Below are 57,671 nucleotides of genomic sequence, written 5' to 3' on the forward strand. Positions count from 1 at the left end.
GATACGGACTAATTTTGCCCGATCGACAATTTGCTCGCCCTCAGTCACTTCGAACATGATTTTGTGAATATCAAACCCATACATGTCGGCGGCTTCAATCGTCGCGCGGATACAGGTCTCAGGGTTATATACGGCATTAGGTAAAAAGTTGATACTGAGCATCTTATCGAGTCCCAGCTTTGAAGCGGTTTCTATCGCTTTAACACGGCAAGCCTGATCAAAATAGTATTTATTATTTTCATTAATCCGCTCAAACACCCACGCAGCCCCTTCACCATCAGGGCCTCTGACCAGGGCTTCATAACCGCTAATCTCACGACTAGGCCAATGGATAATAGGTTGAAATGCCATTCGAATTTCAAATCCTAATGACTTGCCACTTAAGCAATCCATGCAAGTTTGTTGCTTTATTCGAGCGGGAAAATCCATAAACGGCCTCCTAAACATTAACCTTACTAGTGTGAGGATAAATACTTAAATTTGCCAGTTTTTACTGTTCATCATCCTAATAAAATCCATCACATATTAGAGTGAAGAATGCTATTTCCAAAAATATAAAACGATTGTAAACGGCATAAAAAAATAGATGAATCCCAATAGGAGCTTCATCCATCACCATATGCCTCAGACTGATTTACTTCAGTTTATAAATCACTTCAACTCTATCTTCTATGCTCACTTGACCATATTGATAACTCTCGGCGGCGCCCATGGCATCGGCTTTAGCACTCATACGCAACATGACAGGTTGCACAGGGCGTTGATCGTAATAACGGATCTGCCAAATCTTACCGAGATTTTCACCAAAGCCTTTAGCCAAAGATTCGGCTTTTTGTTTGGCATCCACAATCGCGGCTTGACGTGCTTTGGCGACGTATTCAGCTTCTTTGCTCGACTTAAGGGCGATGTTATTGACCCGATTCATGCCCTCTTCTAAGGCAGAATCTAAAATAGCATTCAAGCGGCTTAAGTCTGTTACCGTCACGGTAATTTGGCGACTGGCAGTATAACCCGTCAGCTCTGGCGCTTTATCCTGCACATAGACGTATTGCGGTTGAAGATTTAAATTCGCGCTCTGGATCTGATCTTTAGTCACACCCGCTGCGGTGAGACGGGCGATAAACTTAGCCACGGCGGCATCGGAATTATCTTTGGCGGCTTTAGCAGTTTTTTCGGTCACGGCCACTTCCACATTCACATCCGCCATATCGGGCTCGACTTGGATTTGACTCACACCCATGGTTTCAATATGCGGGAAATCGACCTCAGCGGCGAGTACCGCTGGCGCCATAAACGCGCTAGAAAAAAGACCACCCGCCACCAATACCGCTAAAAGAGAATTTTTCATAACTTACTCCAAAAATAATGTGCTTATACCTAAACCACTTCAAATAGAACGCATATTCAAACGAGACGGCTAACACGACTGTGTCGCTTATTTAGCGCTTAGGCTATCAGTAAAAAGTGCCAATACCTGTACCAATATGTAACAGCATCAACAAACTGTCTCTTGCTCGCTATAAACGCGGCGGATTTTAAAAAGGGTTAATTTTTCTGAAAAATATTTAGCTCTTTTTATCCCTATGAGTTCGACTGCGGATCTCTAGCGGATATCTCTATACCCACACCCAGAATAGGTCATAGGGTTAACTGGCATATTCAGCGCCCTAGTTGTACATTTTTCAGCCAAAGCTACTGTACCTTTTAATCACTTCAGGTATAATCCGCCAACTTTTTTAAGGCAGCTTATACCTCAGCGAGAAACCATGACAGTTGAAACTTTTAAACCCAAGCAAACGACCACGCTTGATATCCCAGTCAAAACATTAGAAGCAGCAAGCACTAATGCTGTTACCACTGGGAATCGCATCGGTTTCGTGTCTTTGGGCTGCCCAAAAAACCTCGTGGATTCAGAGCGTATTCTGACTCAGTTACGCATCGACGGCTACGAAGTCACTAACAGCTACGACAATGCCGACTTAGTTATCGTCAATACCTGCGGCTTTATCGATGCTGCGGTGGAAGAATCTCTGGATGCTGTGCGTGAAGCCTTAGAAGAAAACGGCAAAGTGATCGTCACTGGCTGCCTTGGCGCCAAAGAAAACCAGATCCGCGAAGTGCACCCAGATGTGTTAGAAATCACTGGCCCACACAGCTACGAAGCGGTGTTGAAGCATGTTCACAAGTACGTGCCTAAGCCAGAGCACAACCCTTTCACCTCGTTAATCCCACAAACTGGGGTTAAGTTAACGCCTAAGCATTACGCTTATTTAAAGATTTCAGAAGGTTGCGACAACCGTTGTACTTTCTGCATTATTCCTTCGCTACGTGGCGATCTCGACAGCCGCCCAGCGGGCAGCATCTTAGATGAAGCTAAGCGTTTAGTGGAATCAGGCGTACAAGAAATTCTAGTTGTGAGCCAAGACACCTCGGCCTACGGCAAAGACAAAGGCGGTCGTACCGATTTTTGGAACGGTATACCAGTCAAGCAAGACATTACTAGCCTAGCGCGCCAACTGGGTAAAATGGGCGCTTGGGTGCGTCTGCATTACATCTATCCATACCCATGGGTTGACGATTTGATCCCGCTAATGGCCGAAGGTTTGATTCTGCCGTATTTGGATATTCCAATGCAGCATGCAAGCCCGCGCATCCTCAAGATGATGAAGCGTCCAGGCCGTGTTGACCGTCAGTTAGAAGCGATTCAACGCTGGCGTGAAATCTGCCCAGATCTAGTGATCCGCTCAACCTTCATCGTCGGCTTCCCAGGTGAAACCGAAGAGGATTTCCAAATCCTGCTCGATTTCTTAAAAGAAGCTCGTCTCGACCGCGTAGGTTGCTTTAAATATTCTGAAGTCGATGGCGCTGTCGCCAACACTATCGCTGAGCTTATCAGCGAAGAGGTTAAAGAAGACAGATACCACAGATTTATGGAACTCCAAGCCGAGATCAGCGCCGAGCGTTTAGCCCGTTTCGTTGGCCGTACTTTAGATATTCTGATTGATGATGTAGACGAAGAAGGCGCCATTGGCCGCAGCTTCGCCGATGCACCAGAAATCGACGGCATGGTGTTTATCAATGGTGAAACTGAGCTGGAACCCGGTATGTTGGTTCGTGCCCGCATCACCCATTCAGATGAACACGATCTGTGGGCTGAAGTGGTCGACGCTGACACCCAAGACTAAGCCGTTCTGATATAGGACAGGCTATGACTCAAAAAGCGAACCTCTGGTTCGCTTTTTGTTTTTATCATTTCGTAAGCATTAACACTGCGAATGCTTCAGCATCCTTACTCCACTGTTTCTTCACACTGTCTTGGCCCACGATATTGATTCATTGCCAGCCTCAATTTCGCTGATTTATCAGCAGCTAGGATGAGACGTTTTGAATTAAGCATTAAGCATCGGGTCCCAACATCTTATTGGCATCGACCCAAAGCTCGAACTCTTCTGCAGTCACAAACTCAAGTTCTAATGCCGCTTGGCGCAGTGTCTTATGCTCACTATGGGCTTTTTTAGCTATCTTAGCGGCCTTTTCATAACCGATATGTTGATTTAGCGCTGTCACTAACATGAGTGAGTTCTCCACATGCTGCGCGATTTGTGGCTCATTCGCCACTATGCCGACTACGCAATGGTCATTAAACGACTGGCAAGCATCCCCCAATAAGCGCCCCGATTGCAGCACATTGGCGATGATCATCGGCTTAAACACATTGAGCTCAAACTGACCATTGCTGCCGCCAATCCCAACGGCGACATCATTACCCATGATTTGCGCGCACACCATAGTCATAGCCTCGACCTGAGTCGGGTTGACTTTTCCCGGCATGATCGACGAACCCGGTTCATTTTCAGGCAGTAATAACTCACCAATGCCGCAGCGCGGGCCAGAACCTAACATCCTAATATCATTTGCGATCTTCATTAAACTAACCGCCGCCACTTTATAGGCCGCCGATAGGGCGACTAATTCATCGTGGGCAGCAAGGGCAGCAAACTTATTCGGCGCCGTCACAAAGGGCAAACCCGTGAGTTTTGCAATATTGTCCGCCACCTTAACGGCGTAATCCTTGTGTGTATTCAGCCCAGTGCCGACGGCGGTCGCACCTAAGGCTAACTCGGCCACCCGCTTGAGACTGTGCTCAATGCCTTCGATGGCATGACTTAACTGCGCGGCGTAACCCGAAAACTCTTGGCCTAACGTTAACGGTGTTGCATCCATAAAATGTGTGCGACCGATTTTGACTAGGTGCACAAACTCATCGGCCTTATCCTGCAAGCTCTGCTGCAATAACCTCATGCAGGGCAAAACGAGCTCAACCGCTTGGCGATAGGCGGCAATGTGCATGGCGGTGGGGAAAGTATCGTTGGAGGATTGCGAGCGGTTAACATCATCATTGGGGTGCAAACATTTAACCGTATCGGAGAGTTGCCCGCCCGAGAGCACATGGCCGCGATAGGCAATCACCTCATTGACGTTCATATTGGTTTGCGTGCCCGAGCCCGTTTGCCAAATCACTAAAGGAAATTGCGCATCGAGTTCGCCTGCAATCAGCTCATCGCACACTTGGGCAATCAGTTGAGCTTTATCTTGGTGCAAGACGCCAAGCTGTTGATTGGTAATAGCGGCGGCTTTCTTTAAATAGCCAAAAGCGTAGATCACTTCGACAGGCATAGATGCCTCAGCACCAATACGAAAGTGCTGCCGCGAACGCTCGGTTTGTGCGCCCCAATAACAATCGGCGGCGACTTTAACCTCACCCATAGTGTCGTGTTCAACTCGATATTGCTGTGCCATGTGCATCTCCTTCGCTAAAACGCTCTAAGCGTTCACCATACTCGCTCAGGGCGAAAGTACAATTAACCTCCAACAAGGAGTATCAATAATAAGGCTGATTTAAGCGTAAAGATTGGCGTAAAGGCAGGTGGAGGAGCATGAATTGGCAGGATTAACGAGGCACTAACACAGCAGACTAAAACAGCGAACTAAAGCAGTAAAAAAGCTGATTAACAAAAGCGCAGACCTAGAAAGTCAAAAGGGGCATCGCCCTTGTGCTGATGCCCCTTTCGGTTTTGTGCTTTGCGATCGTATGACCCTTTGCCCTTTTTCGCTTTCTCGGTGCGGGTCCTAAACAAGGGACTCGTCACTAACGCTTTGAGTGCGTTATCGGTAATGGTGCCTCGACCACTTTCGTGTTCTAAGGGCATATTTTGCGGTTTTTGCTTAGTCATTTTATGCCTCACTGCTTAATGAAAGTTAAGCCCATAGCCTAACAGCGCAAACTATAACGCAATCAAATCAGATGTACAGAGTTTGTGCACTCCAACATAAAAAATGACTTTGACTAGTAGGAAAGTATGATAGATTATTCAAACAAAAATAATATATTAGCTTAATAATCAATAAGATTTATTAATAGGTTTAGTGAGTGGATTTTGCCATAACCTTTATTGGCACTCAGGTTACACTTTGTAATCGACAGATAAGGAGATCAATTTGACATCTGTGTTAGTCGCTCAACCTTGGCTCGGCGCACTGTTTTTACTGATAATGCTTCAAACCCCGCTTGCCAACGCTTTTTCCAGTTCAGACTCCTGCGTGATGACTATGGGGTATCGCACCAGCGAACGCTTACCCTTTATCGGAGACGAGTCCAATAACACGGGATTTTATCACGAACTCTACCAAGCGGCGGCGGACAAGATTGGCTGCAAACTCAATGTGGTGCGCGCACCTAAATTACGTATTCTGCGGGATCTCAAACTCGGCAATATCGATTTTTATCCCGGCCTTAATTTCACCGAAGAGCGGGCTCAATACGCGCATTTTATCCCCAATGGACTTTCACAACGTGCGATTGGCATTAGCCGTGCTGGCGCCGCCGATATTCGCTCCATTGAACAGTTAGCCCATAATGAGATGATCCTCTTAATCGCCCCCGGCAGTTACGACTTTGGCGGCTTACCCGACAAAATCAAGGTACGCAAACCGCCTGAGTTAACCGTCCCTAAAGCCTTGGATTATTTACTTTCAAACCAAGGGGACTTTTTTATTTATGATCAAACCACTTTGCATTATTACCTTAAAAATCGTGACCAAAGCCAGTTTAAACTCCACTATCACTACAGCGAATTACCGCAGGAAATGTACCTCGGTTTCTCGAAAAAAAGCCGCCACTACCGCGGTAGACACAACCCCAACTATCGCGCCGATATCCCCATCAGCCCAGATAACAGTCCCACAGTGTTAACACCAGATTCTAAAGTCTTTGAATTTGCCAAAGCACTCGCCGCCATGGATTCCCAAGGTGAAACTCAGCGCTTGTATAGCAAGTATTTTGGCTAGCTTAAATCCCAGAAATTAAAATGCCTCATTTGGGTTAGCTTAAATCACAAAAAGTACCGCTAACGCAGAGTTCTATTGGACCTCTTACCAATTGAGGAACCAATAAAGAACTAAGCGAATCATGCCTAACTGATTAAAAAGTGGAAAACTTGTCTTCTGCTCAAGCCATATTCTGATGTTTTAACTCGCTTTGTTACCCTCTGCGACAATATGCCGCACCTGCCACACTGAGATGCTCTTTATAATGCAGCGCAATTAATCCAAGTGAATGGAAGACAATAAGATGGCTGCAAATTCTGCGTATTTATCTCACCCGTTTAAAACTTCAGTAATTTCCTCATCCCTCGCAATCGCCATGGGTTTATCACTAGCGCCACAGGCCATGGCTGACGACAGCGAATTAGCCAATATTGAACGCTTAGAGGTCCATGGCCAACAGACCGAAAACCGTAACGCCTTAGGCTCGGCTGAAAATCTACTGAAAGGGCAAGGAGTCGATTTCTCCGAAGCGGGCGGCGTATCGGCCCTACCTATCCTCAATGGCATGATGGGCGATCGCATCAAAGTGCTGGTCGATGGCGCGGACATTACCGCGTCCTGTGCAAACCAAATGAATCCACCGCTGTCCTATATCTCCGCCAATCAAATCACCACAGCCGAAGTCATTGCGGGCGTATCGCCAGTCAGTGCCGGTGGCGATAATATTGCGGGCGTGATTAAGGTTAGCAGCCTTAACCCTAAATTTGGTGAAAGCGAGGCCATCAAGTGGAATAGTGGCGATATTTCAACTGGATATCGCAGTGTGAGTGACACCTTATTACTCGGCACCAACGCCACAGTCGCCAGCAAAAATGTCAGTCTTAGCTATCAAGGCGCCTATGAAGATGCCAACAGCTATAAAGATGGTAATGGCGATAAAGTCATAGATACTCTATACCGCGCACAAAACCATGCATTGACCGCCGCATGGCGCGATGAGACTCAAGAAGTCGCCATCAAACTAACCCATCAGAATATTCCATTCCAAGGTTTTGCTAACCAATACATGGATATGACGGATAACAAGAGTTACGGTGCCCTCGCCCGTTATCAACTCAAACTCGACGATGACGGTGAATTCAGTGCCCAAGTAAACTGGCACGGCGTGAAACACGAGATGGGCTTTTTCACCCCAGAAAAAACCGGCAAGATGCCAATGAACACTGAAGGTGATGACTACAGCTATCAACTACACTGGCGCTTGCCAATGGGTGATGACAGCACCTTACTGGTCGGTCAAGAATACTATAGCTACCAGCTCGACGATGTTTGGCCTGCGGTGCCTAGCACTATGATGGCGCCCAATGACTACATCAACATCAACGATGGTGAACGCCGCCGTGCCGCCGTTTATGGCGAATGGCAGCAAGATTTAAGTCAAAGCTGGTGGTTATCGGCGGGTGTTCGCTTTGAGTATGTCACCACCAATACCGGTGAAGTCCAAGCCTATAGCAACATGCCTATGATGGGCATGCCCAATGTCGACGCCGAAGCGGCAAAAGCCTTTAATGCGATGGACAGAAAACGTGATGATAATCTGATCGATGCCACCTTACTGGCGCGCTATCAATTATCGACCAATCAACAACTTGAGTTTGGTTTAGCCCGCAAGAATCGTGCACCTAATCTGTACGAACGTTATAGCTGGGGCCGCGGCACTATGGCGACCACTATGATAGGTTGGTATGGTGATGGTAATGGTTATGTGGGTAATCCGGATCTTAAACCAGAAACCGCCCATACCCTGAGCGCAGCCTACAAATATAACGATGATAGCTGGCAAGTCTCGACCACGGCTTGGTACACAGCTGTGACTGACTATGTCGATGCCGAAGTCATTGGTAGCTTCAATCGCACCAGTTCGCCTGATGGCAAACGCAATATTCTCCAATTCACTAACTTAGATGCCAATCTCTATGGCGCACGTTTTAATGCGCTCTATCAGTTTGCCGAAACCAGCACAGGTAAATGGCAAGTGTTAGGCAAAGTGAATGTAACCCGTGGCGAGCGAGATGAGGGTGATGAACCTTTATATCAAATCAAGCCGTTGCAAACTGAGCTGGCACTGCAACATCAGTTAGGTCAGTGGGAAAACAGTCTTTCATGGCAATGGGTTGCGACCAAAGATCGCGTAGATGACCGCCGCCTTGAAAATGAAACCGACAGCTACTCCTTGCTCAATTTGAACAGCAGTATGAAATGGCAGGATCTGACTGTTACCTTCGCCGTGAATAATCTGTTCGACAGCTACTATGAGCTGCCACTGGGCGGCGTGAGTGTGGCTGAATTTAAGGCCGATAATACCAATGGCTTTAACCAGATTGCCGGTGCAGGTCGCTCGTTTGAACTCAGCGCAAGCTATGCATTTTAACGACTGATTTTAAAGGCACTGTTTTTAACAACATAGTTTTTAACCACATGGTTTTTAACAGCGCGGATTTTTAGGTCGAACAGCTCTAATCCGAACGTTAAACAAAAAGGGCAAGCAGATTAAGTGATTAATCGCTTGCCCTTTTTTATGCTCGAACCACATTCATGCCACTGACACTAAAGCACAGGCACTAAAGCACTGAGACGACTTAAGCGCACTATAGCAGCACGGCAGAACGAGTGAGACTATGGATTAGTTACCCGCAATCTTCATTTCAGATAACAAGATACCGCCGGTACGAATCGATGAGCGCAGATCAAAATCCTTACTCACGGCTTGCACGCCACGGAACATCTCTTTTAAGTTACCCGCGATAGTGATCTCTTCCACTGGATATTGGATCTCACCGTTTTCAACGTAGAAACCCGCCGCACCACGGGAATAATCGCCCGTTACCATGTTCACGCCTTGGCCCATAACTTCGGTCACAATCAAACCTGTGCCCATGTCTTTTACCAATTCGTCGAAGGTTTGGCCAGTGTGGCCGAGCGTCCAGTTATAAATACCGCCCGCATGGCCCGTGTTGGTTAAGCCTAACTTGCGCGCCGAGTAACTGGTCAGCAAATAGGTTTCTAACATGCCGCGGTCAATAATGCGTCTGTCTTGGGTCGCCACGCCTTCACTGTCGTAGTTCGCGCTTGCCAATGCGCCCAGTAAATGCGGCTGCTCTTCGATATTAAACCAATCGGGGAAGATTTGGGTGTTGATCGAATCCAATAAGAAACTGGATTTACGGTATAAACTGCCACCGCTGATCGCACCGATAAAGTGGCCGATTAACCCTGTGGCGATATCTGGCGCTAATAAAATGGGTAAACGCGTAGTAGCGATCTTGCGCGCACCGAGGCGGCTCACTGTCTTCTCGGCGGTCTTTAAACCTACCGTTTCAGGTGCAAGCATCTCGCTGAATTTACGGGCGATAGTGTAATCGTAATCCCGTTGCATATTGCCTTCGCTATCTTCACCAATCACGCTGCAACTCAAGCTATAACGCGAGCTGCAATAACCGTTTAAGAAACCGTGGCTGTTGCCATACACTTTAACCGCAGTGTGAGCATTGGCACTGGCGCCGTCGGAATTATTGATACGTGGATCGGCATCGAGCGCCGCAGTTTCGGCGCGGATCGCCAGTTGCGCTAACTCATCGGGGGAAATATCTTGTGGATAATACAGTTGAAGATCGCGGATCTGATTTGCCATCAAGGCTTTATCGGCAAGACCACTGAATGGATCCGGAGAAGTATAACGGGCGATATCGTCGGCCGCTTTCACCGCTAAGGCGATGGCCTCTGGACTTAAATCCGACGTCGATGAACTGCCCTTGCAACCATCGCGGTAAACCGTAATTCCTAAGGCACCATCTTTATTAAATTCAACGGTTTCAACTTCTTTTAAACGGGTAGAAACCGACAAACCTTGTTGTTTACTGATCGCCACTTCGGCAGCGTTCGTTCCTAATTTGTTGGCATATTCCAGCGCCACGGCCACCGCATCTTTCAGCGCGCCCAATTCACTATCGATTCTGTTCAAAGACACAAAGCTACTCTTTCGTTGTCGGCAATTGCCGTAGCATAACAAACACAAATCCCATTCACATTAATTATTCGCGGCGGACTTAGGCTTGAGAGCGTATCCTATACCCAAACAACCTGAAGATGCAGGATTCAGCGGGAGTTTAACGCACTTTAGGCAAGGCGGTTATTTGCAGACCTAGCGGGCTAAGTTAAAAATAACCAACACAGCATAAAGTGCGTTACCCCGTGGTTAACATCAGCCGCCGGGACGGAGCGCCTAGGGCACTCCACTTCCGTGTTGCATCAATTCAAAAGGTAACCGACATTCTGTCATTGCTGCGCCTTGAATTGAAGCACCCTATGCGCTCTGAAACTCGTATCTTCAGGTAGCTTGGGTATAAACACATTCACCTAGGCGATTTTTGGCTGGAGATGTTATTATTAGCCAGTAAATTACTTGAGGTTTTATCTATATGAAGATTGTTGGTGATTCAGAACATTTTAAACAGCCCTACGACATAGATGAAGATTATGTCAGCAGCAAAACAACGGACAAGCGTGATAGCGAAGCCGTGCAAAAAGTCGGTATGGAGCTTGTTTCACTGAGCAAGACTCAGCTAGATAAAATCGAGCTGGATGAGTTTTTGTACGACGCTATCCTGCAAACACGCAAAATCAAGGTCAATACTGAGGCGTATCGTCGCCACATGCAGTATATCGGCAAATTGATGCGTAATTTTGATATTGAGCCAATCAAGGCTTCACTCGCTATCGTGTTGAATAAAAACAACAACGAGACCGCTAAGTTACAAATGTTCGAAAAAATGCGTGAACGCTTACTCACCCAAGGTGATGATGAGATTCAAACTGTCGTCGAGCATTATCCGCAATTAGACAGACAAAAACTGCGTACTTTGGTGCGTCAAGCCACCAAAGAACTGGCCAAAAGCCCAGAATCAAAATCATCTAAAGAGCTGTTTAAATATCTACGCAGCGAAATCCAAGACTAATTAACTTCAGCCCCACAAGGATGTTGCTTATGCGACTTAGCAAAACGTTATCGGTATTTTCTTGGGTATTACTGGGCGCATTAGCGCTCAGTGGTTGTAATGGCGCAGCTGATGGCACCGACACTGACGGAACAACAGACAGCTACAGCTTAACGCTGGGCTATAAAACTGTAGTTAACGGCAAGTGCGCCGATGCAACCACCAATTTAAGCTTTGCCTCCGATACGAGTTTTTGTGCCGTCGCTACCTTAAAAAAGGGTTCGAGTAAACTTAGCGGCCAACTGATTAGCTTCGCTGCGACCTTAGGTACTGTTGCGCCAGCAACAAAACTCACCAATGCAGATGGCGTTGCTGAAGTCATCATTTCTAACCCAGCATTAACAGCAGAAGCTGGTACCTTAACGGCGAGCTATACGCCATCTGATGCAGACGCATTAACTGCAAGCCGTAACTACGAGTTCGTTGGTTCAGGCAATGGCAACACCATTGAAACACCCAAACTCAGCGCCAGTATTTTAAGCAGCTCAGCCTTAGTCACTCGCTTTAAAGTCGATGAGTCGGTGCAATTACAAGCCATATTGCTCGATAGCGAAAGCAAAGGTATCGAAGGCGCTAAAGTCACCTTTACTGCTGGTTCTGCGGCGCTCAATCCAACCAGTGCGTTGACCAACAACCAAGGTATTGCGCAGGTACCCTATACGCCAAGTGCAACTGAATTAGGGGCAAATGCCTTAACGGTCACTGTGGACTATCAAGGTCAATCGCTGCAAACCAGCAGTTTGTATGAAGTGTTGAGTAAAGATGCCGTCAATCAAGAAGGCACGCTAAAACTCGGCTCATTCAATGGCGCAGTCTTTACCGAAGGTAAACTGGCGAGCACCTTAACGGCCGATGCCAATGGCAAATATAAAATCAGCGCAGGCGGTAGTTTTGGTGTAAGTGCAAGTTTAGTATTAGAGGCCAATGACGGCACGGTTACGCGAGTACAAACACCCTCTTCCATCAGCTTTAGCTCAGATTGCACCACAAACAATAGCGCCACACTCGATACCCCAGTTACAACTTTATCGGGTAATGCGAGCTCGACCTTCCAAGACACAAGTTGCAGTGGCAACAGTGAACGTAGCGACCAAATCATCGCCACAACCGTAGCTGGCAATCAGACGTTAACGGCAAATTTCCCATTTACTCTACAACGCCAAACGCTTGCCAGCTTAAGTTTTGAGTCGGCAGAGCCGGCACAAATTCGCATCAAAGGTGCGGGCGGTACGGGTTCAAGCGAATCCTCTTTAGTCAGCTTCAAAGTCACCAGCGCCAATGGCCAACCTGCAGCGCAACAGAATGTCAGCTTTACCTTAGATACGGTTGTCGGTGGTTTAAGTTTTGCCAATGGCACTGCGAATGCGCAAAGCCTGACTAACTCCCAAGGTATCGCCAGTGTGCGCGTATTATCCGGCACAGTACCCACGCCTGTGCGCGTGGTCGCCACTGCTGTTGATACTGATACTAAAGAAGTCATCACGAGCCAATCTGAACAGTTAACCGTGAATACTGGTCTACCTCAACAACTTGGATTTAGTTTAGCGACGAGTAATGCCAACCCTGAAGCGGGTAATATTGATGGTGAGAAAGTCACAGTGACAGCAAGACTGTCTGATAGTTTTGGCAACCCTGCGCCCAATGACACAACAGTCAACTTCACCAGTGAAGGCGGCCAAATAGAGCCAAGCTGCTTAACTCAAAATGGTGTCTGCAGTGTGACTTGGACATCAAGCGATCCAAGACCTCAAGACCATCGCATAACAGTATTAGCCTACGCTTTAGGTCACGAAACCTTTTTCGACACCAATGGTAACAACCAATTTGATACAGCTGATGGTAGCGCCATTGCAAAAGCTTGCTTGATAAATGGCGTTCCTGTGGCTTGCAGTGGTAACGGCTTAGATATTGAAACCTTTCATAGCTCAGGCTTTAGCGATCTGCCGACAGCCTTTCGCGATGATAACGAAAACTTCGCCTATGATGGTGGTGAACGCTATTTCGATAACCTCGCTAGCGACACCTATAAAGGTGCCGATGGCAAGTTTAACGGCCCTCAATGTCAAGGCGCACTCTGCGGGACAGGACAAGCCAATAAGACTTATGTTCGTAAAGCAGTTGTGATGATAATGTCTGGCTCAAAAGCGTATTTCTCCCTATGGCAAGATGGTGTCAAAGTATATGAAGATCGCCTAGGTCAAAATATTCTCAACAATCTTGAGTCTTTAACGGCAATTCCTGCAGGGCAAACATCTGAATTTACCGTAAAGTTCTACGACAGTGCAGATCAAATTATGCCCTCTAGTACAACGCTTAACATCGATGCGGATAAAGGGGAATTGCTATCAACGACCTATACTGTCCCTAAAACAAATAGTGCAAATGCAGGCTTGACGGACTTTTTCCTCAAGAATACTGAAACCGCTAGCAGCCAAGTGGTACTAACTGTGAATACACCAAGTGGCGTTGAAACCTTGCTTAAGTTCAATGTGTTGCTGCAATAATAACGAACTGATAGATAATAAAAAGACCCGCGAATGCGGGTCTTTTCATTGGAGGATTTTATTAGAGGATGACAACCCACAGCCCTTAGATCTACTACACATCTTTAGTTATAACTGTGCATCTATGAGCCATGACTCTCACTAATTTTATAGCTCTACTGCGCGGCGTAACCGGAAACTACGTAAAGCCAAATACAATGCTCCCACAGCCGCCCATATAAGCCCCAACTCTAATGATTGTGACTCTAAGTTCACCCAAAGCACGCCAATAGTACCGGCGCCACACAGGGGCAAGACTAAGTATTGTAAGTGGTCTCTAAAAGATTTATTACGTCGATCCCTTAGGTAAAACTGCACAATCACGGCTAAGTTCACGAAGGTGAACGCCACTAAGGCGCCAAAGTTAACTAAGGCTAAGGCCATTTCTAAATCAAATGAGACGGCAGATAGCGCAAGCGCCCCCACCAACAAGACATTAAATGCTGGGGTTCGCCATCTAGGATGGATATAAGCAAACCCTTTACGTGGCAACATATTATCCCGCCCCATCACATATAAAATCCGTGCAACCCCAGCATGGGCAGCCATACCGGATGCCAATACAGCAACAGTGGTCGCGACTAATACGATGGACTGGAATAGATTACCACCCACATAGAGTGCAATTTCAGGCAATACCGCATCAAGCTGTTGAAAGCGGGAAATATCGGGGAAATAGAGCTGCAAAAAATAAGACACGCCAACAAAAATCACGCCACCGAGCAAAGCCGTCAACACAATCGCGCGAGGGATAACACGTTGAGCATCTTTAGTTTCTTCAGTCAGTGAACTTAACCCGTCAAAGCCGAGGAAGGAGAAACACAGAATCGTCGCCCCTGTGAATAATGGCGCCATCGCCATATTATCGGCATAAAATGGTCGCACACTCGCAACGACACCTTCGCCTTCACCGAGGGAAATGCTATAGGCCATTAGACCAATGAACACCACAATAATGGCGATCTGTGCAAACACTATCACCCCATTAAAGTTCGCGACGAGATCAATCCCCTTGAGATTAAGCAAGGTCATTATGGTCACAAGAACTAAAATAAAGATCCAAGGTTCGACGCTGGGAAACATGGCGGTTAAATAGATTTTTGCGAGCAACATATTGATCATTGGCATAAACATATAGTCCAGCAGCGATGACCAACCCACCATAAAACCAACATTCGGGCTAAAGGTTTTTTGAGCATAAGTGTAAGCTGAACCCGCATAGGGATATTTACGTACCAAATGACCGTAACTAAACGCGGTAAATAAAATCCCCGCCAATGCGAATAGATAAGACGTAGCCACATGGCCAGAGGTGATCTCGGAAACAATACCAAAGGTGTCAAAAATGGCCATAGGCGTGAGATAGGCAAGCCCCATCACCACCACTTGCCATAAGTTGAGGGTCTGCTTCAAACCCGGATTTTGTTGGCTCATCAGCACACCCCCATTGTACAGGGTTGAACACCTAAGCACGCATCTGCAATTAGTTTTTGCTTGCGGCTAACCGTCTGCACTCTAGGTTTAATGGCTAACGCAACAACTTGATTTACAACAACTACCGACAATCCGGTACACAACAGCCCCATTGGTCTTTCCTCAGTAAAATAGGTTCAACTGAACCTCATATCATTTCCGGATGTTTACCGGCCTCAATTGTTTTAAAACACATACGCCATAAATAAAAAATAACCGAGATACTGAGTATCTCGGCTATTTTTTCGGCGCGCATTCTCCCCCAAAACCAATAAGAAGACAACCCAATAAAAATATTAAGTGATCCGCAATCTGTGATGGCTTAGTGAAAAACGACAGAAATCAAGTACAAGACTTGATATCAGCTCACGATCCTCAATCTGCTTTAATCAGAACCAAGATCTCCCTTTGTCGATACATTAGAAGAATCACCAGCAGCACTGCGCAGCAAGGTTTGTAATTGTTGTAGCTCGAGTCTGATGGCTTTCAACTCCTCGTGCATTTGTCTTTGTTCCTGCTCCAAGACTTGTTTGTCCTGCTCACGCTCTAATGCATGCTCTTCGTCACTGAAGGTTTGCATGGTATTGACGATAATCGCAATAAACAAATTTAGCATAGTGAAAGTAGCCACCAGAATAAATGGCACGAAAAATACCCAAGCATAAGGGTAAACTTCCATCACTGGCCGCGAAATTCCCATAGACCAGCTTTCAAGCGTCATTATTTGAAATAGGGTATAAAACGAATCAGCAATGGTGCCAAACCATTCCGGAAACGTACCCCCAAAGATTTTGGTGGCGATCACCGCAAACACATAATAAATCAACAGTAATACCGTGGCGATCGATGCCAATCCAGGAAGTGATCCCAACAGAGCAGACACGACCCGTTTCATTGATGGCACAATTGTTAACACTCTCAGCACCCGCAACACCCGTAGCGAACGCAGTACAGCCAGAGGCCCAGATGCAGGGATCAGTGCAATCACTATCACAGTAAAATCGAACACACTCCAAGGGTCTTTAAAAAATTTCCCCCTGTAGGCATAAATCCGCAGCAATAACTCCACGACAAATACACTCAGCAGCACCTTATCAAGACTCATCAACAAAGTACCGTATTGCGCCATCAGGCTGGCTGAGGTCTCCATACCTAACTGCACCGCGTTGATTAAAATCAATGTCAAAATAAAATGACCAAACCAGTTTTGCTCAACCAAGCTAATCACTCGTGCCTGCAAACCCGTTGGTGCGTTAAGTAAAGATGTACTCATGTCGACTCCTATAATCACAATTGCGGCGATTGTAGCGAGTGCGCTTTCAGATGCCCAGTTTTTACGGTGGGTTAAATAACAACAGGGTTAAATGCAGTGGATTGAGTAAGATTTGGATAATATGAACAGCAACTTTTATGAGGGGTGGGTAAAACGTCATTACGTCCTCAGTAAACGATTAACACTCGCCAATAAATATAAATCTAAGGTATCGCTAAAAACTAATGGGTACCAATCAGCAACAATCTCGCTCGACGCTTAATCCCCAACATCGCTAGGCCGAAAAATACCGCAAATAAGCCCCAGAGTTGCAGCCATTTTGGCATCACACTCGCCCAACTTGCGCCCATTTGATTGAGTTCTAGCATGCCCATAATCGCGGGTACGGCAGGAATAAACTGTGAGCCGAGTACTAAAGGTTCTGGGATCAGTGCTATCGGCCACACAAAACCTGACACGAATAGAATAGGCATAGAGATCAGCAGTAGCACTTGGGTGGGTAAATCACGGCGAGTGAATAAGGTGCTCATGGCAACACCTGCGGCGGCGGTAGCCAGTAAAAACGGCAATAACCACAGCGCAACTAAGCCAAGGCTCGCTTGAATACTCACGTTATACCAGTGATAACAATAGCCCACATAAAAGCTGGTAAAGAAGATATAAATCAACATGAAAGCAAGAATACGACCACAGACTAATTGCACCGGTGACACCTGCTGCCAATACCCTTTATGCCGCCATTGCCCGGCCCCTAAAATGCCAGTACCTATGAGTAAGGTTTGGTGCAAAATCAGCAAGAACAATCCAGGTACCACATAGGGCGTATAACCTAGGCTCTGGTTAAAGGCAGGCACACTGTTAAGATGAAGCGAGTTTAAACTCTCTTGGGCCTGCTTAGGATTTTGTCCTTGAGCAAGCATGCCAATCAATTGCACTTGTTTACCCGCATCCATTCCAGCGCTAACTAAGCCTTCAACAACCGCGGAATAAATCAAAAAGTAACTAGCATCACCGCCATAGCTTAGCGTCACACCTTTACCGAGCAATAAATCGCGGCGGAATCCTTCAGGGATCACAAGTAAGCCGTGGGCCTTACGCGTCTCAATAAAACGCTTCGCCTCGGTAATCGAACCAACTTGGCCTATGACTTGAATTTTGGCGCTGGCATCGGCATGACGGATCAATTGACGGCTTAGGGAAGAATGATCTAAGTCCACCACGATCAGTTGTTGCTCGGTCGGCACTTGATTCAGATAGGGCAAAGGATACAAAACCGAATAAAACAGTACACCGCCAAATAAGGTCACAGCGATCGCTTTATCGCTAATAATGGCCTTAAACTCAGTGAGGATCAGTCGCCACAGACTGAGCTGACGTGGTGTGTTTGCGTGTTCGCTATTGGATAAATTCATCCTATTGCCCCTTCGCAGATATAGCTGCGTCCGAGTCATAAACCGTCACTGCAGCATTGGTGTTAACTGTGGTAGGCAGTAATTTACGCGACAGGAAATATATCAAAGGTATCAAACAGATAAAGCCCCAATAGCTGGTGATTTGGCTCGCTACACTTGGCCAAGTGGCGCCATAACTCACGATACTAACATGGGACTCAATATAATGGCTCGATGGCATGATAAGTCGCCACCACTGGGCTAATTGCGGCATTTCGTGAGTTGGGAAAGTAATGCCCATAAAGGCAAACGCTGGCGCAAATAAAGCGGTACAAAAGCTGATGACCCGCGCACTGTCACGCATCACTACAAATATTAATAACACTAAGCTCCAGACTGCCAATAACATGACTAATTGCGCGAACAATAATAGGGCTAAACTCCCCGCCATCGGCAGAGCAAGATACAAATACAGCCAAGCTAAAATAAAGCCGCCCTGCAGCATCAATATCGGCGTAAACAGCACTATTTTCGCCCACACCTTAGGCCAAAAATGTTCAGTTAAGAGATTCGACATGCCATCGGCATGAGTGGTAGGCGCTAAATGCAGCTCTCGATTTAAACTGTTTGCCATCACTAACATAGATAACAACTGCCACAGCGCAATCAGCACTGGCGGTACTAAGAAACCTATGTAATTGTTATTTCGGTTAAACAGGGCTGTTGTTTGGCTTTTGACTGGGCTTAAATTCACTGCGACTTGGGATTTCGGTGTACCATTTGCGAGCTGCTTTAAACCCGCGACTTGCTGTAATCCGTCGCCTAAACTCAGCTGAATTTGGCTTGAGAGTAACTTACCCACCAGCAAAAATTGACTGTTGTAGCGCACATCAATTGTAGGCTTATGGCCTGTAAGTAAATCCTTTTTCATATCATAGGGAAAAACCACAATCGCGTAGACTTTCGCCTGTTGCATCGCGCTTATCGCCGAGGATAAGTCGGTAAAACTTTGTGGATCGGTAACTGGGTTTGCCTTAAGCTGACGGGTCAACATGCGGCTCAATTGACTATGATCTTGGTCAACAATCGCCACGGGCAGTTGCCTTGGCAGACCTGCACTGAACAACCACCATAAGCATAAAATCCCCAGTAGTGGAATATAACTTATCAGCGCTAACTGCCAAGGGTCATGCCATAGGGCACGCAGCTCACGACGAACTAACGCTGTGAGCAACGCCATAAAGCTTATGCTCGATGGCTGTGATTCGCCCTTAATCTTGTCCGCCACGTTGGCGTGAGGCGTACGTTCAGTCACGACTTTTACTCACTACGCAGCAGCACAGACATGCCGACACGCAGATCGGTAATCGGCTGGTTTGGACGCAATTCCACTTCAAAGGTTCGCATATCAAAATCATGGCCACTTTCGGTCGAACGCCAAGTGGCAAACTCACCCATCACACTGATATGGGACACAGTAAAATCCACATCCTGCCCGAGTGCCGGAATCGTTAATTGAATTTTTTGACCTTTTTTGAAACGTTTAAGTTGGTCTTCTCGCACTTGGAACACGGCCCAAGCATCCTGCATATCAATCAGACTGACAATCGGAAAACCACTGGGTGCCAATTCACCTGCCTGTAACAGCACGTCGCTGATCTCACCCGATTTAGGTGCGCGCATTTGGCTATCTTCCATAATGGCGCTAACTTCTTTCACTGCACCTTCAGCCTTACGGGCATTACCTGCCGCAGCCACTTTGGTTTCCGTCCGCGCGCCTTCTTCTGCCATTTGATACATGGCTAAGGCTGCTTGTTCTGTGTATTTTGCCGCTTGCCATTGGGTAAAGGCTTCATCGCGTTTTTGTCTTGCCGCCACACCTTCGTTAAATAAGTTTTCGACTCGGGTATAAGTGGTTTTAGCGAGCGTTGCCGCCGCCTGCGCCTTGAGCCATTGCTCCTTGGCTGCCATCACTTCTTGACTGCGAGCACCGTTGTTGGCTTCTAGCTGCATCGCCTTAGCGGCATCACGGCCACCTTCGGCCTGCATTAACTTTGCATCTAGCTCAGGACTGCGGATCGCGAATAATAAATCCCCTTGGGCCACACTATCACCGCGGCGCACGAGCACTTGCTCGACTCGGCCTGGCACCTTGGACGAAACATTGTACTCACGGGCTTCAATCTGGCCCTGCAACAAACTCGGCTGCGGGCTATAAGCGAGCTTAAGTCCATAGGCTAAGATAAGGCCTAATGCGACCAACGCCACAAGGGCAAGTATTCTGTTAGCGCGCATTGTTTGTCTCCTGCACTTGGGTAGGGGCTGTGGTACGACCGATAAATTCATCTAGTTGACCACTAATGGCCATTAATCTGGCATAGGCTTGCACGTAACGATAACGGGCAGCCAATTGCTGAGTTTTCACTGCGCTCAGTTTCAGCTCCGCATCGACTCTGTCGATAGAGGTTGAAAGCCCTTGATTAAAGGCGATTTCCCTAAGACGCAGGTTTTCAATAGCAAGTTCGAGCGAAGTATCGAGCGCCGTCACTTCTTCCTCGGCCTGTAATAATTGGCGATAGCTTTGATCCACCAGCAGGCTCAAGTCTTGTTTAGTTTGTGCCTTGGTATAACGAGCTTGTAAGAGTGCACTTTTCGCCGCTTCGACCTTACCGCTACGACCATCGCGGCTGATCAGTGGCACATTGACCCCAACCCCAACCATCCAGTCAGGTGTGATGCTCGTCAAGAGTGTGTCTTCTTCATACAAGGTGTAGTTACCGAAGAGGAAAACCGTTGGATGGTATTTACCTTTTTCCAACGCTATTAAACCGTTCGCTTGCGTTTCTTTCGCTTCGAGTAATTTGAGCGCCGGATGTTGGCTCAGGGTAATTTGGCTGAGTTGAGCGAATGAAGGAGCCTGTGGCAGTACAAATAAGGGAGAATTTGTGCTCACCTGACTTTGCTGTAGCATACGTGCCAGCGCGATCACTGCCATTTCGTGTTGCCGACGAGCACTGCCTAAATTGACTTTAGCATTGTCTAGGGCGACCTGCGCATTGAGGCGCTCAACCTTCGCAATTTGCCCTTCGCGCTCTAGTGCTAAAGCATGATCAACATGCTTAGCTAACGAGCCAACCAGATCAGTCTGAGTATTCACCAATGCCAACGTCACATCGACAGCGTAATATCTATCCACCAGCAGGGTAAATAAATCACGAGTAGCCAATTGTAATTCTTGTTGCTTCTCGGCCACCATAGCCGCGTGTATACCTTGAGCCGCAGTGATTTGTCCGCCCGTATAAATCGGCCACATTGCCTGTAAGCTGGCGCTAAAAATATCTTGTTCACTTAAGGGCAGCGGCGGAATACCCGCAATAATGCCCCCAAGCGATGGCGGGATAGAAATCACAGAATTTAATTCTTTCAGATCAAACTCAATCGGTTTATCCAAATGAATATAGTTACCGCGAATGTCTAATGAGGGCAAATTTAAGCTCTCGCCCGCCTCTTGTTCACCCTTAGCGCGGTTAACTTCCTGCGATTGCGCTTGCAATTTGTCGCTCACCTTCAGCACTTGCTGCCAAGCATCAGTAAAGCTAATCGGCTGAGCATAGCCAGCCGAAGGCAATGATAATAGGCAAAGCCAGACTACACGTGATAGTTTCATTAACACCTCTAGAGTAGTTACTCTAATTTCCTTTGCGAATGATAACATTCATGGTGGGTAGCGACTAGAACCTATAGACGTAAGGTTCTAGGTTTTATGCTGTTCCGCCCACGGTGAGCTTATCGAGTTTTAGGGTCGGTTGACCCACACCCACAGGCACACTTTGACCGTCTTTACCACAAACGCCCACACCTTGATCTAAAGCCATATCGTTACCGACCATAGAAATCTGGCTCATAGCCTCAGGGCCATTACCGATTAAAGTAGCACCCTTAATGGCTTGAGTAACTTCACCATTTTCAATCAAATAGGCTTCGGATGCTGAGAACACAAACTTACCCGAAGTGATATCAACTTGACCACCGCCAAAGTTAGGGGCGTAAATACCCTTCTTCACTGACTTAATAATCTCACTGGGATCTGACTCACCGGCCGTCATATAAGTATTGGTCATACGTGGCATAGGCAAATGCGCGTAGGATTCGCGGCGACCGTTACCCGTTGGCGCAACACCCATTAAGCGAGCATTGAGTTTGTCTTGGATGTAACCCTTTAAAATACCGTCTTCAATTAATACGGTTCTTTGGGTTTGTACACCTTCATCGTCGATGCTGAGTGAACCACGACGATTAGGCAAGGTGCCATCGTCGACCACAGTCACTAACTTAGACGCAACTTGCTGACCAACCTTGCCGCTAAAGGCACTGCTGCCCTTACGGTTAAAGTCGCCTTCTAAACCATGTCCAACCGCTTCGTGGAGCAATACACCGGGCCAGCCATTACCTAACACCACTGGCATTTCACCCGCTGGTGCATCGATGGCGTTAAGGTTAACTTGCGCTTGACGCACGGCTTCGCGGGCAAAGGCGAAACACATAGGTAAACCTGTGTCATCGCTTGCCATTAACACGCCGTAGTCATGACGACCACCACCACCAGCGCCACCACGTTCACGTTTACCGTTTTCTTCCAAAATCACGCTACAGTTAAAACGCACCAGAGGACGGATATCGGCCGCCAGAGTGCCATCACTCGCAGCAACGAGGATTTCTTCGTGCACACCAGCAAGGCTAACCACCACTTGAATAATCCGGCTATCTAGACTGCGAATAAAAGCATCGGCTTCTTTCAGCAGGTTGATTTTTTTGACTTCTTCCATCGCCGCAATCGGATCTAAGCTGTCGTATAACGCCAATGCTTTTTGACGTTTAAAGGCTTGTACCTGAGTCTGCTCACCCGCACTAGCAATGCCACGGGCAGCCTGTACTGCAGCGCTTAAGGCGGCAGGAGTGATATCATCTGCATAGGCAAAACCCGTTTTCTCACCGCTGATGGCCCGCACACCCACACCGCGTTCAATATGGAAACTACCGTCTTTGATGATGCCGTCTTCCAGCACCCAAGATTCGTGGCGACTACCTTGAAAATAGAGATCGGAATAATCGATTTTGTGCTGATGTATGGTGTTTAGATAGGTTTGCAGGCCATCTAGCGCTAACCCATTCTTCAATAAACTTTGCTCTACTTGTGCTAAAAATGGCATCTATGCTCTCTTTGACCCCAAGGGATCTTGATATTCTGAGTGTAAATTCGGTGTACTAATTCTATGTGTTAATGCTGCGTATCGACTCAAGCGCAAATTCAGCATTTCAACTCGTCTGCTGGCTACTGGCACATTATTTCAAGCTTGGTTCAAGGAAACGATTATGCTGCATGACGGGCATTTTACTGCGAATACTGTGCAGTTCGGTTAAGTCGACCTCAGCCTGTACCCAACCAGTACCGGTTTTAAGTTCAGCCAAAATATTCCCCCAAGGACCGACTATCATGCTCTGCCCCCAGGTTTCGCGGCTACCTTCGTTATGCTGTCCCCACTGAGCTGCAGCAAGAATAACGCATTGGGTTTCAATCGCTCTTGCCTGTAACAATACCTGCCAATGGGCTTCCCCCGTCACCTTAGTGAAGGCAGAAGGGACAGTAATAATCTCAGCCCCCGCAAGGCGCATCGCCCTAAACAAGTCGGGAAAGCGTAAATCATAACAGATGGTTAAGCCAATTTTGCCAAAAGGTGTATCGATAACGCTAATGTGATCACCGGGGCAGAAGGTTTCGCTCTCGCGATATTGTTTTGTACCATCGGCAACATCCACATCAAAAAGGTGCAGTTTATCGTAATGCCCTAAAGTATCACCTTTATCATCAAACAGATAACTGCGACTATAGACACGACCATCCTCAGCCAACACCGGAATAGTCCCCGCGACCATAAACACCCGATACTTGGCGGCCAGTGCACTTAACGCCGATTTGAGCGGACTCTGATGAACATCGCCCGCATAGGCAAGTTGCTGACTTTCATGGCCACCAAACAGTAAGCTGCATTCGGGTAACACGACTAAATGGGGCGCATCGGCATCCCGTCTGAGTTCGTTAAGCTGCGATTCGATAAACAGCAGATTGGCGCTGACGTCGCGACTGCTCTGACATTGCAACAGGCTGATGTGCATTCTGATCTCCCTGAATTTGCTTAATCGGTTCTACTGCTGGCTGATTCTCTGGTGTGGCAGGCGTGTTCGGCGCTTCAGGCGAAGGCGTCGCTTGAGGTTGCTCCCGCTTTAAATCGAGCGCTTTAATTTGATCTGTTGCTGGCTTTAGCTCTTCTGACTTTGATTCTTCAGATCTGGCCTCTTCAGGCTTAACGTCTTGTGGCTCGAGCGCTTCTGGTTGTGTTGCTTGAAGCTGTGGCTCAGATTTAGCGTTGCTTGGTTTAACTTCAGTTGACTGAGCTTCAGTTAACTTAGTTTCAGTTGGCTTAGCTTCTGTTAATTGAGCCTCGGTCGATTTAGTCTCTACCGGCTGAGTGATATCGGCGTTATGACTCGCGGCTTCAGTCGGCACCGCTGGGCGCTCAACGCCAACTACAGGTAAAATAGATTCTGGAATTTCAATCTCTTTACTCTTACGCTCTAACTCTTCGACCACAGGCTCAGCCATAGTCCCAGTCACCCGAAAACGAATTTCTGAAATCACTTCAATCACAGGCTCAAGCACTTTTGTCAGGGCAAAGGCTCCCAGACCCAGTGTCCAAGCGCTGGTACTGAGCAATACGACAGTCGGCACACTTGAGGCCAACTGCGGCACAAAGCGGATATCGTAATTCAAACTTTCAGTGGTGAGATCCGTATAGCCACGCACCTTCATATTACCCGCGATGGCATCCATTTCAGTGTCTGTAGTTTTCACCACGCCATTATCAATCTGCAAATTGCCATTGAAAGAATTGAAATACATGCCCTGACCGAAGACATCGGTGAAATCCAGCGACAGTTTACGCACCAAAGAATCTAAACTGAACAGGGAGAAAATCCGCGCGCCCTTGTCACTCACCTGAGATAAGTGGCCTTTGCCTAAGTTGAATTTCACCTTGCCATTTAAGGTTTCGAGGGAGAAGGCATAGGGAGCACCTTGCCAAGATAAGTCCGCATTAACCTTCAAGGGGGCTTCATTAACGCCAGGCTCTATACCCAATTGAGCAGATAGATAACTAAACTGAGTGGCATTTAACTCAACACTGAGGTCAGTTTTATTCTGTCCAGCCTGTTGCTGCCAAATGCCACTGCCCTGCAAATTGACATTGGGCGTAGTCAAAGACAATGTTTGAATCTTATATCCTGCCGCTTGTGGGCTCGCCTGCAAAACAAGCTTTCCAAAGGATTTATCGAAGAAACGAAAATCTTCCACATTCACTGCAACTGGCGGCAAGTTAGTGAGCACTTGATCACTGGCAAAATCGGCATCCGAGTTCGGCTTTACCTCAGGTGAAAAATAGAATTTATTCGCCACAACTTTGAGACCTTGAGTTTTCCAATTTGGATAGAAATCGATCCAACCGTCAAATTCGTTGGCAACGGTATTAAAACGCCATCCCGTCTCGTTAGGCTTAGCATTAAGCCTAAGCTCCGTCAGTTGTTGCCCTAAAAGATCGAGCCGACCGATATGAGAATCGATACTCGCCACCGCGGGAAATAAACTTTTATGTGGAATATCATCAACTAAAATGCCCGTTTTCGGTATTTTCTCTTGACCAACAAAGGCATTAATCACAGGTAACCATTCGGCTAATTTGGCCTTACCGAGATCGATTTGAATATGACCTTGTTCCGTATTTCTGGCTTCATCAACATCGAATAAACGCCCCAATAACAAGTCAAAATAACTAAAATTTGCGCCTTTATCGGCATCGAAACCACCGATAAACTCAGCATGGCTGGCAAGTTTGACATCGAGCGTCGCATTATCTTGATCGCCAACAAACTCGGCGACTAAAGGTCGTGGTTCATTTTCGGGTTTAGCAAAGTATCCTGGGAGCAACAGTTGCGTCCCCAGCATATCCGAAGTCACTTTGGCTTGGATTTGATAACCTTGCTCAGTAAATAGCATAGTCATAGCACCGTCCCAACTGATTTTTCCCTGATAAAAATCACTCAAGGGATTGTGCAATTCATCGGGGAGACGGCTGAGATCCCAACGACTTTTCAGCGAAAGATTAAGGCCAAAATCTTTACCTTTAGGCTGAGTGTCGAAAGTTAAACTAAGCGGTTGTTCGAACAAGCGCGCTTTAATGCCTTTTCCTGTCACAACTTCATTCGCAAAGTCGACTACACCAGTCACGCCATGAAGTTGAAGCCCTGGCTGAGTAATATATACAGGCGTATTATCAAAACGGATTTGACCACGAATATCTTCAGCTTCACCTTCATACAGTGGAATGCTGATGTCTAAAGTGCCAGTGACAGCACCTTGTACTTGCACGACATCTAAGGTTTTGCCTACTGAGTTCGCCAAAGGTGAGGCTTGTAACACCTTAGTCGCCGCACTGCCTTGAGTAGCCAGTTCGGCTTCAATCCTTAGCAGCGTCTGTTCACCAATGGCGGGAATAAATACATGGGCACCTGTGGCATCCACATTCATCAGCTTGCCTTGGTTTAACCAAAGATCCATACGGGTATTTTCAAACAAAGCGTTAAGGGACAGATCTGTGACCGCTGGCCAGTCGGGTTGAAACTGAAATTTGGCATCTGTTAAGGTAAATGCTGCCTGAAACACGCCGCTATTATCGTCGAAGGGAAAACCACTTAACGGACCACGCCAAACAACTTGCGCATCTTGGGTCTGACCCGCTTTAAGCCCAGTATCCAAATACTCGGCCAGTGATTCACCCATCGCCTTATTGGGGAAATACTTGTCGGCATTGGCCACATTGTTAATACGAACATTGGCCGCCAGCGCCATGTGTGCAGCACCGCTAAAGTCCAAATTCAATGCCGCATCAACACCGATATCTTCATTTTCAAACTGCAACTGAGGCACATTTAAACTCAGATGTTCAGTATCGAATTGACCATTAATTGGCGCCCCATTGAACACTAATGGCGCCGAAAATTCATCACCAAAATCGAGGGTGTACAATTGTTCAGGTAGAGAGAAATACAGCGTCTTATCTTGCCAGCGCAGGTTCACATCTACAGGATGAGTATTGGGAATACCGTCAACCTTCTGCCAATGCAACTGCTTCACCTCGGTACTGGCGAGCAAAGGCTGGTCGGCTTTTTGATACAGGCGGATTGGTCCAATATTAGCCTCGGGAGCTAATGCATGCCATTGACGTAATACGGCTCTATCGACTCTAGGGAATAGCGGCAGCAGCGGCAATAGACTCTGAGTATTAACTTGATTCACATAGGCAAATAATTCATCATTTTGACGCTTCGCGGCCAGCGTTAATGCCGGCCAATGCTCACCATTGGTGACAAAATCCAGTCCTGAACTTTGTACTTCCCAACCCGTCGCCTTTGGCTGCCAAACAATATCGCCCGCTTGAATTTCAAATTTCTGCGGCTCTTGCTTTAATGTCCATTGCAGCCAGCTCGGCTCAAAATGAACCATAGCAGAACTGATGCTGCGGTCGGCAAACGTAAGCCAAGCCTTAAGATTGACAACCCCTTCTAAGGGTAACTTTTGAGTGGAATCATAGGGATTAGGTTGACGTGAAGCCCATTCACCTAAGTCTAAAGAGTTAGCCGCCAAATAAATCTGCCCAGTCAAACTGTCGGGATTTGCACCATCGCCCTTGATATCTAACTGTAATCCGAGAGATTCATGCTCAGAGGCATGACTATCAAGATACAACTCTCCCGCACCGCGGTGACGTTCACCCTGATTGCGCCAGTTCAAATGACGGATATGGATCGGGCGAAACTCTTGGTGCATGCTCAGCAATTGCACTGTGGCATTGGTTAAGGAGAATCTATCGAGTTGTTTGAGTAATAGGGCATAGAGCCAATCGAGTTGCGGGGCTTTATTAATTGTGGCGGGATCGTTTTCAGTAAGCTTATCCATGTCTAAAGCGACATGGACACCCTCAAAATTAACATCTTCGATTCGCGGGGTGAGCGTGAGCAGCGATTGCCAAAAATCTAACTTCACTTGTACGTTCTTGATCATCAAGGTCACAGGCAGTTGTTCCTGTGGCGGGATCACTAAGTCATCGATGTTAAGTGCAGGACCAAATGCCTGCCAATGGGCGGATAACTCCCCCACTTGCACATCGACTTTATATTCGCTTTTTACGTAATTCACCAGTTGCTGGCGAACTTCATCAACCTGCGGTAATAAACCACGGATCAAACTGACGGCAAGCGCAAACAAGACCAAAATAAGCGCCAGAAATTGCCAACAAAAACGGCTAAATTTTTTTGCAGTAAAAAGCGTAGCCACTACATCATCACCACATCGTATTTGTGCTGTGAGTACATAGGCTCATTTTGCAAACGGATGCGCTTACCTATGTAAACCTCAAGTTCAGCAATAAGATGATTATCATCGGTATGCAGACTTTGATACACGGCAGGCGAACAATACAACAGGAACTCATCAGCATCGTAGGCACGGTTTAAACGGATTATTTCGCGAAAGACCTCATAGGAAACCGTCTCGACTGTCTTCATGCTCCCCGTGCCATGACAGGCCGGACACTCGCCGCAGACGACATGCTCTAAACTTTCGCGGGTACGCTTACGGGTCATTTCGACTAGACCTAATCCCGAAAAACCACTCACATTGGTTTTCACCCTGTCTTTAGACAAAGCGCTAGTTAAGCTGCTAAGAACACGAGCCTTATGATCCGCCGTCATCATGTCGATAAAATCGATAATAATGATACCGCCGAGATTACGCAGACGTAACTGCCTCGCTATCGCTTGGGTCGCTTCGAGGTTGGTATTAAAAATGGTTTCTTCAAGATTCCTGTGCCCCACAAAGGCACCGGTATTGATATCCACAGTCGTCATGGCTTCGGTTTGATCTATGATCAAATAGCCACCAGACTTGAGCTCGACTTTACGGCCGAGTGCACGTTGAATTTCGTTCTCCACATCGTAGAGATCAAAAATAGGCGCAGGTCCTGAATAGTGCTCAATCTTATCGGCAATCTCTGGCATAAACTCCTGCGCAAAAGACTGCAACTCGGCAAAAGTGCGGCGAGAATCCACTTGAATACGGTCCAGCTCAGTACCGACAAAATCACGCACAATACGCACAGGTAAAGCTAAATCTTGATACAGGAGCGACACACCACTGCGTTTACGTCGCTCACTCACCTTTGACCAAACTCGGCGTAAAAATGCCGCATCTTGGGATAACTCATCTTCCCCTACGCCTTCGGCGGCGGTGCGGATAATAAAACCACCGTCATCATCAACATAGGGCAAAGTAATTTGTTTGAGACGACTGCGTTCTTCTTCAAGTTCAATACGCTGGGAAACACCAACATGGCTAGAACCTGGCATAAAGACTAAATAACGGGAAGGCAGCGTGATATCGGTCGTTAGGCGTGCGCCCTTAGTGCCCAGCGGATCTTTAACCACTTGCACCATAATGTCTTGCCCTTGACGGACTAACTCGGCGATATCACGAACAACGAAATGACCTTTCTCAACATCGGCAACACACTCAGTGTGCGGTACTATGTCGGACGCATGTAAAAAAGCCGCTTTATCTAAGCCAATATCGACAAAGGCGGCTTGCATACCGGGTAACACACGGCTGATTTTACCTTTGTAAATATTACCCACTAAACCCCGTTTCATACGGCGTTCAATATGGACTTCTTGCAGCACACCATGCTCAACTAAAGCAACGCGCGCCTCAGATGGAGTTACGTTGATCAGTAATTCTGAACCCATCTTGCGCTGTATTTTATTTGGATTTAAGCGACTGGTATTCACGACTCACCCCATTCGGGAAACTAGATTAATTAATCGAAGTTACAAACTCTCTAAGCATGAAAACCGAATAAAGGAACAAGGTCAACGTCATTGGAGTACTCGATTCAGAGCCCTAAACGCCAATAAGGTTCATTCTAACCTCAAGCCAAAATCGCAATATAAGCAACCAGCAGCAGTTAAATAAAGCCAACTTCGGCTAACAACTCACGCGTTTCAACCAGAGGTAAACCTACAACGCCAGAATAACTGCCTTCAATTGCAGCCACAAAGCAACCGCCGAGCCCTTGAATGCCATAACTGCCCGCCTTATCCATGGGCTCTTTTGAAGCCACATAAGCCTCAATGTCAGCTGTCGATAAAGCGCAAAAACGCACTTGTGTTTCGACTAAGCGCACTGAAGTTTTTAAGGTTGAGTCAGACTCGCCTGCTTTGTAGGTCAGTGCCACAGCCGTCATCACAGTATGCGTTCGGCCAGACAGTTCACTGAGCGTTTGCTTAGCATCGGCCACATCCTGCGGTTTGCCTAATATTTGATTTTCAAGCACCACGATAGTATCAGAACCTAATACAGCAGGCTGTGACATATCTGCGCATAATGCCAGTCCAGCTTGGGCTTTTTCAGCAGCTAAACGTCGAACATAATCCCTTGGCGCTTCGCCCTGTTGCACAGTTTCATCAATATCCGGTGCCACTTGCGTGAAACTAAACTCAGGACGACCGAATCCAATCTGTGCCAATAATTCTTTGCGACGTGGCGAAGTTGAAGCTAAAACTAAATCCACAGTTAACGAACCTTATAATGACGTCGAACCCGACGTAAAATCCAAAATATCCAAGGCCAGATCACTAATCCTGAAATCGCAGGTAAAAATAGATCCGTTTTGAAAACAGCCTCTTGCATCACAAATTCCACCCAATAAATCACTAAGTGATAAATACAAATCAGTAGCATGATCACTAACGACTGCTGCCATTGAGGGAAGTTTCGCAAACGCTGGCAATGCAAGATAGCAATATAAATAACCAAAGACATGGCTAAAGAGCGCACACCTAAGGTGGCTCCCAATAAAATATCTAATACTAGGCCTAAAACCCATGCGGTTAAGATGTTGTATCTGTGGGGTAATGCGATAGACCAATAGAGAACAATCATTAATAGCCAGTCTGGACGCCAAGCATCAACAGCACTTGGTAAAGGCATGATCTGGCTGATCACGCCGATAAATAATGTCACCCAAACAATAAAGCGCCCATTGGCGGCCTGAAAACTCATTAATGCACCTCAGCCACAGGAGGAGTGGTTTCCGTTGACGGTTTGGTCGCAGGCGCGGTCACAGGTTTAGAAGCCTCTGCTGGCGTGACACTTCCGCCAGCAGGAACAGCGCTATCTGCTTTTGATACATTATCGCTCGATGAATGATCCGCAGCAGGCACGGTAGGCTGACTCGGTAAGGTCACACCAGAATCGGGAGATGGCCAAATCAACAATAAATAACGAATACGATCTAACGCCGCTAAAGGCTGGGCGGTGACTCGAGCGTAACTTTGACCATCCTCAGTCAACACTTCCATTACCCGCGCGACCGGATAACCTTCCGGGAAACGATTCCCTAAACCTGAGGTGACCAGCAAATCGCCGACACGAATGTCAGTACTCTTGGCCACATGGCGCAGTTCTATTTCATCTAGCTCACCCGTACCATTGGCAACAAGGCGCACATCATTACGGGTGATACGCACAGGTAATCCGTGTGATACATCTGAGAGCAATAACACCCTGCTGGTCATTTCACTGACTTGTACCACTTGGCCAACAACCCCTTGGGCGTCGACCACAGGCTGCCCAACAAATACACCACTGCGTGAACCATGGTTTAACACCGCATAGTGATGGAAAGGATCGCTAGCAACCTCCAATACTTCAGCCACCATTTTGCGCGAATCAAGGTAGGCTGGTGAGCCCAACAGTGCGCGTAAACGTTCATTTTCTTGGCGTAAGTGTTCGAAACGCTGTAAGCGTTCACTCATCAGCAATTGCTGCCTGAGCAGCTCTTTATTCTGCAACGCTAACATATTGCGGGTGGCAAAACTTTCAGACGACCAGTCAAGCGCAACACCGGGCACGCTCGCTAAATACTGCAATGGACTAAAAAAAGAGGATAACGATTGCCGTACAGGATCGAGGCGATGATTAGCCACGAGCAAAGCCACCGACAAAATAATTGCCAGTGTCAGACGGAATTGGTTTGAAATACCACGAACAAAAATTGGCTTCATAGGAAAGCTAAGGCGGTGATTAACCGCCCCATACCGAAGTTAAATTAGGTTTCTTCGGAGAACAGATCGCCGCCGTGCATATCAATCATTTCGAGGGCTTTACCACCGCCACGTGCTACGCAGGTCAATGGATCGTCCGCCACCATTACAGGAATTCCGGTTTCTTGCATTAATAAACGGTCTAAATCACGCAATAAAGCGCCGCCGCCAGTTAACACCATACCGCGCTCAGAAATATCTGAAGCTAATTCTGGTGGAGATTGTTCTAACGCCACCATCACAGCACTTACGATGCCAGATAATGGCTCTTGTAAGGCTTCTAAAATTTCATTGCTGTTCAGTGTAAAGCTACGAGGTACACCTTCTGCCAAATTACGGCCGCGGACTTCGATCTCAAGTACTTCATCGCCAGGATAAGCAGTGCCGATAGTGTGCTTGATACGCTCAGCCGTAGCTTCACCAATCAAACTCCCGTAATTACGGCGGACATAGTTGATGATCGCATCATCAAACTTATCACCGCCGATACGTACCGAAGACGAATACACTACACCATTAAGTGAAATAATCGCGACTTCAGTGGTACCACCACCAATATCCACCACCATAGAGCCGGTCGCTTCAGATACCGGTAAACCCGCACCAATCGCAGCTGCCATTGGCTCTTCAATTAAATACACTTCGCGAGCACCAGCGCCCATGGCTGATTCACGAATAGCACGGCGTTCTACTTGAGTAGCACCAACGGGCACACACACAAGCACGCGTGGACTTGGACGAAAAAAACTATTGTTGTGCACTTGTTTAATAAAGTGCTGCAACATTTTCTCCGTCACATAAAAATCTGCAATAACACCGTCCTTCATTGGGCGGATAGCTTGGATATTGCCAGGCGTTCTGCCTAGCATTTGTTTAGCTTCTGTGCCGACCGCGGCAACAGATTTCTGACCGGAGCCACTACGCTCACCACGTATAGCAACAACAGAAGGCTCATTGAGGACTATGCCTTCGCCACGAACATAAATTAATGTGTTAGCTGTACCCAAATCGATCGATAGATCATTAGAAAAAATGCCGCGTAGCTTCTTAAACATGTAACTAGCCTGTATTCTGTGGAGTCAGAAGAAAAGAAAAATCAGCTAACTTTATCAATGCCACCCTGATTCCACAAGACCGAGGAGGTTAACAATCGCTAATGAAGTGATTTTTTTTCAAATCGCCACGTAAAAAACAGTATTTAAGCGGAAAATACTGTTTATTGACGAAAATATCAGCAACAAAAAACGAGTAAACATACAATTCAGCAACAAATATCAAACTAAGGCATTGCATTTAGAATCTGTTACAAGCGTTTTCGTCGACTTCTAATAAGTAAAATGGCAGCCCATTTCAAGGGAAAGCCTGAGTTCAATTTAATGAGAGAAATAACTCAGATTAGTTTACCTCACGCCAATAGATTATTTTGTCATGCCCTCGATAACGACCAAAATACGCACTTGCCCGCGGTTCAGTGACCGCTGTTGGCGATACGCCATTCCAATTCCAGTACCATTCTAGCCATGTCGGCACATCCAAGGGCGCCGTCACTTGGCCGCGGTATGGCAACCCACTTGTTGTAACGGCTTGCCAGAGCAACTCAAATTGGCCAGCTTGGAATGTTGCAGTCCCGCCAGAACGCACAACACTTTGTCCCGCCACTAAGTCGGGATCAAAATTGTAACCCAGAGCGGAATGATCAACCTGCGAACCCAAAGCATACACTGCCGTTGTGCAGTTATCGGCAGTATTTAAGGCCCAGCTGCTGCCATTCCAATATTCGGCTCGAGTCGGCATACGCAGTATTTCTGTCTCAGGACCATAGGTGTTATCCATCACCACACGGCCATGACGAAGGGTTTGAGTGCTGATTTTCTTAGCATTACAGTTAGTGCAAGTGCCTGTAGATGCCGCATCCATGTCTGGTGAGGCCACATAGCTGTAAAGCCCATTCGGCCGAGGATCGTTATCCATCAATTGCACGCCAATATCGAGCAGCTCGAAGGGACCATCCTGATACAGATTCGTCGCCACATTTGGGGTCACCCGACTAAAGTTAGCTTGGTAAGAAGCATCGACCGTCGCCACACCTTGATTCCAACTTTCAGCCTTTATAGGTAAGGCACTTAAGCGACTCTGTAAATCGACACCATTATTGTTATTTTCTCCCACTAATTTGGCAGTGGCGAGGGAAAATGGCGGGAAATAGTTTTTCGTTATATCCCCCGCGATATTTAAAGCACTGAGCTCCATCGACATAGGGAACAGCTGATCCATATAGCTAAAGCCGCCACAGGCAGGTATGACCGATACGTTACTGACTAAAAATCTATCGGGCACAAAACGGCCAATATTAGCTGAATATCCAATTGGAATATTTAAGCTGCTTGCCGTCCCTAAATAATTTGGGCTCGCCTGCGCTGCAATTTGGAATACTCCAACTTCGCTGATGGTCTGATTGCTGATGGTATTGAGATTATTGGCCTGCGCCGAGTGGCTGTAGGATGCCACGCCTAACGCCCCATCAAGTCCGCCGTTGGCAATGCTTGGCGCAACGACTTTACTGGCAAGCTTCATCTGCGCATCACTAAAGTTAGGCGTGGGTAAGTTGCCCGAACAAAAGTCCGGATCGCCATCTTTTTCCCATGCCATCGCTTGCACCGTCATACCAAAGGTTTGACCCGCTTTACGATAAACATTACACGTCATATTCGCGCTTGAGCAGCTAGCATTGGCATCTACAGGCTTAACACACAATCCCGCTGGTACGCTGACAAATTGGTCTGAACCTGCCATGACTAAGCCCTGTTCATCACCAGTACCTGTATATTTTGCATCTAATTGTAATTTACCTGCATCAGGGTAATTGACTGAAATGCTTGCTTGTCCGTTGGTATCAAACAGCAGGTTCACCGCCGTAGGCAAGGCACTCGAGGTGCCAATTGCCGTATTGTTGATGGTGACGGCTTTAGACGAGATAGGCGCGCTTGGCGTTTGGTAACTGCTCCAGAAATTCAGCGTTTTGGTCTGGCTTTGGAAGCTTGGGATACACTGCTTCGTCACATCGGATTTTTTCACCGCTTTGACTAACACTTGCTCGGGGCGATTCGCACGCTTATCGGGTACATCGAATACAAAACCACTGTCGGCAAAGGTGAGTGAACAATTGTTTTCACTCAAGCCACCATTGCCAATACGGCAAAGGGTTTTGCTTAAGGGTTTGGTGGTGGGATTAGAGCCCTTCACGCCTAAAGTCACTACACCGGGAGTATTTCGCCTCAGTTGCAGTTGCGCTGTGCCACCGCTAAAACTCACTTGATTACCGCCAACCCATACGCCATCTGCCGCAGAATCAGGTAATAAGGTTGCGCTAAGAGGTGCAGTAAAGAGTTGACTACAACTCGCATTTGCACAGGCTCTAATCGTTACCGTCTCAGCATTACAGGTCAGACCTTGACCCGTATGATCAAACTCAAAATGATCGATCTGAGCACCAATAGGATTCGATTTTAACGCACAAATTTGCACGTTATCGATTTCGTGGTTGTTATTTGAGCCCCCCGTTGAGCCCGTTAAAGACAATAAAAAATCACTTGGAATGGCCGCCTGACCATTTTGTGCTGCGGCGTTAAATGCGGGAACTAAAGTCACAAAACCAGAACCTGTATTACGCTCAATTTTCACAATAGATTGATTCGCGGCTTGCGAATCAATTGTGATTTTATACCTGTGTGCAGGCGACACATTATTGCCGTCTACCGCAGGCGATAAGCAACTACCGTTCGTATTAGTAGTGCCATTACTACAAGCGCCGCGTAAATAATTATACCCTGACGTGCCGACACCCGAACCGCGAACCGCAACGGACTGGCGTCGCTGACCGACATTAGAACTACCGCCTTCACCGGAGAAGTTACCGAACTCATCAATACCAAACCCAAGCCAACCACCCGCGAACCCATTAATACCAGGTTTATAACCGTAACCCAATGGACCGCCAAAGGCGCCAGGCTGCGGCGTTATAGAAGCATCCGATAACACTACCGCAATGCCGTCGGCACCATTGCCACCATAGGCATAGTGATCAAACTGGATCTCCACTAAGTTAGCTTTTCCAGGAAAGAGTCTTTGATAGGTAGATGCCGTAGATTGGTCAGATTTAGCTTCGGTTAAGCGTAATCGACCACTTCGAATAGATGGAGTAAAAGTGCCACTGCTACGGGAAACGACCCAATCACTGCTTAATGCACTTTGGGAGAAAGTGTCATTAAAACACTGTAATACCGGTACATAATCATTAATACGACCACTACTCATAACCAAATAACGGCTGGTGACTCGGCCATTGATAATCGAGTTATTATTTAGACTTAATGTTGCATCGCTATAAACTCGCCCATTGAGTACAGCATCACTATTTAGCTGAATATTGCTATAACCAATAATAAGAGCAGAAGCAGCATTATTTTCATTGAATTTACTGCCATTTAATTCAAACTGTTGCTTTATAAAAATGCGGACATTGCCTTGCAAAATCACCTTAGCATCTTGATTCAAAGTAAAACTATCTACCCAATAGTCCCCTTCAGGTAAAACGAGTGTCGCGCCGCCTCCAATAGCGATAGTGTTAAATCGATACTCATTTTGAGTTGCCGATAGAGTCAGAGTACAAGCAGAATAAAGCGAAACATTGCTAAACTGACTTTGCCCATTACCACCAAGCGTTAATTGCTCGCCAGTATTACAAGAACCATAACCGCCACCAGCACCACTACTCGATAAAAAAGCATTACTCCCAGTTAATTTTAAACCTCGAATATCACTGCCATCGATAGTGCATTTCCGCACTCCGCCTGTACCGTTATCACAACTGTTATTAGAAAGCCCACTGCCATCGTTACTCGAGCAATAATCTAATGCAGCACCACCAGTACCATTAATGATGCCATTACCATTTATCATTAATTGTGGCGATGATATCTGACGGCACACGTTTGAGTAATCACCATGATGCCCTTGAGCAACTTTGGCAAAAATCACACTCTGATCAATAGGGTCGAATGCCATCACTGACGAGGGAAAACTCAAGATAAGTGCTGCCAATATGGCACGATAAAAAAGATTAATTCCCACGAGCTTCTACCTCAACTTGTCGGCTAACACGGGTCTCGCCGCTTTCACATACCGCTTTACTGTTGATTCGATATTGGGTGGTGGTACCTACCGCATAGGGTTTGCACGTCAAGGTCACAGTGCAGGCATGGAAACCGGTTACATTAGGAGGATTCCAAGTGCTCGTTGCAGGGCAAATGCCAACTGAACCATTTAATGGGAATAATGTTGCCAATGCGGCATCGGCGCCACTGTTCGCGGCGGCAAAGGCACGAGTCCCCCACACCTCCTGGGTTAATCCAGTATCGCCATCCTGCACAATATTGATCAGGGCTGACGCCAGTAGAAACATCACTGTGATCACAAACACGGCAATAATCAATGCACTGCCGCGTTGACGCGCAGGTAAAGCAGTTCGTTGCAACCTTGCTAGTGATGTTCTGGGTAAGATTCGCATTACCGAGTGATGACCTGTCGATTGACGATATAAATTAAGGGACATTGATCACCTGCACTTGATGTCGATATTGGAACGTCTCACCATTAACATTAAACCGCGGTTGTAAATGCACCATGGCATTATTCACTAGGCTAGATGGCGTTAAAATCAGCGGTAAATCAGCACCATTATTTAAAACATTTGCCACACTTTGCGCCATTAGCACGCCCGTGCCCATAGTGGCAGGCATAGCGGCAGGATTTGGCTGAATGGCATTAAAGCTATAACCAGCATAACGCAATAATTGTAATTCATTGCCGCTTGGCCCCTTTTCAAAGCAATAGCTCACTGGACTCGAACCAAAATAGATCCTTTGTCGTGGTGATGCTTCTGCAAAACGTGTTGGCGAAGTAAAAGTCAGCGTAACTTGATGCTCCAAAAGAGAAGGCGCAGTAGCAATCGTTTTAACCTGTGCCCGCTTTTGTCTCGCGCTGCTATACACATCGGCATCAATCAAGGGATAGATCCAAGCGAATTGATTCACGCGAATCGCACTCGCGGTATTATCTAGAATAACTATCCCAGTACTCGCGGCGGCAGCTGGCACTATTGGCATGGTTAGATAAGTCGTGCTGGCTTCGATAGGCACAAACTCAACACATTGATAGGTCAGCGAATCGGTATTAACTCGCAGGCTATTAGGCAAGGCACTACGCAACTCACGGGTCATTCGCTCAACAGCAAAACGGCTCTGACTTAGCACTTGATCGACTGAACTCGACTCAACAAAAATCCGCGTACCAAAAATAATAAAACTACTCACCCCGACTACGAGAATCCCCAGAATCAAGATAACAGTGACCATCTCGACCAAGGTAAAACCTAGTGTGGATTTTTTATTAACCGTAGATAAAGGTGAGGCCATCAGTAATTACTCCTCACCATATTGTAAGTAATCACTTCGTTGTCGGGCGTCGTCACATTAATCGTCACTAGCTTAGTATTGGACACTGCGCCATAGGCAACTATGACGCTTAAATGATAGTTAGGATAAGCATTTGCATAGGTTTGGGTCGAATTGAGCATAGTCGCGGTTTCATTTAAGCCGTTGTAATCATCCACATCGTTAAAGTTGTTACGACTCTCACCGAACTCAGGGCCTAATGACGTTGAACAATTACTACCGAGCGGACTACCACAGGCTGGTGTGCCACCATTGGCATTAGTGTTTTGATCGTAACGTTTACCCCAGATTTCATTCATCACCGAATGTGCAAGCTCAGCACTGCGTACTCTATGTAAGGTACTGGCCGCACGATCAGCTTGGGGGAATAACATGCTGGTTAGCATCACTATTGCAATGCCAATAACTAACATACCAATGACTAATTCGATAAGGGTAAAACCCTTCTGTGGTTTGGCTTTTTTGGATGCTTTTACTGATGCTTTGCCCAATAGCAACCGAGGATTAATTCGCATAAATATAGCCCTCGGAGGATATATTAATCATCACAGTGTCATTTGCGGTCACGCGAATACAATCACCATTACAGCTTGGAAAAAGTCGGCCATTGATATCGAAATCAAGGGTAAAGTTGCTGCTGTTAGTGCTCACTAGCACTAATTGAGCACCACCTTGAAAAGCTTGGGTATAAAGCGGGTTTGGCGATAATGCAGTACCAGAACAAACCGCCCCATTTCGGGCAGAGAATTGACTCACTTGATAGCCAGTGCCAGAAACAGTTACACGAAAACATCTGTCGGTATTATTGAGCGCTTTTTGCTGTACTTGACGCAGCTCGCTAATGAACTCGTTACGTAAACTATAGGCACTGTAGGAAGACTGAGTAAACAGGCGTGGCAGTACAACCACAGCAAGAATTGAAATCAAGATGATGGTCGTTACTAATTCTACTAAGGTAAATCCAGCTTGTTTTGACATAGAGAATTTAAGCATCACTCGCGTTAATTGCTGATTTCATGTACTAGGTTCAGTTTCTGCCAACGATATGATTAACGCAAATAAATGTCGGAAAACTCTTGGCGGACTCATTTATTTAAAATCATGTAAGAACCGCATTTTATCTAAAAAAAAGGCCTGCTAGGCAGGCCTTTTCACATAAATTAAATTAACAACCATTATCGGTTAGAGTAATAGTCGGCAAAGCACCTGCACTTGCTGCTTGTGTATAAACAATTTTACAACTTGCAGCTGGAGTAGCAACATCAGCTGGGGCTCCACGAGGCCAAATTGTAGCGCTATTGCCTACTACATTAATAATCCAATCATTACTGCCTGCTACAGTAGGTGAAGTACCTGCATCAAAAGCCACATCCATTCCCGCTTCTAAAGCTGCTTCTGTCGCAGCCATATAACCAAAGACAACTGGAACATCGTCAGCAGTACCTGTCGCAGGAGTCCCTGCAACAGTATTACCGAGCACATCAACACTACCTGTTGCTGCACGTTCAATTCCGAGTAATGCAGCTTTTGAATAAATTAAGCTATTCGCCCCTTGAATAGCCCCTTTCATACCTTGAATAGTTGAAGCTCTTGCATCACCTTGCAGGTTAATAAACTTAGGTGCCGCTGTGACAGCAAGAATACCTAAGATGATGATCACTACGACTAATTCAATTAAGGTAAAACCTTGTTGTCTTTTCATATAAAACTACCTTTCTTTCTAAGTGAGTACTCGTGTGAGTACTAATTAAGTTAAGTCACTTTTAAACTAAGCTACTTAAAACATGAATAAAATAAAACTATTAATTACGGCCTATGGTACAAATGGTGTTTGAGTGAAGCTTAACACTCTGCCTGTGCCTGGGTTATACACAATTCCCTTAGCACCTACCGTTGTTAAATCAGGGGCAGGAGTGGGTACACCATTCGTTTGATTTAGCACCAGTGAAGCCACTTGGTGATAAACACATAAATCTAAACCTGCGACGACTGCGCCAGTAATTGAGTTAGCACTGCCGCCTGCGGCGTTAATAACACGAGCGGTATAACGTTGATTACGTGCATCTTGGTTAAATAATACGTTACGTGGAGCACTCTGCAACACAGTGTTAAACACTTCTTGGCAACTGGCATTTGTCATAGCTGTCGCACTGGTTACTGAAGTTCCCGTTGGATAGCCAAAACGTGTATCGACATTTACTGTGTTACCGTCGAGGATAACGCTGCTATTTTGACGCCCATCAACTTCCCACTGAGAACGCACAAAGCTAACTGCAGTCGATAAACCACCCGCAACACCGTCAACACTGGCATCTTCAGCATCATCGGTGACATTTAAGAATCGTGGGATCGCAGTTGCGGCGAGTAAACCCAAAATCACAATCACAATCACAAGTTCGATTAATGAGAACCCTGTTTGCTTAGTTTTCATATATATGTCCCCAGACCTCAGAAATTTTATTCTAACAGTTAAATCAATTTTAAAAAGCCATTGAGTTAACAATATTTTACGGAGCAGTCAAAAAAATGACCCTGCCAGAGTTCAGTTGATAGCCTAAACTATCGCCATTTTTAGACCGATAGTGGCAGCTATTATCCTTAGCCAAATAATCCGCCTCTAGACCTAAATTATCAGTTTCAGCGCCCATTAACTGTTGCCACAAATCTTGGCAGCCTTGATCATTTAAGTGCTTAGGTTGTGGCCATCCTAAATCATTGATATCGACAACACTCGACTCAGTTTCTGGGGAGGGATTATCAAATACCTCCCAGTTCAACTGCAATTGCGCCGGCTTACCCAAAGACAACCACTGGGAACGCACCATCACCAGCACATTTAAAAAACGGGCGTGTTCCACTTCCAATCCACGAGCCGCTATTTGCGGTAGCGTAAAAAAGTACTTAGCTCCGATCACCGCCATGATAACCAATACAATTCCAATGGCGATCATACGTCCATAGATACGTAATAGATCGCTTTCAGCCTTTTGCTGAGTCTGCATTTAACCTCAGTCCCACGTATAAGATAGGAAATAAATATTATCCATATCGCTTACTTACCGCCTTTGACCACATTGAGCATATCCCACATTGGCAGATATATCCCCAAGGCCAACACTAAGACAATCACGGCCACAAAACCGATCAAAATTGGCTCCAATTTCGCGGTGAGGTTCTTTAAATCATAGTCTACTTCGCCCTCATAGAAATCTGCCGCATCATTGAGTAATTGATCGATTTGCCCCGTTTCTTCGCCCACAGCCACCATTTGCAGCACTAGTGGCGTAAATAACTTGCTCTGATTCGATACCCTCAGCATAGAGTCGCCAGACTCTATGCCACGGCGCATACCGACTATCTTGTCGTGCATGTAGGCATTATCTACCGCGTCGGCCACTAAACTTAAGGCCTGCGTCATCGGCACGCCCGCACTGAGCATCATAGAGAAACTGCGACAATAACGGGCTAACGTCGAACGCTCAATAATCGACCCTACGGCGGGAATGTGTAACTTCCACTTATCCCACTGCTTCTCACCTTTTTCCGTATGGTGCCAGTAACGAATGCCAATAATAGTGCCAATCAGCGCCACCAACATCAGCGCCCAATAATTCACGAATAGATTTGATGTGCCAATCAACACTTTTGTCGCCCACGGCAAGTCGGCGCCAAAGCGAGAAAACATCTCGGCAAACTTAGGGATCACCATGATATTGAGGATCACCATAGCGAGCGCAATCGCAATCAATACAAACATGGGATAACGCATGGCCGATTTAATTCGTCGCCGCGTCTCTTGCTCACGCTCGATATAACCTGAAAGTTGAATGAAGGCATCTTCTAACTTACCCGTGTTCTCCCCCACGTGCACCATAGAAACAAACAAAGAATCAAACACATCAGGGTGTTGATTCATGGATGATGACAAGGGTCGCCCTGCGGTGAGCTGCTCAGAAATATCATTAAGCGCATCTTTCATTCGCTGGGAATGTGCCGTTTCAGATAAGCCTGCTATTGCCCGCAAAATAGGAATGCCAGAACGGGTCAAGGAGTACATTTGTCGGGTAAAAATCTGTAATTCTTCTAACGCGACTTTGCCACCAAATAACTTAGTCAGTGAGAACGACTTAGCCACTTTGGCGACTTTGACTTCAAGGGGGATAATGCCACGCGCCAATAGCATGTCAGCAGCGGCACTTTCCGACGCGGCATCCAATTGTCCCGTAACGGATTGACCTTGACCACTGCGTCCACGGTATTGATAAATTGGCATAATTACGCCTCAGCGCCTTGTTGGCTGATAATATCCTTCGACAAAGGTATCTGAGATTCACTCACGTCTTCCACCAACTTAGCGACCTCTTCAATCGTCGTCATGCCTTCACTCAGATATTGCAAAGCAGACTCTGCGAGTGGGGTGAAGTTAGGGCTCTGCAACGCGGCTCTGGCAAAATCCTGCGGATTACCAGTACGCATAGCATCGATCATCTTTTCATCTAGCTCGAGGATTTCAAAAATACCGATCCGCCCGCGATAACCACTGCCATTACAACTCTGGCAACCCGTGCCAATCCTAAAATTCGCATGGGTAAAATCTTTGCGGCTCACACTACTCAGCCAGGCTTTTTCCTGCGGTGTCGGTTGATACTCTACCCCACAGTTATGGCAGACACGGCGCACTAAACGCTGGGCAATAATCACCCTTAAGGCACTAGCAACTAAATAACTCGCAGCGCCCATATCGAGTAAACGCAGCGCACTGGTGACCGCATCGTTGGTATGCAAGGTCGATAGCACAAAGTGACCCGTTAATGCGCCCCTAAGACCAATCTCCACGGTTTCTTGGTCACGCATTTCCCCCACCATGATGATATCGGGGTCTTGACGCAAGGTGGTGCGTAATACATTTGAAAAGTTTAAGCCAATCTTATGGTTAACTTGTACTTGGTTGATCCGCGGCAATTGATATTCGACCGGATCTTCCACCGTGATGATCTTACGGTCGGCGGTATTGAGCTCGCTCAAAATACCGTACAAGGTGGTCGTTTTGCCGCTACCCGTTGGACCTGTGACCAGTAGCATGCCGTGGGGACGTTTAATCTGTTTACGAATACGCGCCAAAATAGCAGGCGGCATACCGGTTTCGTTTAAGGTCAATAAACCCGCCGATTGATCGAGTAAACGCATCACCACAGATTCGCCGTGGTAAATCGGCATAGTCGACATACGCACATCGATATGATGACCTTTGATTTCCATATGGAAACGACCATCCTGCGGCAAACGTTTCTCGGAAATATCGAGCCCCGCCATCAACTTAAGTCGCAATACTAAAGCGGCAGCAATATTAACTTCATTCAGAATCGTTTCATGTAGCTGACCATCGATACGCTGGCGAATACGTAAGGCTTTATCACCGGGTTCGATATGAATATCCGAGGCGCGCATTTGCACCGCATCTTCAAAAATCGACTGCAGCAACTTAACCACTGTGGTTTCATTGTCACTGTCACCCGACGTGAGGCTGGCTAAATCGAACATCTCATCGGCGGCGTATTCTTCTTCGAGCTTACCGGCGATCTGTGCAATTTGGTCTGTACGGCGATATAAGTTATCAAACGCTTGCAGCAGTTGCTGCTCGGGCGCTACCGCTAACTTCAAACGCTTAGGTGCGATAAGCATTTCGAGGTGATCGAGCGCCTGCAAATCCGCGGGGTCGCTCATTGCAACTAATACGCTATCGCCCCGGTCTTCAACCGCTAAAGCGCGGAAACGTCGTGCTTGCACCTCAGGAATAAGATGTACCACTTCCGCAGGGATTGGCATTTTACTGATATCCAGCAAAGGCACATTCAATTGTTGCGACAAGAACTGCAGTAACTGATGTTCGGTAATCGATTGCAAATCAATCAGAGTACGACCCAGTTTTTTGCCCGTATTGCGCTGCTCGGCCAACGCCTGTTGCAACTGCGCTTCAGTAATAATGGCTTCTTGAACTAACAGATCGCCCAAACGCATTTTTAATCTGGGTTTCATTGGCTATCTCCTAGCTGAGTCAAACGTTGTTCAATAAAGGCACTCGCCTGCGCCGATAAGCCTCTATGGCCTAAAGCAGTCCGATAGGCTTGGCGTGCTTGGGGAAATTGCTGCTGCGAATCGAGCGCATAGGCCAGCCCCATCCACCATTTAGCCTGTTGAGGTTCTTGTTGCAATAATTGTCTATAGGCTTGTTCTGACAACGAAAACTGTCCTAACTTTTGCGCTAAATCCGATTGTGCCATCCACTTTTGTCTCGCCAGTGGATGCGTGTCAGGTATGTTGGCTAACGTCACTAATGCGAGATCAGCCTGACCAGAGGCTTGCTGAACCCGAGCAAGCAATAAGGCAAAGTCTAACTGCTGTGGGAATAACAGCATGCCTTGCAGTAACACTTCACTGGCTTTGGCTAATTGACCTTGCCCATAATGCAGCGCAGCTAACTGCTTGCGCGCTTCATGCATACTGGGATCAAAGCCTAATGTTTGCTCATAATAACTAATGGCATCTTTGAGTTTGCCATCCCTTTCAGCCTCATTCGCTAATGTGAACCGCTTCTGCGCCAGCTGCTTTGGGGTCAACTTCACCTCAGTAATCGCCATTTGCCCTTGCTGTTGGGGCGTGAGTCGATTAGTGCCTGCATCAGCTTTAACTTCTTGTACTTTAAGCTCATTGCTCGCGTTAAGTTCATTATCGGCGGCAACACTGGCACGTTCTGACATCATTAATGCAGAGGGTGCGGCAGCAGTGACCTCGGCGCTTCGCACACTCGATGTCACACGATTTGACTGTGAATGGCTTGGCTCGCTTGACGTATCGACTAGGCCATCTGCGAGTACTGAGCTCTCATCTTGTTGCCGTTGTGACTCTTGTTCAACATCATGTTCTGATTCAAATTCTTGCGGCTGATTAAGTACAACGTCGTCGACACTGGGTTCAAGCTCTTCATTCTTAGTCGTAAACTCCTGCGTCGTCGCAACTTTAAGCGGTTCTTCGACGACAACGACGCTTGCTGAAGGCTGCCTCGAAGTAATCTTGTCTACCTGCACAGGCTCGATTTGAGTCTGAGTAGATTCATTTTGCCCATTTGTTTGAGCCGAAATAGTCGCTTCAGCAGGCTTTGCCATGAAAAGTTGCCAGCCATAAACCGCGCCGCCACCGAATAGCAATGACACCCCACAGAGCAGCAGCCCGTTAAACGGAGCCCGCCTGCGAGCTAAATATTGCACCTGTGGCTGAGCCATGTTGCTGAGCTCATGCCCCTGTTGACGTTTGTCGAGATCCTGCAGCATCTTGTTGATCACGCTCATACAACACCCCTGAAAAAGTGTTGTAATCCCAAACCAAAAGCCACTGTCATCAAAGTGAAAAAAGGCAACCATTTCCACGATAATAATCGGCGAACACTTGCATCTTCGGTGTCTTGAATTGCGGCTTTAACGTGGGAGGTTTGCACACGAGTAGCGCCTTCGCCGAAACTCAATAACAAGGCTTTATGGGCAAGAATATTGATCAATCTGGGGATCCCTCGGGACGCATAGGCTATCTGACGTGTTTCCCGTGATGTAAAGAGTGGTTCGCCCGCACGCCCAGCGATAGCTAATCGGTGGCGAAGATAAGCGTCGGTTTCATCCCATGTCAGTGGGCGAAGGTTGTAGCTAAAAGTAATCCGCTGTCTTAATTGCCTAAATTCTTGGCGTTTAAGCCTGTCATCGAGCTCGGGTTGCCCAAATAACACTACCTGTAATAATTTGCGTGTCTCGGTTTCCAGATTAGTGAATAACCGCAGCGCCTCAAGACTGTCGTCCGGCAATGCCTGCGCTTCATCGAGTACCAATACGATGGCGTGCCCGTGGGCGCTCAAGGCTAAAAGCTGCTGTTGAATAAGTCCAGTGAGTTGCTGCTGGTCGATATTGCTGGTGTATTTAAGGCCCAGCTCACTCGCTACCGCCCAGCGTAATTCAGCAGGAGTGAGATAAGGATTAGGCAAATATGCGCAATGAAACTGACTCGGCAATTCGTTAATGAGCTTGCGGCAAATCAACGTTTTACCTGTCCCCACTTCCCCTGTCACCTTGATAAAGCCCTCGCCCGTTTGCAGAGCGGTTTGCAAGACTTGCAAGGCTTCCACATGTGGCGACAGACCGAAAAAAAATCCGGTGTTAGGTGTCAGTGAAAATGGAGGTTGGCTTAGGCCAAAATGCTTCTGATACATAGAAGCTTACTTTGTCTCCGGATACCAACGATCTAATAAGGTCTTAGAACGTTGCAGCTCCGTTTTCCAAGTATCGACACCGACTATCGTAGGTTTTAACAGAATAATAAGCTCGGTTTTCTTCTTCTGCTTACTACGGTTTTTAAACAATTCACCTAGGAAGGGAATATCACCCAACAAAGGCACTTGCGATACCACTTCGATGTTTTCACTCTTCATCAAACCACCAATCACCACCACATCACCGGAAGCCGCGCGGATGACAGTATCAGACTCACGAATTTCACTCTGAGCTAAGGGTAATTCAAGCAATTCATTACTCACTTTGATATTTTTTCTCTGCTCTTTTACATCGATAACAGATGGATGCACATGCAGTAACACATTGCCGTCACTATCAATTTGCGGCGTAACGTCTAAGGCTATGCCCGAGAAAAACGGCGTAAGCTCGACTTGCGGAGTCGTCACAGGTGTTGTTCCCGCAACTGTGGTCGAAGAAACGTCGGTGACAAAGTACTCATCGGAACCCACTTTAATTACGGCTTTTTGGTTATTCGATGCAGTGACCCTTGGGCTAGACAGTACATCTACATCACCTTGGGTATCTAATAGGTTGATCATAGTCGTAAAGTCAGAACCTTTAATGCTCAACGAGGTGACACCACCCATAGCCGAGGTGATTTTATCACTTAAACCTGGGCCCGCTGATGTACCAAAATTCACATTAGTATTGCCAACATGTCCCAGCACATTATCCCATTGGATACCTTGCTGATAACCATCGGATAATGTGACTTCAAGGATCTTCGCTTCTAAAATTACTTGGCGTTGTAAATGACTTTCTGCGGAATTTAAGAAAGTACGCACTTGGCGTAATTCACTAGGAAAAGCACGAATAGTGACTAAACCCGCCTGCGGCGTAACAACAACCTGACGACCGCCACCCGTTTCGCCGATTATCGAGGATAATGTCTCTTTCAACTCTCCCCAAAAATCTGTCTTAGTACGCGAACGGATAAAAGTACCGTTGCTACTATCGCTACCGCCATTACTACTCGAGTTATTGCCATTACTGCTGTTCGAGTTATTGTTATTATTCGAGCCGCTATTGTTTGAATTGTTATTGTTCGAATTACTATTGGAATTATTGCTATCCGAAATCCGTCCTGAACTCACTGACGTCACAGATAAGCCATCGCGTTCCATGTAGAGATAATTCAGCGGAAACGTCTCGGTACGCATTCCAGCAGGAAACACTCTTAGGATGCGCCCTTCGCGACTGACTTCGTAGCCGTAGATATCTTCAACCACTTGAATTGCTTCAGTTAACGTCACACCTTTAAGGGATAATGAAATCGTACCTTGCACGTCAGGATGTACGGCAACACTCAGCGGTGTACCTTGAACTAAGCTTGGAAAAAATACTTTAGCATCAACATCGTGGGCTGATACATCGAAACGACGCTCAGTTTCCAATGTGGGGGTCAAACCTGATAGCAATGCGCCTGAATTCAATTCCCGCTGAACCGCGTCCGGCATAGTCGCAGGCGGTGGCGTCGTTGATGCCGTTGCCATTGAGGCCGCTAATTCCGCCTTACTCGCCTCCGGCTGTGGCCTATTTGTGGTCTGACACGCCACAAGGCAAAGTGAGAGCAGAGGTGTAAAGTATTTAATCGCTTTCATCTGAGGTGTATTCCCTATCTCTCTGTTATTGCTTGAAACAATGTCAATTTCCGTCCATCGGACAGCGATACATAAGTGGGGGTAATTTTAACGATACTCAGCCCCTGAACGCTGTCGCCAACAGACAATATCTTGTTATTTATCACAGCATAAGCCGTGTTTCCTGAGCTTACTATGCTGTTAAGTACAAGCGCCTGATCCTGCGTTTGACTCGCATGACCCTGCACAGCAAAGCCTTTACCGGGCAAAGTCGGGTCGCGCAGCGATTCAGCAGATACCATAGGGCTACTAACCAATAACAACACACTGATAATATAAGACTTATTTAGAAACACTGATAAAGTCCTTATTAATACTCAAGGTATAAAGTTCAATCTCAACGGTCGCTTTTGGATATTCCGCGACTTTATAGTCGAGACGCTTCCAATAAAGTTTATCTGGCATGGCCTCAACGGCTTCAACAAAGCGCAACACAGAAAAATAATCGCCCTCTAGACTTAAGCGAATACCATGGCTATATAGATTGAGTTTTTTCTCTTCACCCACAGGTAACAAAGGGATGGGCGCTATCGACATAAACTTAACTAATTTAATCCCTTGCACTTGTCCTAGTAAATTACCCAGCAACTGCGGCATATAGTCTGCCGGCACCATATCCACCATCTGCTCATCGAGCTGGGCATCTAGGGCTTGATTCTGTTGCTGCAACAGCACTAAACGCTGTTGGTAATCTTGATTGGGATCTAACGCTAAACGTTGCTGATACAAGTCAATCTGCTGAGCCGAAATCGCGTTTTCCTGCTCTAAGGCTTTTAGCTGTTGTGAAACAGCCACATGGGTTTTCCACAGGGACTCTAAAGGTAAATAACTCAGCATGCCGACCACGGCCAGAATGGCGACTGAGATCAACACTCGCTCACGGCGACTTAGCGCATCAAACTGTTGTCCTAATTGGGCTAACTTTTGCTTCATTGCGCGGCTTCCTCCTTGTTATCGCTTTTCAAGGTAAAGGCCAAAGGTTTATCTTCACCGCGATCCATGCTCATCGACGAGAAAGCTTGCCCCTTTAAAGTCTGCGTAGTTTTGAGTTTGCCAATCCACTGCGGAATGCTTTGAGGATGGTCGGCAAAACCTTCGAACATAAAATCTTGCTCATTAATGACGATATGACTAAGCCAAACACTCGCATCCGACACGACGGCTAAATCTTTAAGAACTGGCGCAAAACCACGGCTAGTTAAAGAAGTCCTAAGACTCAATTCTCCCATGAGTAATTGCTTCAGCTCTAACTGTTGTGCAGCTAAATCGACTCGCGCAACAAGATCGGCATCGGGTTTACGCGCAGCAATTTGTGCTTCTAATGCCTGTTTTTGGGTATCGAATTGCTGCTTTTGTTGGGCAGCCAACTGCTGGGCCTGTTGTAACTCACTGACTTGCCAGTAGCTATAACCACCTAAAACCGCAAATAAGATCGCAAAAACCAAGGCGTAGGCACTTAAACGCGCAAAGGTTAATCTTTGCTTCGGGGGCAATAATGAAGGAGTGTAAAGATTGACTCGGTATTTAATCACTCAGTACCTCGATAAAATTCAGCAAAGGCTAATCCCGCCATTCGCGCGCCAACACAGCTTTTATCAATGACATTCACAGCTTGATTGAAGTTTGCCGAGACTAACTTAGCTAAAGTATCCACGGCACCATCGGCGAGGAGTTCGATAGAAGATACCGGAGCCTGTCTCAATTGACTTTCAAAATAATCCATAGAGCGCTGAATTTCTAAGCTTAAATTGTCTGCCATGCCATAACTTAACTCATCCGCTTGAGTCTTATCCAATTGAGTAAATCCGCGTACGCGACGCTGCATATACAGCTGACCTTGCTTAACCACAGTCAGTAGCAATTCTTGACCGGGATTATGGCTTACCACCAGACGCGCTTGGTTGTCATCATTAAATAGGTTAGTCACGGCTAACTCTTCGATACTAATACCGAAAAGTTGTAAATCTTGTTCATGAATGGCCTGCACCATGCTCACTAGCTTAGCTTTATCCACCACCACAACATTGATTTTATTACTCGGAATGGGTGACTCAAAGTAATCCAAATGGATTTGCGGTACAGGTAGCGTGACCATGTCTTTAATTGACCACAGCAAAGCTTGGGATAACTCGACAGTATCGACGTTCGGTTTATCGGTCAGCAGTAATTGATAAAGGCCGGAAGCCAAAATCAGCTGTAACTGTGCATTGGGAAAGGATTTAGCCACAGCAGCAAACGCCAATGACCAGTGCTCATCTTTCAGCTCAAAGGGTAACCACTGCTCAGCATTTTCTTTTTGGGCAGGTGCGTAAACCCATAATTTATCGGCGCAGACATAGACACCAAGGCTAGTCGGTTCTGTTCTCTTCTGCCAAAAGGCTAATCGACCTATAAGACTTTTTTCCATAAAGATGCCTATAACCAACTGAATTTAAAAGCTTGAGTAGTCTCTTTCGCACAAACTTCCTGTCACTCCACTCTCCAGTGCTCCTTGACCTATGACCTGCTCGATACAGAATAAAAACCGCAAACGTCATATTTTTGGCACTGGCTAGTTTAGCCGCAAATGCTCGTATTTTATAGATAAATACGTGAATAATAGGATCTATTTATCTCTAAGACGATATTAATCACCCAAACACTGAACTTCCCTTACTTAGCCTCTATGGGTTCACTGAAATACATTCCCTGCGCTGCGCCAACACCGAGGATTTGCAGTGTCTGCCACTCTTCAAAGACTTCTACCCCTTCGGCGCAGACTTGTACTTCCGTTCGATATAAACCACCAATCAAACTGCGAATAAATAATTGGTTTTCTGGTCGTAAATGAATATGACGCACGATGGATCTGTGTAACTTAATTAAATCAAAATGGCATTCGCGAATGTAATAAGTACCGACAACCTGCTGACCCACATGATCGACGCATAATCTCGCGCCCATTTTACGGATCATATCTAATTTAGGCTGCAACTTTTCTTGATGTTGAATAACGATATCTTCAGACACTTCGAAAATCAGTCGCGTGGTTAGATGGCGATATTCTAATAGCGTCGTTTTTAGCCATTGAGTGAAGGCTCGGCTCATTAGCGAATCCAAACTCAGATTAATACTGTATATCTGCGGCGCTGATGTCTTAATTGTTTGAGCATTCGATATGCCGTCTGCTAATTCATTCGACAATAATAACAATACCCGCTCAATAATTTGCCGTTCGACCTGTGGCATTAAGCCACATTTATTCGCCATTGGAATAAACAGTGTGGCACGGATTAACGCCCCCTGATTATCCCGAGCCCGCGTAAATATCTCTTTATGGTGCTCATTACCATCAGAGTCGATTATGGGTTGGCTAAAGGGAAAAAAGCGCCGCTGCACTAACGCGTTTTCTAAAAAGCTTCGCCAACGCACTGAGCCTTTGGCAAATTCTTCATCAATCGCGCCTTTGTCGTACATAAACCAATTACTATTACCCTGTAATTGTGCCGCCCTCAAAGCCATATCGGCTTCTTCAATTAACTGAGCCGCATTATCGCCTGCGGTAAAATAAGCGCATCCGAGGTGGAAAAAGTTATCGCGATTCTCAACATCAGGCAAAGGCTGGCTTAGACATATCTTGAGTAATTTGCTGGCAAATTGATCCGCTTCAATTAAGGAGATTTGCGGCACGACTATGGCAAATTGATTATGGGAGCGACGGGCAAAAATACTATTAGCTTGAGTTTGCAGCAATTGACTTATTGCATTAACAGTCGAGTTTAATAGCTCTTTCGTCACTGCTTCACCTTGGGATTGCTGCAATAAATCCAGATCATCCATTTCTAATAAATAGATTACCCCATGGGCAAGCATAGCCTGATTATGACTAAGGGCGTCGAGACGATTATTCAAAAAGAGTCGGTTACCAATGCGCGTTTCCGCATCAAGAAAGGTATTAGAACGGATGAACTTGTCGAAACGCCCACGCTCCTTTTGTGCGTCCTGTAACTCTTCTAACAACTTAGTCAAAGCACGGTTAATCAGCCTTGGTTTACCATTTCCGGGAGTCGCGAGTGCTTGCTCATGCTTACCTTGCAGAATCAATCGACTGCGTAAGGCTAATTCTTCAATGCCATCGAGCTGCTGTGAAAACCATAAATAACCAAAACGCACTAAGGCAGCCACGGCTAAGATACCGACCAACAAAATCAGAATTTCATACCAACTGAAAGTGTAATGTTCAAAGGGCTGAGTCAAGGTTAACTGCATACGCAAGCCTGATGTCGGCTCTAGCACATGGTCATACACCATCGCATTTTGCGTAGAAAGGTTGCCTTCATAGGCAAATAACACTTCATCTTTCAAGGTCAACCGAAAATTAACGGCATTGTAAGCAAGCAGCATGGGCGGTAGCCAAGCCTCTAGCTCCCAATCAGGTTGGTGTTGGAACTGATCGACTAACATAGTTTCGAGTTCAGCGACTTTTTGCTGCTGAAATTTATAGGTCAGCTGCACGAAACTCATCATAGCGCTCAGCAAAAATACGAAGGCGATAGCGGCTAATGACATTAACCAAAAGCTGGTTAATTTTGTAGTTAACATTCGGGTGAATTTCATCTATCCGCTATCCTGCAGGATTATTATAATTATTTGTGCGATTTTAACAGGAGTACAACAAAGTTGTCCGTTGATTATTCAGTAGCATAACCTAAAAGGCAACTAAGACGCTGTGACTTTAATGTCCACTTAAAAACAAAAAAGAGGCTAATTAGCCTCTTTTTAATGTTTTTACCACTTTTAGCCTAGTCGGCGTATTTAGGTAAAGTGGTGATCGCAGCCACACCAGAGTCGATAGCCGCTTGTGCAACCGCACGGGCAACATTTGGCAATAAACGTGGGTCCATAGGTTTTGGCAGCACATATTCAGGGCCAAAACTCAGCGACGTCACATTAGGATAAGCCTTCAATACACTCGCAGGCACAGGCTCTTTCGCCAGTGATGCAATTGCATGAACTGCCGCAATTTTCATCTCATCATTAATGCAAGACGCACGCACATCCAATGCACCACGGAAAATAAACGGGAAACACAATACGTTATTGACTTGGTTTGGATAGTCGCTACGACCCGTACCCATGATCAAATCACTACGCGTTGCATGAGCAAGTGCAGGTTTGATTTCAGGATCTGGGTTAGAACACGCAAAAATCACTGGCTTATCGGCCATCAGCGCGACTTCTTCTGCACCAATGACGTCAGGACCTGATAGACCTAAAAATACGTCTGCACCTTTAATAACATCAAGAAGCGTGCGTTTTTCGGTATCATTCGCAAATAGTGCTTTATATTCATTAAGATCTGTACGGCCAGAATGAATAACACCTTTAGTATCTAGCATGTAAATGTTGGCGCGATTCGCACCGCATTTTACCAGCATAGTCATACAAGCGATGGCAGCAGCACCCGCGCCCATACACACAAAAGTCGCGTCGCTTATCAACTTGCCTTGAATTTCCAGCGCATTGATCATACCCGCCGCAGTCACGATTGCGGTGCCGTGTTGATCATCATGGAATACAGGTACTTTACAACGAGCAATCAATTCACGTTCGATAACAAAGCATTCGGGCGCTTTAATATCTTCAAGATTGATACCACCAAAAGTGTCAGCAATCGCAGCAACAGTATTGATAAATTCCTCAGGCGTATTATGCGTAATCTCAATATCTGTCGAATCGATATTCGCAAAATGCTTGAACAATAATGCTTTACCTTCCATTACAGGTTTAGAAGCCAAAGGGCCCAAATTCCCTAAACCTAAGATAGCCGTACCATTGGTAATCACGGCAACCGTATTACCTTTATTGGTATAACGATACGCATTGTCAGGATCTGCAGCGATTTCGCGTACTGGCTCAGCCACACCAGGGCTATAAGCTAGGGCGAGATCGTGACTCGTTTCGGCGGGTTTGGTAAGGCAAACTGCGGTTTTGCCTGGTATGGGGAATTCATGATAATCGAGTGCTTGTTGACGAATATCTGACATTTTAAAATCCTGAAATGCGACATTTATAATTTATGAGAGTAAGACCTACCAACACACATCTAGTCTCACCAAAGGGTGATGTTAATAGTCTGGCTGGTCGGGGTAAGATACGCCAATAAGGGGAATTTATAAATAAGAGATTCATAAATTTCACTTTAGCCGCCAAATAGACCCTCTAAGCTTAGTTTTATAAACTTATCTCCTATAATAAAGCTGCATTTCTTAATATGTTTTGTAGGAAACAAACATATATTTTGTAGTTACTGCGCTAGTTGTAGCGACTTAATCTCAAAAATGTTGGTTAAATTACAATATATGGCGACTAGCATATTTATCTTATAGTTAATTGCTATAAATAAGTCGAATTATACACTTGAACTCTCAATACAAAATAAGTTGACTATTTATTGAGTGAAGTCGTACCAGCTAGATATGTAGAATAAGCGGAATAAAGAAAATCGACGAATAACAAAAAGCAAAAAGGCGCCATAGGCGCCTTTTCTAGAAACATTGCAATCGCAATTATTTCTTTGCAAGCACTGCAAAGCGCTTGTTGAATTTGTCGATACGACCGCCGGTATCAACAACTTTTTGTGTACCAGTGTAGAATGGGTGACAAGCACCACATACGTCTAAATGCAGATCTTTACCAGCAGTAGAGTTTACTTTGATAACGTTACCACAAGTACAGTTTGCAGTGATGATAGCGTATGTTGGGTGGATACCTGGTTTCATTGGGGTTACCTCAAAAGTGTAAGGCCATGTCGCTCTTCCAACCCGTAGTCGGACACCACATGCATGTTAATAACAATATGTTTAGGGCGCAGAATGGTACAGCATACCTACAAGGGATACAAGTAGATTATCTGAGCGTTTGCCGGTTAATCCGTGTCTATTTTGACTTTAGTTAAGCGGCTTATTTTCCCGCTTCTTTAGCCTCAAATACCGCCCGCGCCTCTTTAGCATCAGAATGCTGATCCAAAATCATTTTCGAAGGACACGATAGCACCGCATTACTCTTGAGTGCATTGATTCTATTCTTCGAGAAAGCCACAGGATTTGCCTCGTAAATAGCCAACATAGCGCCATATACACTCACATCCCAATCCTTGGCATATCGATTAGCGATACGCCACAACGTCTCGCCAGCAAGATACGTTAACTGGCAATGTTCGGGCGTCTGTGAGGCCGTTTCAGCAATATTCTGTTTCTGCTCATTATTTGCCGTTTTCACTATTTCTGGAACCACAGTTTCAGTTGCAGCATTTTCAACAGCCCCTTTTTCAACAGCAATCGTCTCAGAGGTTTTAGCGAAGGCGTTTATCTCAGTAGCCGACGTATTTTTTTTATTCGCGGCTTCAGGAAATCTAAAGCCAGTCACCACTTCTACCGTTGGCACTTTGGATTGGGTATTTGCAGCAGTCGCTGCGGGCGTTACCTCTGCAAGTGGCTTTGGTTCTGCCACCACTTTTACAGGCTTAATGCCCACTTTATCCGCACTTTTTGGGGCGCCCGCTATGGTGGTATTTTTAGTGTCCGAAACCGCTTTTGTCGTTAACGCGGCAGAGGCAGGTTTAGCTGTGCCGAATAAATTGATACTTTTGACGTCATACCATCGGTCAAGGCGATACTCTCTCACTAAGAGTTTAGCGCTACTATCCTTCACATCTTCCACGCCAGTGAGTAAAACTAAAAAGCGATTAATCTCCTCAACCATTAACCTTTCTTCGCCGCTTGCTTGCTGCACAACAAACTCTAAGCGCGACATATCTTGATTGTCTGCGATCACATTCACCCTGAGTTTAGGGTAAGCGCCTAATTCAAACATCCGGCTATTAATGCTCACATGGGAGACTTGTGCCATGCTAGGTGCGCTGCACACCAAAGCAAGTAGACCTAATGATTTCACTATATTAGCCATTTATTTACTCTCAACTATCCTTGGTAAACCATCATTAGGGCTAGCCCTAGCCAGCCGCGCTGAGTACACTAAACCACATTCTTGTCTAAGACTTGCCTGCATATGTCATTGTTTGTCGAAGTTGCGTTACCTGTGCCTATGCGGCAAACCTTTAGCTACCGCGTACCCGAATCCTATCCTAGTACACCGCAAATAGGTGTGCGCGTTAAAGTTCCCTTCGGTCGTCAACAATTGATCGGGTTAGTCACAGGTATCACTGAGTCTTGCAGCTTAGCCCCAAAGCAAATTAAGTCTGTGCTCGAGTTTATCGACGATAAACCTTTACTGCCTGAATCACTTTATAAATTAACTCTTTGGGCTGCGAGATACTATTTTTGCAGCCAAGGGCAGATGCTAACCCAAGCCTTACCTGTGGCTCTGCGTAAAGGGCTCGATGCCGCGCCACAAAAAATCCAATTCTGGCAATTAACTGAAATAGGCCAAAATATTGCGCCCGAAGCGGTTAAACGCGCACCCGCACAGAAAAAACTACTCGAGTTACTCAAAACCGCCAGCTTAACCCAAGAAGAGGTTATCAGCTTAGACATCAGTAAAGCGGCGCTTAAAGCCCTAGAAGATAAAGGCTGGGTGGCACGCCATGAAAAAATTGCAGAGCTTAACCTCGACTGGCGCACCACACTCGAAATGGACGAAACGCCACATAAACTCAATAAAGAACAAGCCGTCGCCGTTGCCACTTTAAATCTGCAACAAGGATATCACTGTACTTTATTAGAAGGCATTACCGGTTCGGGTAAAACGGAAGTCTATCTTGCTGTACTCGAAGAAATCCTCAAGCAAGGCAAACAAGCGTTAATTTTAGTGCCTGAAATCGGCTTAACACCCCAGACAATCAATCGCTTTAAGCGCC

At 46.3% G+C, this 57,671-nt stretch carries 46 protein-coding genes (2 of these 46 cut by a window edge); 6 read left to right on the plus strand and 40 right to left on the minus strand.

The window, feature by feature from the left end:
- Both L5M51_RS11880 and L5M51_RS11885 read right to left on the minus strand, forming a co-directional pair.
- Nucleotides 1-429 carry the 5' portion of an EAL domain-containing protein gene (locus tag L5M51_RS11880; RefSeq protein WP_113940061.1) on the minus strand. It extends 348 nt beyond the left edge of the window, so only the first 429 of its 777 coding nucleotides appear in the window; the start codon lies at nucleotides 427-429; its stop codon lies beyond the left edge, outside the window.
- Nucleotides 430-634: 205 nt separating this feature from the next.
- Nucleotides 635-1,348, minus strand: a complete 714-nt coding sequence (locus tag L5M51_RS11885; protein WP_006083233.1) for an oxidative stress defense protein — start codon at nucleotides 1,346-1,348, stop codon at nucleotides 635-637.
- A gap of 418 nt (nucleotides 1,349-1,766) precedes the next feature.
- Here L5M51_RS11885 and rimO point away from each other — a divergent pair, with 418 nt between their 5' ends.
- Complete coding sequence (gene rimO, locus L5M51_RS11890; protein ID WP_263172890.1) at nucleotides 1,767-3,185, plus strand: 30S ribosomal protein S12 methylthiotransferase RimO; 1,419 nt, start codon at nucleotides 1,767-1,769, stop codon at nucleotides 3,183-3,185.
- A gap of 211 nt (nucleotides 3,186-3,396) precedes the next feature.
- On the opposite strand, the gene fumC is transcribed toward rimO, so the two are convergent.
- The gene (gene fumC, locus L5M51_RS11895; RefSeq protein ID WP_263172894.1) at nucleotides 3,397-4,800 is read right to left on the minus strand and encodes a class II fumarate hydratase; all 1,404 of its coding nucleotides are present in this window, start codon (nucleotides 4,798-4,800) and stop codon (nucleotides 3,397-3,399) included.
- A 209-nt stretch (nucleotides 4,801-5,009) separates the two neighbouring features.
- The gene (locus L5M51_RS11900) at nucleotides 5,010-5,234 is read right to left on the minus strand and encodes a ribosome alternative rescue factor ArfA (protein ID WP_131523432.1); all 225 of its coding nucleotides are present in this window, start codon (nucleotides 5,232-5,234) and stop codon (nucleotides 5,010-5,012) included.
- A gap of 265 nt (nucleotides 5,235-5,499) precedes the next feature.
- On the opposite strand from L5M51_RS11900, the gene L5M51_RS11905 reads away from it, so the two are divergent.
- Nucleotides 5,500-6,348 (plus strand): substrate-binding periplasmic protein, encoded by an 849-nt coding sequence (locus tag L5M51_RS11905; protein ID WP_317629940.1) that lies wholly within the window; start codon nucleotides 5,500-5,502, stop codon nucleotides 6,346-6,348.
- Between the two features lie 283 nt (nucleotides 6,349-6,631).
- Nucleotides 6,632-8,758 carry a TonB-dependent receptor gene (locus L5M51_RS11910; protein ID WP_263172896.1) on the plus strand — a complete coding sequence of 709 codons (2,127 nt, stop codon included), beginning with the start codon at nucleotides 6,632-6,634 and terminating at the stop codon, nucleotides 8,756-8,758.
- 252 nt (nucleotides 8,759-9,010) lie between these two features.
- Here L5M51_RS11910 and pmbA read toward each other — a convergent pair whose 3' ends face one another.
- A complete protein-coding gene (pmbA, locus tag L5M51_RS11915; RefSeq protein ID WP_105251299.1) occupies nucleotides 9,011-10,354 on the minus strand; it encodes a metalloprotease PmbA in 1,344 nt (447 codons plus the stop codon).
- 451 nt (nucleotides 10,355-10,805) lie between these two features.
- Here pmbA and yjgA point away from each other — a divergent pair, with 451 nt between their 5' ends.
- Together yjgA and L5M51_RS11925 are read left to right on the plus strand one after the other, a co-directional pair.
- Nucleotides 10,806-11,342, plus strand: a complete 537-nt coding sequence (gene yjgA, locus L5M51_RS11920; RefSeq protein WP_198573074.1) for a ribosome biogenesis factor YjgA — start codon at nucleotides 10,806-10,808, stop codon at nucleotides 11,340-11,342.
- Nucleotides 11,343-11,371: 29 nt separating this feature from the next.
- Nucleotides 11,372-13,885, plus strand: coding sequence for an Ig-like domain-containing protein (locus L5M51_RS11925; RefSeq protein WP_263172897.1), 2,514 nt, complete (start codon nucleotides 11,372-11,374; stop codon nucleotides 13,883-13,885).
- 147 nt (nucleotides 13,886-14,032) lie between these two features.
- Here L5M51_RS11925 and L5M51_RS11930 read toward each other — a convergent pair whose 3' ends face one another.
- The 35 genes from L5M51_RS11930 to L5M51_RS12100 all read right to left on the minus strand — a co-directional run bounded on the left by L5M51_RS11930 (nucleotide 14,033) and on the right by L5M51_RS12100 (nucleotide 56,761).
- Nucleotides 14,033-15,358, minus strand: coding sequence for an APC family permease (locus L5M51_RS11930; RefSeq protein ID WP_263172899.1), 1,326 nt, complete (start codon nucleotides 15,356-15,358; stop codon nucleotides 14,033-14,035).
- Nucleotides 15,359-15,782: 424 nt separating this feature from the next.
- Nucleotides 15,783-16,670, minus strand: a complete 888-nt coding sequence (locus tag L5M51_RS11935; RefSeq protein ID WP_263172901.1) for an ion transporter — start codon at nucleotides 16,668-16,670, stop codon at nucleotides 15,783-15,785.
- Nucleotides 16,671-16,891: 221 nt separating this feature from the next.
- Entirely contained in the window at nucleotides 16,892-18,082 is a 1,191-nt protein-coding gene (locus L5M51_RS11940) for an ABC transporter permease (protein ID WP_198573070.1), read from the minus strand.
- 1 nt (nucleotide 18,083) lies between these two features.
- Complete coding sequence (locus L5M51_RS11945; protein WP_263173030.1) at nucleotides 18,084-19,301, minus strand: ABC transporter permease; 1,218 nt, start codon at nucleotides 19,299-19,301, stop codon at nucleotides 18,084-18,086.
- An 80-nt stretch (nucleotides 19,302-19,381) separates the two neighbouring features.
- The gene (locus tag L5M51_RS11950; protein WP_168825663.1) at nucleotides 19,382-20,356 is read right to left on the minus strand and encodes an HlyD family secretion protein; all 975 of its coding nucleotides are present in this window, start codon (nucleotides 20,354-20,356) and stop codon (nucleotides 19,382-19,384) included.
- Complete coding sequence (locus L5M51_RS11955) at nucleotides 20,346-21,728, minus strand: TolC family protein (RefSeq protein WP_263172904.1); 1,383 nt, start codon at nucleotides 21,726-21,728, stop codon at nucleotides 20,346-20,348. Before L5M51_RS11955 ends, L5M51_RS11950 begins: the two co-directional genes overlap by 11 nt.
- A 94-nt stretch (nucleotides 21,729-21,822) precedes the next feature.
- Nucleotides 21,823-23,271 carry a metalloprotease TldD gene (tldD, locus tag L5M51_RS11960; RefSeq protein ID WP_113940074.1) on the minus strand — a complete coding sequence of 483 codons (1,449 nt, stop codon included), beginning with the start codon at nucleotides 23,269-23,271 and terminating at the stop codon, nucleotides 21,823-21,825.
- A gap of 133 nt (nucleotides 23,272-23,404) precedes the next feature.
- On the minus strand, nucleotides 23,405-24,235 hold the full coding sequence (locus L5M51_RS11965) for a carbon-nitrogen hydrolase family protein (protein WP_263172906.1): 831 nt from the start codon (nucleotides 24,233-24,235) through the stop codon (nucleotides 23,405-23,407).
- The gene (locus L5M51_RS11970) at nucleotides 24,159-28,505 is read right to left on the minus strand and encodes a YhdP family protein (RefSeq protein WP_263172908.1); all 4,347 of its coding nucleotides are present in this window, start codon (nucleotides 28,503-28,505) and stop codon (nucleotides 24,159-24,161) included. The genes L5M51_RS11965 and L5M51_RS11970 overlap by 77 nt, the downstream gene beginning before the upstream one ends.
- Nucleotides 28,505-29,971 (minus strand): ribonuclease G, encoded by a 1,467-nt coding sequence (rng, locus tag L5M51_RS11975; RefSeq protein WP_168825804.1) that lies wholly within the window; start codon nucleotides 29,969-29,971, stop codon nucleotides 28,505-28,507. Before rng ends, L5M51_RS11970 begins: the two co-directional genes overlap by 1 nt.
- Nucleotides 29,972-30,189: 218 nt before the next feature.
- Complete coding sequence (locus L5M51_RS11980; RefSeq protein WP_263172911.1) at nucleotides 30,190-30,795, minus strand: Maf family protein; 606 nt, start codon at nucleotides 30,793-30,795, stop codon at nucleotides 30,190-30,192.
- 2 nt (nucleotides 30,796-30,797) lie between these two features.
- Entirely contained in the window at nucleotides 30,798-31,286 is a 489-nt protein-coding gene (gene mreD, locus L5M51_RS11985) for a rod shape-determining protein MreD (RefSeq protein ID WP_105251286.1), read from the minus strand.
- Nucleotides 31,286-32,290, minus strand: a complete 1,005-nt coding sequence (gene mreC / locus L5M51_RS11990) for a rod shape-determining protein MreC (protein WP_263148058.1) — start codon at nucleotides 32,288-32,290, stop codon at nucleotides 31,286-31,288. The genes mreD and mreC overlap by 1 nt, the downstream gene beginning before the upstream one ends.
- Before the next feature lie 44 nt (nucleotides 32,291-32,334).
- Nucleotides 32,335-33,384, minus strand: a complete 1,050-nt coding sequence (locus L5M51_RS11995; protein WP_105251284.1) for a rod shape-determining protein — start codon at nucleotides 33,382-33,384, stop codon at nucleotides 32,335-32,337.
- A 340-nt stretch (nucleotides 33,385-33,724) separates the two neighbouring features.
- Nucleotides 33,725-37,459 carry a DUF6701 domain-containing protein gene (locus tag L5M51_RS12000; protein ID WP_263172913.1) on the minus strand — a complete coding sequence of 1,245 codons (3,735 nt, stop codon included), beginning with the start codon at nucleotides 37,457-37,459 and terminating at the stop codon, nucleotides 33,725-33,727.
- Nucleotides 37,449-37,940 carry an MSHA biogenesis protein MshP gene (locus L5M51_RS12005; protein WP_263172915.1) on the minus strand — a complete coding sequence of 164 codons (492 nt, stop codon included), beginning with the start codon at nucleotides 37,938-37,940 and terminating at the stop codon, nucleotides 37,449-37,451. The genes L5M51_RS12000 and L5M51_RS12005 overlap by 11 nt, the downstream gene beginning before the upstream one ends.
- Nucleotides 37,930-38,802: a PilW family protein gene (locus L5M51_RS12010; protein WP_263172917.1), complete on the minus strand. Its 873-nt coding sequence runs from the start codon at nucleotides 38,800-38,802 to the stop codon at nucleotides 37,930-37,932. Before L5M51_RS12010 ends, L5M51_RS12005 begins: the two co-directional genes overlap by 11 nt.
- Nucleotides 38,802-39,356 carry a type II secretion system protein gene (locus L5M51_RS12015; protein WP_263172919.1) on the minus strand — a complete coding sequence of 185 codons (555 nt, stop codon included), beginning with the start codon at nucleotides 39,354-39,356 and terminating at the stop codon, nucleotides 38,802-38,804. The genes L5M51_RS12010 and L5M51_RS12015 overlap by 1 nt, the downstream gene beginning before the upstream one ends.
- Nucleotides 39,346-39,834, minus strand: a complete 489-nt coding sequence (locus L5M51_RS12020; protein ID WP_173248708.1) for a type II secretion system protein — start codon at nucleotides 39,832-39,834, stop codon at nucleotides 39,346-39,348. The genes L5M51_RS12015 and L5M51_RS12020 overlap by 11 nt, the downstream gene beginning before the upstream one ends.
- A 172-nt stretch (nucleotides 39,835-40,006) precedes the next feature.
- Complete coding sequence (locus L5M51_RS12025) at nucleotides 40,007-40,543, minus strand: type II secretion system protein (protein WP_263172921.1); 537 nt, start codon at nucleotides 40,541-40,543, stop codon at nucleotides 40,007-40,009.
- Nucleotides 40,544-40,654: 111 nt separating this feature from the next.
- Nucleotides 40,655-41,272 (minus strand): prepilin-type N-terminal cleavage/methylation domain-containing protein, encoded by a 618-nt coding sequence (locus L5M51_RS12030; RefSeq protein WP_105251278.1) that lies wholly within the window; start codon nucleotides 41,270-41,272, stop codon nucleotides 40,655-40,657.
- A gap of 76 nt (nucleotides 41,273-41,348) precedes the next feature.
- A complete protein-coding gene (locus tag L5M51_RS12035) occupies nucleotides 41,349-41,843 on the minus strand; it encodes an MSHA biogenesis protein MshF (RefSeq protein ID WP_263148047.1) in 495 nt (164 codons plus the stop codon).
- A gap of 50 nt (nucleotides 41,844-41,893) precedes the next feature.
- On the minus strand, nucleotides 41,894-43,114 hold the full coding sequence (locus L5M51_RS12040) for a type II secretion system F family protein (protein ID WP_126491075.1): 1,221 nt from the start codon (nucleotides 43,112-43,114) through the stop codon (nucleotides 41,894-41,896).
- Nucleotides 43,115-43,116: 2 nt separating this feature from the next.
- A complete protein-coding gene (locus tag L5M51_RS12045; protein WP_263172923.1) occupies nucleotides 43,117-44,877 on the minus strand; it encodes a GspE/PulE family protein in 1,761 nt (586 codons plus the stop codon).
- Nucleotides 44,874-46,187 carry a tetratricopeptide repeat protein gene (locus L5M51_RS12050; protein WP_263172925.1) on the minus strand — a complete coding sequence of 438 codons (1,314 nt, stop codon included), beginning with the start codon at nucleotides 46,185-46,187 and terminating at the stop codon, nucleotides 44,874-44,876. The genes L5M51_RS12045 and L5M51_RS12050 overlap by 4 nt, the downstream gene beginning before the upstream one ends.
- Complete coding sequence (locus tag L5M51_RS12055; RefSeq protein WP_105251273.1) at nucleotides 46,184-47,092, minus strand: ExeA family protein; 909 nt, start codon at nucleotides 47,090-47,092, stop codon at nucleotides 46,184-46,186. Before L5M51_RS12055 ends, L5M51_RS12050 begins: the two co-directional genes overlap by 4 nt.
- Before the next feature lie 6 nt (nucleotides 47,093-47,098).
- Complete coding sequence (gene mshL / locus L5M51_RS12060) at nucleotides 47,099-48,775, minus strand: pilus (MSHA type) biogenesis protein MshL (protein WP_263172928.1); 1,677 nt, start codon at nucleotides 48,773-48,775, stop codon at nucleotides 47,099-47,101.
- Nucleotides 48,776-48,789: 14 nt separating this feature from the next.
- Entirely contained in the window at nucleotides 48,790-49,110 is a 321-nt protein-coding gene (locus tag L5M51_RS12065) for an MSHA biogenesis protein MshK (protein ID WP_105251271.1), read from the minus strand.
- Entirely contained in the window at nucleotides 49,097-49,747 is a 651-nt protein-coding gene (locus tag L5M51_RS12070; RefSeq protein ID WP_263172929.1) for an MSHA biogenesis protein MshJ, read from the minus strand. The genes L5M51_RS12065 and L5M51_RS12070 overlap by 14 nt, the downstream gene beginning before the upstream one ends.
- On the minus strand, nucleotides 49,744-50,346 hold the full coding sequence (locus L5M51_RS12075) for a fimbrial assembly protein (RefSeq protein ID WP_105251269.1): 603 nt from the start codon (nucleotides 50,344-50,346) through the stop codon (nucleotides 49,744-49,746). The genes L5M51_RS12070 and L5M51_RS12075 overlap by 4 nt, the downstream gene beginning before the upstream one ends.
- Nucleotides 50,343-51,221, minus strand: coding sequence for an MSHA biogenesis protein MshI (locus tag L5M51_RS12080; RefSeq protein ID WP_105251268.1), 879 nt, complete (start codon nucleotides 51,219-51,221; stop codon nucleotides 50,343-50,345). Before L5M51_RS12080 ends, L5M51_RS12075 begins: the two co-directional genes overlap by 4 nt.
- A 245-nt stretch (nucleotides 51,222-51,466) precedes the next feature.
- Nucleotides 51,467-53,410, minus strand: coding sequence for an RNase E specificity factor CsrD (csrD, locus tag L5M51_RS12085; RefSeq protein ID WP_113940090.1), 1,944 nt, complete (start codon nucleotides 53,408-53,410; stop codon nucleotides 51,467-51,469).
- A 185-nt stretch (nucleotides 53,411-53,595) separates the two neighbouring features.
- Nucleotides 53,596-54,840: a malic enzyme-like NAD(P)-binding protein gene (locus tag L5M51_RS12090; protein ID WP_105251266.1), complete on the minus strand. Its 1,245-nt coding sequence runs from the start codon at nucleotides 54,838-54,840 to the stop codon at nucleotides 53,596-53,598.
- A gap of 522 nt (nucleotides 54,841-55,362) precedes the next feature.
- Nucleotides 55,363-55,575 (minus strand): 50S ribosomal protein L31, encoded by a 213-nt coding sequence (gene rpmE, locus L5M51_RS12095; protein ID WP_063883331.1) that lies wholly within the window; start codon nucleotides 55,573-55,575, stop codon nucleotides 55,363-55,365.
- Between the two features lie 181 nt (nucleotides 55,576-55,756).
- Complete coding sequence (locus L5M51_RS12100) at nucleotides 55,757-56,761, minus strand: FimV/HubP family polar landmark protein (protein ID WP_263172934.1); 1,005 nt, start codon at nucleotides 56,759-56,761, stop codon at nucleotides 55,757-55,759.
- Between the two features lie 102 nt (nucleotides 56,762-56,863).
- Here L5M51_RS12100 and priA point away from each other — a divergent pair, with 102 nt between their 5' ends.
- Nucleotides 56,864-57,671, plus strand: the 5' portion of a protein-coding gene (gene priA / locus L5M51_RS12105; protein WP_113940093.1) for a primosomal protein N'. The gene runs 1,388 nt beyond the window's last position; only the first 808 of its 2,196 coding nucleotides appear in the window; the start codon lies at nucleotides 56,864-56,866; its stop codon lies beyond the right edge, outside the window.

Source organism: Shewanella sp. SM73 (assembly GCF_025653795.1).
GTDB lineage: Bacteria > Pseudomonadota > Gammaproteobacteria > Enterobacterales > Shewanellaceae > Shewanella > Shewanella oncorhynchi.

Coding starts and splice junctions, on each gene's coding strand:
- rng (WP_168825804.1), bottom strand. CDS start 29,971: ATGGGTTCAGAATTACTGATCAACGTAACTCCATCTGAGGCGCGCGTT.
- rimO (WP_263172890.1), top strand. CDS start 1,767: ATGACAGTTGAAACTTTTAAACCCAAGCAAACGACCACGCTTGATATC.
- mreC (WP_263148058.1), bottom strand. CDS start 32,290: ATGAAGCCAATTTTTGTTCGTGGTATTTCAAACCAATTCCGTCTGACA.
- L5M51_RS12015 (WP_263172919.1), bottom strand. CDS start 39,356: ATGCGAATTAATCCTCGGTTGCTATTGGGCAAAGCATCAGTAAAAGCA.
- L5M51_RS12050 (WP_263172925.1), bottom strand. CDS start 46,187: ATGAGCGTGATCAACAAGATGCTGCAGGATCTCGACAAACGTCAACAG.
- rpmE (WP_063883331.1), bottom strand. CDS start 55,575: ATGAAACCAGGTATCCACCCAACATACGCTATCATCACTGCAAACTGT.
- L5M51_RS12030 (WP_105251278.1), bottom strand. CDS start 41,272: ATGAAAACTAAGCAAACAGGGTTCTCATTAATCGAACTTGTGATTGTG.
- L5M51_RS11910 (WP_263172896.1), top strand. CDS start 6,632: ATGGCTGCAAATTCTGCGTATTTATCTCACCCGTTTAAAACTTCAGTA.
- L5M51_RS11925 (WP_263172897.1), top strand. CDS start 11,372: ATGCGACTTAGCAAAACGTTATCGGTATTTTCTTGGGTATTACTGGGC.
- L5M51_RS12040 (WP_126491075.1), bottom strand. CDS start 43,114: ATGCCAATTTATCAATACCGTGGACGCAGTGGTCAAGGTCAATCCGTT.
- L5M51_RS11935 (WP_263172901.1), bottom strand. CDS start 16,670: ATGAGTACATCTTTACTTAACGCACCAACGGGTTTGCAGGCACGAGTG.
- L5M51_RS11940 (WP_198573070.1), bottom strand. CDS start 18,082: ATGAATTTATCCAATAGCGAACACGCAAACACACCACGTCAGCTCAGT.
- L5M51_RS12025 (WP_263172921.1), bottom strand. CDS start 40,543: ATGAAAAGACAACAAGGTTTTACCTTAATTGAATTAGTCGTAGTGATC.
- L5M51_RS12090 (WP_105251266.1), bottom strand. CDS start 54,840: ATGTCAGATATTCGTCAACAAGCACTCGATTATCATGAATTCCCCATA.
- L5M51_RS12020 (WP_173248708.1), bottom strand. CDS start 39,834: ATGCTTAAATTCTCTATGTCAAAACAAGCTGGATTTACCTTAGTAGAA.
- mreD (WP_105251286.1), bottom strand. CDS start 31,286: ATGAGTTTTCAGGCCGCCAATGGGCGCTTTATTGTTTGGGTGACATTA.
- L5M51_RS12055 (WP_105251273.1), bottom strand. CDS start 47,092: ATGTATCAGAAGCATTTTGGCCTAAGCCAACCTCCATTTTCACTGACA.
- L5M51_RS12070 (WP_263172929.1), bottom strand. CDS start 49,747: ATGAAGCAAAAGTTAGCCCAATTAGGACAACAGTTTGATGCGCTAAGT.
- L5M51_RS11885 (WP_006083233.1), bottom strand. CDS start 1,348: ATGAAAAATTCTCTTTTAGCGGTATTGGTGGCGGGTGGTCTTTTTTCT.
- L5M51_RS12005 (WP_263172915.1), bottom strand. CDS start 37,940: ATGTCCCTTAATTTATATCGTCAATCGACAGGTCATCACTCGGTAATG.
- L5M51_RS12080 (WP_105251268.1), bottom strand. CDS start 51,221: ATGGAAAAAAGTCTTATAGGTCGATTAGCCTTTTGGCAGAAGAGAACA.
- L5M51_RS11930 (WP_263172899.1), bottom strand. CDS start 15,358: ATGAGCCAACAAAATCCGGGTTTGAAGCAGACCCTCAACTTATGGCAA.
- fumC (WP_263172894.1), bottom strand. CDS start 4,800: ATGGCACAGCAATATCGAGTTGAACACGACACTATGGGTGAGGTTAAA.
- mshL (WP_263172928.1), bottom strand. CDS start 48,775: ATGAAAGCGATTAAATACTTTACACCTCTGCTCTCACTTTGCCTTGTG.
- yjgA (WP_198573074.1), top strand. CDS start 10,806: ATGAAGATTGTTGGTGATTCAGAACATTTTAAACAGCCCTACGACATA.
- L5M51_RS12045 (WP_263172923.1), bottom strand. CDS start 44,877: ATGAAACCCAGATTAAAAATGCGTTTGGGCGATCTGTTAGTTCAAGAA.
- L5M51_RS11950 (WP_168825663.1), bottom strand. CDS start 20,356: ATGCGCGCTAACAGAATACTTGCCCTTGTGGCGTTGGTCGCATTAGGC.
- L5M51_RS11945 (WP_263173030.1), bottom strand. CDS start 19,301: ATGGCGTTGCTCACAGCGTTAGTTCGTCGTGAGCTGCGTGCCCTATGG.
- L5M51_RS11995 (WP_105251284.1), bottom strand. CDS start 33,384: ATGTTTAAGAAGCTACGCGGCATTTTTTCTAATGATCTATCGATCGAT.
- csrD (WP_113940090.1), bottom strand. CDS start 53,410: ATGAAATTCACCCGAATGTTAACTACAAAATTAACCAGCTTTTGGTTA.
- L5M51_RS12100 (WP_263172934.1), bottom strand. CDS start 56,761: ATGGCTAATATAGTGAAATCATTAGGTCTACTTGCTTTGGTGTGCAGC.
- L5M51_RS11965 (WP_263172906.1), bottom strand. CDS start 24,235: ATGCACATCAGCCTGTTGCAATGTCAGAGCAGTCGCGACGTCAGCGCC.
- tldD (WP_113940074.1), bottom strand. CDS start 23,271: ATGCCATTTTTAGCACAAGTAGAGCAAAGTTTATTGAAGAATGGGTTA.
- L5M51_RS12010 (WP_263172917.1), bottom strand. CDS start 38,802: ATGGCCTCACCTTTATCTACGGTTAATAAAAAATCCACACTAGGTTTT.
- L5M51_RS11900 (WP_131523432.1), bottom strand. CDS start 5,234: ATGACTAAGCAAAAACCGCAAAATATGCCCTTAGAACACGAAAGTGGT.
- L5M51_RS12035 (WP_263148047.1), bottom strand. CDS start 41,843: ATGCAGACTCAGCAAAAGGCTGAAAGCGATCTATTACGTATCTATGGA.
- L5M51_RS11955 (WP_263172904.1), bottom strand. CDS start 21,728: ATGAAACTATCACGTGTAGTCTGGCTTTGCCTATTATCATTGCCTTCG.